The organism is Corallococcus carmarthensis (genome assembly GCF_003611695.1).
Classification (GTDB): Bacteria; Myxococcota; Myxococcia; order Myxococcales; family Myxococcaceae; genus Corallococcus; species Corallococcus carmarthensis.
This window is the reverse complement of record NZ_RAWE01000012.1, coordinates 1-56527: the sequence shown is the minus strand read 5'-3', so window position 1 is coordinate 56527 and position 56527 is coordinate 1. Positions and strand designations below refer to the sequence as shown.

Sequence of the window (56527 nt, the reverse complement as noted above, 5' to 3'; positions counted from 1 at the left end):
CGCAGGCGCCACCCCCAGCCCTGAAGGCCCGAGGGCGACAGGGCGCGTCGCGAGGGTCAGGCCCGCGATGGGCCTGCTCAGGCGACGCCGAGCTTCTCGCGCGTCCCGGCGTCGAGCTCCAGAGCGTCGGCCATGTCCTCGGCCTCGAAGAACGGCCGGAGCTCGAGCTTGCTCGGACCCGGCATGATGTTGGGGGAGCGCTTCGCCCAGGCCACGGCCTCGTCCATGTCCTTGACCTTCCAGATCGAAAAGCCGGCGATCAGCTCGCGGGGCTCGGTGAACGGCCCGTCGATGACCGTGCGGCTGGGACCCTCGATGGTGATCCGCTTGGACTCGGCGGAGGGCTTGAGGCCGGCGCCGGCCACCAGGACGCCGGCCTTGACCAGCTCCTCGGTGAACCGCTCCATCGCCTCGAACGCCTCCATCGTGGGAGGCTCGCCCTGTTCGGTGCTTTCGGTGGCAATCGCGAAAACCATCACCCGCATCGTCTGTCTCCTGGTTTGAGCCGGCCCCATGGGCGTCTCACCGGGACAACGAACGAGGTTTTTGGAGATCGACAGCGTTCTACGAATTCTGCTCGACGAGGCTCCCGCCGCCTCGCGGGTGGGGCGCCCGGAACCCGTCCGGAGCCCGCTCACCCGCCGAGGGTCTGTGAAGGGGATTCTAAAGGGCTAGACGCGCGGCTGAAAGCCCGCCCCGGCGTCGGAGGCCGGCGTCGTCTGGGTGGCGGCCACGGCCTTGTCGCCTTCCTTCAGGTCGGTCGTCACCAGCTCCAGGAGCTCCGTGGCGATGCCAATGACCTGGTGCGGCGTGTAACCGCTTGCGCGCAGCTGGTTGAAGAACGTGCGCGCGAGAATGCGGGTGCCCTTTTGGTCGGTGCTCACGGGAATTGCCTCCGGAATCGGCGCCACAGGTCCGGCGCCGCGTCTACGTGGGAGTCCGGTCTTCAACCTCCGTGCCAGTCGTTCTCTTCCAAACGGATTCTCCAGCAGTCCTCAGGGGTTGAAGCCCGGAACTGGACGGCACGGAACGTGGATGGTGCGAAGGGGGTTACGCACCCGGACGTCCCACCCGCCTGGAACGTGGCGCCGGGTGCATCAGCGGGTACGCACCCACCCCGCCCCCCTCCAAAGGCCGTCTCGTCTTTTCAAGTGCTTGCATTCCCTCCGGGGGGTGGAGCACATACGCGCCCCCATCGAGGAGTCAGAACACAATGGCGTACCGGGTGAACAACATCGGGCTGTGGCTGGACGAGCCGGAGGAGCTGCTCGGCCAGCGCGCCGCGGAGAAGCTGGGGGTCACCCGGAGCGACCTCGCCTCCGTGCGGGTGGTGCGCTCGGTGCTTGACGCGCGCAAGAAGGGCAGCCCGCGTTACATCTACACGCTCGAGGTGGAGCTGGCCCCGGGCCGCAAGGCACCCCGGCTGCCCCCGGACGTGAGCGAGGCCCCACCCCCTCCGGAAGCGCTGCCCCGCGTGAAGGAGCCGGAGAAGCTGCCGCTCATCATCGGCACCGGACCCGCCGGGTTGTTCTGCGCGCTGGGCCTCTTGGAGCGCGGCGTGCGCAGCATCCTGCTGGAGCGTGGCAAGGAGGTCGTCACGCGCCGCAAGGACGTGGCGAAGCTCATGCGCGACGGGTCGCTCGACCGCGAGAGCAACATGAACTTCGGCGAGGGCGGCGCGGGCGCGTACACGGACGGCAAGCTGTCCACGCGCATCAACCACCCCATGGTGCGCAAGGTCATCGAGGCCTTCGCGAAGTATGGCGCGCCGGATCACATCCTCATCGAGGGCAAGCCGCACATCGGCTCCGACCTGCTGCCCGGCGCGGTGGCGAAGCTGCGCGAGGAGCTCATCGCGGGCGGCTGCCAGGTGCACTTCGAGCAGCGCGTGGACGACCTGCTCTACCGCGACGGCCACATCGCGGGCGTGAAGATGGCGGACGGGCGCACCCTGGAGAGCGACCGCGTCATCCTGGCGCCGGGCAACTCCGCGCGCGAGCTGTACGAGCGCTTCGCCGCCGACGGCCGCGTGAGCGTGGAGGCCAAGCCCTTCGCGCTGGGCTTCCGCGCGGAGCACCCGCAGGCGCTCATCAACGGCATCCAGTACGGCGCCGCCGCGAAGCATTCGAAGCTGCCGCCCGCGGACTACAAGCTGGCGGAGAACCTGGACGTGGACGGCGAGGTGCGCGGCGTCTATTCGTTCTGCATGTGCCCCGGCGGCATCGTGGTGCCCACGCCCACGGAAGAGGGGCTGCAGTGCACCAACGGCATGAGCAATTCGCGGCGCAACGCGAAGTTCGCCAACGCGGGCATCGTCGTGTCGGTGTCCGTCGCGGACTTCGCGCGCGAGGGCTTCCACGGACCGCTGGCGGGCCTGGAGTTCCAGCGGCACTGGGAGGGTGAGGCCTACAAGCTGGGCGGAGGCCGCTTCTTCGCGCCCGCGCAGACCATCCCGGACTACCTGGCCGGCCGCGTGAAGAAGGACCCGGGCGACACCAGCTACCGCCCGGGCCTGGCGCACACGGACCTGAACCAGCTCTTCCCGGAGCGGCTGACGCAGTCCATCAAGGCGGCGCTGCGCACGTTCGACCGGAAGATGCGGGGCTTCATCAGCGAAGAGGGGAAGCTCATCGGCATCGAGAGCCGGACCTCCTCGCCGGTGCGCATCACCCGGGGTGACGACCTGCAATCCGTGTCCATGCGCGGCCTGTACCCGGTCGGCGAGGGCTGCGGCTACGCGGGCGGGATCGTGTCCTCCGCCATTGATGGACTGCGCGCCGCTGAGCAGATTGCCACCGAGCTGGCTTGAGGTGCCCTTCCCTTCCGGGCAGGGTGGGCCGGGAGGGAGGATGACCCATGGCGTACCGCGTGCGCACCTCGGATGGTGAGCTGATGTTCCCCTCGCTGGGCGACATCGAGCGAGCCTACGTGCAGGGCCTGGTGGATCCGGACGACGAGGTGCGCGAGGACGGCGCGGAGAAGTGGCGCAAGGCGTCCTCGCTGCCCGTGCTCGCCCAAGCGAAGAAGCCCCAGGCCCAGGACAAGGCCAAACGCGCCCAGACGCTCACGGTGGTGGGCGCGGTGGCGATGGGCGTGCTCGCGCTCGTGCTGCTCTTCACGGGCTCGAACTGGAACATCCGCATGATGGGCATCGCGCTGGCCCTGGTGGTCAGCGGATTGCTCACGCGGGTGACCTTCAAGGCGTACAAGCGGCCACCGCCCGTCCTCTAGCGCCGCCTACTCCCCTGCCCTCCAGGGCAGCTGCACGGCCCTCGCCGCCAGCAGGCCCCACACGGCCCATGTTTGGTGGAAGGCACCCTGCGGGGTGCCCTCCATCGCGCTGGAGGAGGACCGCACCTTGCTCAGCACCTACCTGTCCCGAGAAGCCGCCCGGAAGCTCCGCCATGGCGCCCCCTGGCTGCGCCGCGAGGACATCGTCTCCATGGAGGGCGAGCCTCAGCCCGGCACGCCCATGCAACTCAAGGACGAGGACGGGCAGCTCCTGGGCCTGGGGGACGTGGACCTCCAGGCCTCCTACGCCGTGCGCCGCCTGGGCCTGCCAGACGAGTCCGTGGAGGGGCTCATCCCCCGCCACGTGCGCCATGCCTTCGAGCGGCGCGGCCGGCTGGTGGACGACCCGCGCTTCTGCCGCATCATCAACGACGACGGGGACGGGCTGCCGGGCCTCATCGTGGACCGGTATGATCAGCACTTCGTCGTCCAGACGCTCACCCGCTCCATGGACGCGAGGCAGGAGGAGATCACCCGCACGCTGGGAGAGGTGACGGGAGCGGCCTCCGTGCTCCTGCGCAACGACACCCTCCGGCGCAAGACGCTGGGCCTGCCCGCGCAGCGACCGCACGTGATGTACGGCACGCCGCCGCGCTGGTGCCGCATCCTGGAGCTGGGCGCGCGCTTCACCGTGGATCTCACCTACGGCCGGGGCACGGGCTACGGGTACGACCACCGCGAGCTGCGACGCTTCCTGGGCCGCACCGGCAACGGGGACCGGGTGCTGGACGTGGCGTGCAACGTGGGCGGCCTCTTCGTCCACGCGGGGCGCCATGGGGCGAAGCAGATCCTCGCCTTCGACGGCAACGCGGACGCGGCGGACCTGGCGCGTGAGAACGCGGAGGCCAACGGGCTGCTCGGCCGGGTGACGGTGGAACAAGGCGAGCCGCTGGCCGTGCTCCGGGCCCTCAAGGAGACCTTCGACCTGGTGCTGCTGGACACGCTGGGGGTGGCGTCCGAGGAGGACTTCATCGATCAGGTGCGGCTGGGCCTGAGGCGCACCCGCCATGGAGGACGGCTGCTGGTGGTCGGTTATCACCCACCGCTGGGGCTGGGCTCGTTCACGGAGTGCGTGGCCACGGCCTGCGAGCAGGAGGCGCGCATCGCATTCCGACTGGTACGGATGGGGCTGCCGCCGGACTACCCGGCGCCGGTCGGCTCCCCGGGGGCCGAGTACCTGGAGGCGGTGGCGCTCGAGGTGAGCTGAAGGGCGGGGAGGCCTGTGTTGTTTCGCCCTCGACGGGCCTCCTCGGTGTTAGTGTCCGCGCCGCGATGACAACCGAAAACGAGTCCCAGGCCGCGACCACTTCCACCCCGGAGGCTTCCGTCGAGACCGTCCGCAAGGTGTACGCGGCGGACCTGCGCGAGAAGGATCGCGTCAACACCGTCTTCCGCGTCACCAAGAAGGAGAAGGTGAACGCGCGCAGCGGCAAGGTGTTCCTGTCGCTGTCCCTGGCCGACAAGAGCGGCACGGTGGACGCCCGCGTGTTCGACAAGGTGGACGCGCTCGAACCCGTCTTCCAGAGCGGTGACTTCGTCCTCGTGCAGGGCAGCGTCATCGTCTTCCACGGCCGCACCCAGGTCGTCGTGGAGGCCGTGGAGCGGCTGGATCCGGAACCGCTCGACCCCAAGGAGTTCGAGCCGCCCCCCGCCCCGCCCGCCGAGGCGAAGGCCCCCGAGTCCAAGTCCGGCGAAGCGAAGCCCGCTGCCGAGGCGAAGTCGGGCGAAGCGAAGTCTGGCGAGGCCAGGTCCGGTGACGCGAAGTCCGGCGAGGCCAAGGCCTCCGAGGGCAAGGCCGACCGCCACGAGGGCGGCGGTGGACCGCGCGCGGTGGGGCAGATCCGCGAGCTCATCAGCGAGCGCGTCAACGACCCGTTCGTGAAGCAGCTGCTGCTCGCGCTCCTGGACGACGCGCAGGTGTCCACGGCGTTGCCGGTGGCGCCCGCGGCGAAGGGCGTGCACCACGCGTGGCGCGGTGGACTGGCCGAGCACGTCCTGTCGGTGATGCGCCTGACGCTGCGCGTGTCGGACCACTACCCCATGGCGGACCGCGACCTGCTGCTGGCCGGCGCGTTCCTGCACGACGTGATGAAGGGCGGCGACGGGGCGTCCGACAAGGGCTTCGACACCTCCGACGAGGGCCGGCTGGTGGGCCACGCGGTGCTGGCCGCGCAGAAGATCCGCGAGAAGACCCTGGGCATCCCGGGCTTCCCGCCGCTCCTGGAGCAGCACCTGACGCACCTGGCGATCTCCCAGCAGGGGCCGTCCGGCGCCCCCGGCGCGAAGGTGCCGGTGACGCTGGAGGCGCAGATCGTCGACACGCTCAGCTCGCTCGACGCGCGCATCTCCTCGTGGGTGGAGGCCATGCAGCGCGACCCGAACGAGCGCTGGACGGATCACCTGCGCGCGTACGACCGCTCGCTCTGGAAGGGCTTCGTGCCCACCGGACGCGGCCGGGCTCCGGTGGAGGGTGGCCGCCGCAAGCACCGCGAGGAGAAGCGCAAGGCGCGCGCCGACAAGGCCCCGCCCGCCCAGGCCGGTGAAGGCACCACCGCCCCCGCGGCCCAGGAGGCCCGTCCGGAGCGTCCGCCGCGGCCTCCGCGCGAGCCCCGCGCCGATCGTCCGCCCCGCGAGGATCGTCCGCCCCGCGAGGATCGCGGCCCCCGTGAGGAGCGCCCCGCGCGTCCGCCTCGTGAGGACCGTCCGCCGCGCGATCCCAAGAGCCTGCCCGGCGAGCTGACCTTCAAGCCGTTCAGCGCGCTGGCGCCGTCGTCGCCTGCGAAGTCCGGTGGTGAGGGTGGTGGCTCCTCGGAGGGCTGAAGTCCATGGCGAAGCGGCTGGGAGAGCGGTTGATTGAGGCCGGCCTCGTGACCCCCGGGGCCGTGGAGCAGGGTCTGGAGCACCAGAAGATCACCGGCCACAAGCTGGGGGACTGCCTGGTGGAGCTGGGCCTGCTCCAGGAGGCCGCGCTGCTGCGGCTCCTGGCCAACGAGTTCCAGACCCGCTTCGTCACCGCGGACAAGCTGGCCAAGGCCCGCATCGACACGAAGGTCTTGGACAAGCTGCCGGTGCGGCTGGCGGAAGCGCAGAACGTGCTCCCGCTGGCCGTGGATCCGGAGCGCAAGCTGCTCTCGGTGGTGGCCGCCGAGCCGCAGAACAAGTCGCTGCTCGACGAGATCGCCCTCGTCACCGGCATGTCGGAGGTCTACGCGTACATCGGCCTGCGCAGCGCCATCTCCGCGGCCATCCGCAAGCACTACTATGGCGACCCCACGGCGTTCACCACGCTGCTGGAGGGCCCCAGCGCGTCCAACGGCCCCCGCCGTCCGGACACGCCGTCCAATACGCACGTGGGCGCGGAGCCCGGACGCAGCGGCTCTTCCGCCGGGCGGAGCGCCACCAGCCTGAGCATGCGCCTGGAGACGGACGCGCGGATGCGGCTGCAGCGCTCCGGCAGCGGCACCAACGTGGCGCGCATCTCCACGCAGCGGCGCGAGCCGGGCGGCCCGCGCGGGCTCATCAGCGACACGGACTACGTGGAGACGCTGAGCCTGATGGTGGGGCTCCTGGAGCAGGACCGGCCCCGGCACCGGGGACACTCCGCGCAGCTGGCGCGTCAGGCGGGCATCGTCGGCCAGCGCATGGGCATGCCCCACAAGGAGCTGGCGGCGCTGTCCATCGCCGCGTACCTGCACGACCTGGGCAAGCCCGCGGAGCGGCACTTCTCGCTGGCGAGCAACGCGGCCAACGCGGAGTGGAAGGCCCAGGCGAAGGCGTGCTGCCGCGCGCCCACGAAGCTCTTCGAAACGGTGCACCTGCCCGCGCAGGTGAACACCATCCTCGCGCAGCTGTACGAGGCCTGGGACGGCTCCGGCACGCCCCAGGGCGCCAAGGGCGAGGACATCACCCTGGGCGCGCGCATCCTGGCGGCGGTGGACAGCTTCCTGGAGCTGACCAAGAACCCGGGCAACGCGCACGGCCGCGTCTTCACCAAGACGCAGGCGCTGGAGCACCTCAAGAAGAACGCGGGCACGCTCTACGACCCGGTGGTGGCGGACATCGTCGGCCAGCTCCAGAGCGGCGCGCTGCTGGCGCACCGGCTGGCCAGCGAAGGCCGGCAGGTGCTCATCGCGGAGCCGGACGAAGCCACGCGCGGCGAGCTGCTGGAGGCGGTGCTCAAGCAGGAGCTGGTGGCGCACGCGCTGTCCACGCTGGACGGCGCGCTGGACGGCCTGGCGCGGCAGGACTGCGACGTGCTGGTGGTGAGCCTGCGCCTGGGCCAACAGGAGGTCATGGACCTGCTGGAGGCCGTGCGCTCCATGCCGGAGAGCGCGGGCCTGCCCATCGCCGTGGTGGGCGAACCGGATGCCCAGGCGCGCGAGCGGCTGCTCATGGCGGGCGCGACGGCCGTGCTGCCCCCGGGCGACAAGGCGGAGGTGGCCCGCACGGTGCTGTCCCTCTTCCAGGACCGCGTGCAGCACAACGGTCCGGGCCGGGTGGTGCGCGGCAGCTTCGACGAGCTGCCCCCGAAGGAGCTCCTGCGCACGCTGGGCGGCGGCAAGAAGAGCGGGAAGCTCCAGCTGCGGAGCCACACGCTGGAGGGCTCGCTGCACCTGGAGCGCGGCCGCGTGGTGCACGCGGCGTTCGGCGGCCACGCGGGTGAGCCCGCGCTGCAGGCCCTGCTGAAGCTGAAGCAGGCGGACTTCGTCTACGACCCGGACGCGCTGCTGCTGGACATGCCGCAGTTGGACCAGGACCTGGAGGCCCTGGCCAACGCGCTCAGCCCAGCGTGAGGTTGAAGAGGCGGGCCGCGTTCGCCGTGGTGACGCGGGCCACCTCTTCCAGCGAGACGCCCTTCAGCTCCGCCATCTTCTTCGCCGTCTCCAGCACGTGCGCGGGCTCGTTCTTGCGGCCGCGGTGGGGCACCGGCGCGAGGAAGGGGCTGTCCGTCTCCACCATCAGGCGCTCCAGCGGCGCGAAGCGCACCGCGTCCTGGAGGGCCTCCGTCTTCTTGTAGGTGATGACGCCGGACAGCGACAGGTAGAAGCCCCGGTCCAGGTACTTGCGGGCCGCGGCCGTGTCGCCGGTGAAGCAGTGGATGACGCCGCTGGTGACGTCCTCCGCCGCCAGGGCGTCCTCGCAGTCGTCATGCGCGTCGCGCACGTGCACCACCAGCGGCTTGGACAGGCGCTTCGCGAGCGCGCACTGGCGCCGGAAGACGGTGGCCTGCACCTCGCGCGGTGAGTGGTCGTAGTAGTAGTCCAGCCCGGCCTCGCCCACGGCGCGCAGCTCCGGGCGGGCGCAGGTGCGCTCCAGCATCTCGAAGTCCGCCTCGGTGGCGCGGGCCGCCTCGTGCGGGTGGATGCCCAGCGTGGGCGACAGGAAGTCCGGGTGGCGCGCGGCGACCTCCAGCGCGTGGCCCCAGTCACCGGGGCCGTGGAACTGCCCCACCAGCACCGCGTGCACCAGCCCCGCGGCGCGGGCGCGCTCCAGCACCGGCGCCACGTCCGCGTAGTCCTTCGGCTCCAGGTGGCAGTGCGCATCAACCAGTTTCATGGGTTCTCCCGAAACAGCTCTTCCAGCTCCGTCCGTGCCTCTTCCGAGGCGAAGGTGGGCACGGCGGCGCGCACGCGCTCCAGCCCCTCCGCCACGCCCAGGCGCCACACGCCGTCCGCCGCGTCCAGCCGGTCGTCCTCCGGCGCGCTCCGGTCCTCCAGCACGGCGAGCAGCCAGGGCAGTGCCTGGGCATCTCCCAGCCGGCCCAGCCCGCGCGCGGCGGCGCCCCGGCACGGGTCCTTCGCGTCCGCGAGGATGTCCTTCAGCCGCTCCAGCGCGCCCGGGACCTTGAGCTCGCCGCACAGCTCCACCGCGAGCGCCCGGTCCCCGCTCCACTTCTTGCGCGTGCGCTGCATCAGCCAGTCCGCGCCCTCCGGGTCGCCCAGCTTCAGCAGCACGCCCGCGGCCTGCGTCTTGTCGAACGCGGGCAGCAGCCACTTGCCGAAGAGGCGCTTCACCGCCGGCAGCGCCCGCACGTCCTCCAGCTCCGCCAGCGCGCCCAGCGCCCGGAAGCGCAGCGTGTCCACGTCCAGCGCGGCCACGAGCACGTCCAGGCCCGCCGGGTGCTTGAGGGCGGCGATGCCTCGCGCGGCCTCGAAGCGCACCTCGGGCGTCGGGTCCTCCAGCATCCCCGCCAGGGCGCCGCGCGCGTGCGGCAGCGCGAGGTCCGCGAGCCGTCCGGTGGCCTCCAGGCGCACGCGGGTGTCGTCGTCGCGCAACCGGGGCAGGAGCATGTCCGGCAGCTGCTCCGGCGCAAGGATGACGGACGCGAGGCTCACGCCCGAACGGCGCACCTCCGGCTGCGCATCCGCGAGCAGCCTCACGAGCACGTCCGTGAACTCCGCGGCGTGCGCGGGCTCCTCGGACGCCAGGTGGAACAACAGGTCCGCCGCCTCTGCCCGGCTCGCCGGACGCTTCTCACGCTCCAGGGTCAACAGGGCGCGGTCCCGCTCGGCACGCCAGTCCGCCACGTCTCGTCACCTCGCTCGCCGGGTGGCTTGAGTGCCACCCGGCGTGTCCTTGAAGCTACTGCTGCGCTACTTCACGTCCGCGCCGGGCGGCACGTCGCCCGGGTCCAGCAGCGACAGGTCCTTGCCGCCCGAACCCGCCGTCAACAGCATGCCGCGCGACTCGATGCCCTTGAGCTTGCGCGGCTTGAGGTTCGCCACCACCACCACGCGCCGGCCCGCCACCGCCTCCGGCGCGTACGCCTCCGCGATGCCGGACACGATGGTGCGCGGCGTGCCCTCACCCAGGTCCACGTCCAGCTTGAGCAGCTTGTCCGCGCCCTTCACCTTCTCCGCGGCCACGATGCGCCCCGCCTTCAGCACCACCTTGGCGAAGTCCGCGTACTCGATGTCGGCCGCGGGCGCGCCTTCCGCCGCTCCGGCGCCAGGGGACGCCTGCGTCGTGGGCACCGCGGGCGCGCCTTCCGGACTCTTCGCTTCCACGGGCTTCTTCTCCGTCTTCTTGTCCTTGCCTCCGGCCTTGGCGGGCTCGGCGGCAGGCGTCCCCGCGGGGACCTTGATGATGGCGTTGACGCGCTCTTCTTCCAGCCGGGGCAAGAGCGGCTCCGGCGTGCCCAGCGGACGGGTGCGGTCCAACAGGGGGTACTTCGCGGTCGTGAGCGCCTGGAACGTCAGCGGCTCCGCCCCCAGCTGCGCGAACAGCTTCTCCGACACGCGCGGCGTCACCGGCGCCAGGAGCGCGCCCACCAGGTACGCCACGTCCGCCGCGTCCGACAGGTCCGCCCGCGCCGCCTCCGCGTCCTTCTTCACCAGCGCCCACGGCGCCTGCGTCTGCAGGAACGCGTTCGCGGTGGAGGCGATCTCCGTGATGACCTTGATGGCGTTGCGGTACTCCAGCTTCTCGAACGCCTCGCGCACCTCCGGCACCCGCGCCAGCGCGTCCTCCACCAGCTTGCGCCCCGCCCCTTCCGCGCGGCCCGGCGCGAGCTTCTTCTCCAGCGGCCCGGCCAAGAGCGACAGCGCGCGGTTGGCCAGGTTGCCCACGTTGTTGACGAGCTCGCCGTTCACCCGCAGGCGGAAGTCCTTGAGGCTGAGGTCCAGGTCCTCCACGCCCGCGCCCAGGTTGGCCGCGTAGAAGTAGCGCAGGTAGCTGGGGTCCAGAAGGTCCAGGTAGTCGCGCGCGGCCACCATGGTGCCGCGGCTCTTGGACATCTTCTCCCCGTTCACCGTCAGGTGCCCGTGCACCTTGATCTCATTGGGGATGTGCAGCCCCGCGACCTTCAGCACCGCGGGCCAGAACAGCGCGTGGAAGTAGACGATGTCCTTGCCGATGAAGTGGACGATGCGCGTGGGCGCGTCCTTGCCCCAGTACGCGAGCGCGTCCGGGAACCGGCCCGACTCCTTCGCCCACTTCTCCGTCGTGGCGATGTAGCCGATGGGCGCGTCCAACCAGACGTAGAAGAACTTGTCCGTCTCACCCGGGATGGCGAAGCCGAAGTACGGCCCGTCGCGGCTGATGTCCCAGTCCGCCAGGCCCTTCTCGAAGAAGCCCTGGAGCTGGGTGGCGAGGCCCGGGTGGATGAAGCCGGGGCGCTTGAGCACCTCCTGCAGGAAGTCCGCGTGGCGCGACAGCTTGAAGAACAGGTGCACGGAGTTGCGGCGCACCGGCGGCGTGCCACACAGCGCGCACTTCGGGTCGATGAGGTCCGTGGGGTTGTACGTCTTGCCGCACTTCTCACAGGCGTCGCCGTACTGATCCACCGACTTGCAGTTGGGACAGGTGCCCCGGATGAAGCGGTCCGGCAGAAAGCGCTTGTCCTTCTCGCAGTAGGTCTGCTCGATGTCGCGGCGGTCGATGTCGCCCGCGTCCTTCAAGCGCCCGTAGATGAGCTCCGCGTAGTGGCGGTTCTCCGGCGAGTTGGTGGAGTGGAAGGAGTCGAAGCGGATGTCGAAGTCGCGGAAGTCGCGCTGGTGTTCGTCGTGGAAGCGCGCGACGAACTGCTCCGGCGGGATGCCCTGCTTCGCGGCGTTGATTTCAATGGGCGTGCCGTGGGTGTCATCCGCGCAGAAATAGACGACGTCCTGGCCGCACGAGCGCAGGAAACGGACGTAGATGTCCGTCTGGATGTACTCGACAGCGTGGCCGAGGTGGATGGCGCCGTTCGCGTACGGCAGGGCACTGGTGACGAGGGTTCTCTCCGCCATGGACTCTCCTGAGGGCGGCGGACCATAGCCGCTCGGGGATACGAGGTCATCGCCAACATGCAGGCCCGAGGGTGCATGGAACGAAGGTGGATGTTATCGACCGGACGCCATGTGCACCGTCCTCATCCTCCGTAACGTCCATCCCGAGTGGCCGCTGGTCCTCGCCGCCAACCGGGATGAGCTCTACGCGCGTCCGGCCCACGGGCCGAAGGTCCTCTCCGAGCCCCCACGCGTGGTGGGCGGCCAGGACGTGGAGCGGGGCGGAACGTGGATGGGGGTCACCCACGAGGGAGTCGTCGTCGCCCTGACGAACCAGCGCGGCGCCCGGAGCCTGGGCCTGGCCCCCCGGTCCCGGGGCGAGGTGGTGCTCCGGGCCCTTCAGGCGGGGTCGGTGGAGGCCATCGAGCGCTACCTCGGCACCCTGCCCGCCCCGGAGTTCCTCCCCTTCAACCTGCTCTACGGGGACGCGCGCACCGTGCGGGTGGCCTACGCGCGCCCGGGCCATGCCCACCTGCTGCACGAGGACGTCCCGGACGGAGTGCACGTGCTCCCCAACGACAGCCTGGACAACCTGGCGCTGCCCAAGGTGCGGCGCGCGCACGCCCTGGCCGAGGCCGTGGCGAAGCGTCCGTGGCCGGAGCTGGTGACGGGGCTCCAGGCGGCCCTGGCCGACCATGCCCTGCCACCCCGGGAGGCCGCGACGGGGCCGCTCGCGGAGGACAGCCTGCCCGCGGACTTCCTCCAGCAGCTCCAGGCGCTGTGCATCCACACGGAAGGCTACGGCACGCGCTCGTCCGCCATCGTCGCGCTCGGGCCCGGCCAGGTGGGGCACTACCTGGCCACGGACATCGCCCCCTGCCAGGGTGGCTGGCGGGACGTGACGGGCCTGCTCACGGCGCCCTGAGCGGCCCTGTCGCTTTTCAGTCCAGCCGGGCCCGCATCACCGCGTCGTGGCCCGCGTCGTAGGTGGCCTCGAAGGCGCGGCCCCGGCCGGTGAAGGCCTCCGCCGGGGGCATGGCCACGTCCACGCGGACCTCCCGCACGTCGCAGCCCAGGTCGGAGCGGTAGAAGGCCGGCTCGCCGGTGACGTTGATGGCGATGAGCCGCGCGCCCGGGAACAGCTGACACGCGTCATGGACGGGCGTCGCGGAAACGCGGTCCGCGCCCGGGTCGATGCGCTCCAGCGAGGCGTCCTCGAACAGGAGCGGGTTGGCGGCGCTCGCGGCGACAGCCTCCGACAGTGGACCGCGCGTCACGGTGACCAGGCGGATGCCTCCGTTCCAGGGCGCCTGGTGGAAGGTGGCGAAGGGCACGGGCAGGTCCTCCACGCGTGCTCCCGCGTAGAAGCGCTCCAGCACGTGGGTGAAGCGCTCGTGGCTCAAGCGGGGCACGGACGCCGCGCCACCCGCCGCGCCCAGCGCTCCCGCCGCCACGGCCGGTCCCAGCGCGCCGCCCGACATCAGCACCGCGAGCAGCCCCACGGCCGCGCCCACCGCGCCGCGCGCCGCGGTCGTCTTGCGCGTCTCGTCTTCATAGGCCGCGAAGAAGGCCCGGTAGCGCTGGCGCAGGTTGTCCCCCGGCGCGGACGCGTAGAGGCCGCCCACCACCGCGCCCATGCTGTTGCCCACCACGCAATCGATGGGCACGCCCCGGGCCATCAGCGCGTCCATCGCGCCCACGTGCGCGAGCCCCTTGGTGCCGCCCACCGACAGCACCACGCAGGTGCGTGAAGCCCGCGTGCCCCGGTGGCACGACGCACTCCCCAACGCCACCACCACCGCCAGCAACACCCGGCCCAGCCGCGACCCCATGCATCCTCCTGTGAGGGAAGTCGGGGCACCCTACCCCGTTCCCGCACGGTGGACTCCGAGCCGCATGCCCACCCGGCCGCCCACCTCCCGAGGCGGGCCCACGAAACACAACCGCCCCCGGGACAGGAGCCCCGGAGGCGGAAGGTGACCTTCACGAGGCCCGGCGTGGACTCACGCCGGACCTGTGCGAGGGACTAGTACGTGGCCTTGAGGGACACGCCGCTGTACGCGGAGTAGCCGCGCACCATGATGTACATCTTGCCCGCCGCGGTCTTCGCCGCCGCGCTGCACGACTCCGCGTTGCCGGAGAGGTACGGACGGCAGTCGTAGGACGTCGTCGTCGGGGCAGCGCCGAACTTGATGTACAGGTCCGCGTCGCCCGTGCCGCCGCTCATCACGTAGGTGGACGCCTTGGAGGCCGGCAGGTCGATGCAGTAGTAGTTCGCGGAGCTCGCGGCGCCGGACAGGCCCGTCTTCGCGACGCCGTTGGTCAGCGTGGTGCAGGTCGGGGGCGGAACCGTCACGCCCACGCCCACCGCTTCCCAGGCGGCCTTCACGGAAGCCTGCGTGGCGGCGTCGTAGCCCAGCGCCACGGCGGCCTGGATGGTCCAGGTCTTCGCCTGCTCGTACGTGGTGCCAGCCGTGTAGAGGTTGGCGTTGGCGTAGTACCAGATCTGACCGGCCTTCTGGACGCCGATGCCCGCCACGTTGATGGTGCTGCGGCCGCGCGGGTGCGTGCCACCCTTGGCGAGCAGCGCGAACGCCAGGTTCGGGACGCCGGAGGTGTAGTGCACGTCCTGGCCGCTGTAGTTCGGCGCCCAGTCGATGGACGCGCCGTCCTTCGCCGGGTCGTCCATGTAGCGGAGCGCGTCACCGGCCGTGCCGGGGGTCCACACGTCCTCGCCGACCTTCCAGATGTCCGCCGCGGTGCTCCACGTGCCGGACTTCCAGCTCTCGCAGATGGCGCCGAAGGTGTCGGACATGGCCTCGTTGAGGCCGCCGGACTGAGCGGAGTACGTGAGGTTGGACTCGTTCTCCGTCACGGCGTGGGTCAGCTCGTGGACCGTGACGTCCGCGTCCTTGCCCAGCTCGATGGAGTTCACGCCGTCGCCGTCGCCGTACACCATCTGGGTGCCGTCCCAGTAGGCGTTCACGTAGTTGCGGCTGTAGTGCACCGTGCTGACGAGCGTCTGGCCCGCGTTGTTCAGCGAGTCGCGGTTGAAGTTCGTCTTGTAGCAGTCGTAGGTGTAGCCCAGCATGTCGTAGTTCATGTCGACATGCGCGTCACCGATGGCCGCCTGGCCCTCGCTGCGCTTGAGCGTACCCGGGGTGGTGGTGCCGTTGTTCGCGCTGTAGACCTTGCGGTTGAGCGCGGTGTGGATCTCCGGCACGCGCAGCAGCGTGGCGCCGTTGAGCGCGTCCACATAGACGCGGTCGCGCAGCGGCATCAGGGCGGACTCGCCCGTGACCTTCACCTCGTACGCGAGGCGCAGGCGGCCGTCCTGCTCGGCCTTCACGTACACCAGGCGCGCGCTCTCCGCGGCCAGGCCCGTGCCCTGCGTGTCACGCACCGCGGCCGTCTTGGCGGCCTCCGCGGCGACCAGCGGACGCGCGGACACGGCGGCACCGGAGCGCGCGGAACCGTTCGCGCCGAAGATGGCGCCCGAGCGGTCCACGTGCACCACCAGCTCCTCGCCCACCACCGGCAGACCGTTCAGCGTCTGCGCGTAGCGGATGTGCGAAACGCCCTGGTCGTCCACGGAGATGCGGCGGACCTGCAGGTCGGAAGCGGTGAGGCGGAACAGCGACGCGATGGAGGGCAGCGAGCCGGCGATGGCCGTGTGCACGTCCGCGGCGGCGAAGCCCGTCAGCGGGCGATCCGCCTGGCCCAGGCGGCCCTGGATGGTGTGCGGCGTCCCATCCGCGTTGGTACCGACGATCTGGGCGCCAGGAATGACGCTCAGGGCGTTCTGCACTTCGGCGACTTCATCCGGCTTCTGCTGATCATTCTGCGTGTTGGTGTCCATCTCACCGACGCCGCAAGCGGCGAGGGGAAGGGCCAGCAGGGCTGAAACGAAACGGGTGCGAACCAAGGTACGGCCTCCTGCCCGGCGCAAGGGGGTGGTCGCCGGGGCAGCGCTCCTTTCAGCATTCTTCAGGCCAACTCATTAAGTCCGCGAAATACCTCGCAGTACGGCGAAGCATCAGAAAGCGGCTGGCACATCAGCGCCCAGTAAATCTTCTGTAATGTGGAAGCTGACGTTACGCCTCTGGCGCAAACACCCGGTCTTGCTGGGGATTTCGGCGTTCGCGGGCACCTGTCCTGAACCATGACAGTGCACACCGGGTGTGTCCTCTATTCGAGCAATCCAAGGTTGGCGGCTTTTTCTTGGTGTGCAAAGGATGACCGCGAATTCGCGCGCCGTGCGTCAACGCCACACGCCGAGCAGGACCCGGGCACGCCCATCCATGGAGAGCTCGGCCTCTTCCACGGTGGGGAAGCCAGCGTCGCGGGCCACGTCGGCCAGGTGCCGCATCCACGGTTTGTAGGGCATCCCATTGTCGGAGCAGCAAGGAACGACGGCGAAGCCCAGCCCGTGGCGTGCGGCGTACTCGATGATGATCCGCGTGGCGCCGTCCGGGTGCATGCCCACGACGAGCTCCGCTTCGCACGGCTCTTCCAGCGTGAAGATGCGCTGCGCGTACCGCACGGGCAGGTGCTTGTGGCGCAGGTCGAAGGTGGTGACGGTGCGCCCGCGCTGGGTGAGGGACTCGTTCAGCTTCCCCATGCCGCCGGCGACGTCATAGACGCGTTGGGCCTGGGGAAAGCGCGTGACGAGCAGGTCCGCGAAGAGGTCGAAGCGTCGCTTGTCCGCCATGGCGGCTCCTTCAGCCCGGGCCCCTTCAGGCGCGGGTGCACACCGTCCACAACAGCCGTTCGATGACGAGCTTCCCGCTGGCCGAGGACTTCAGGGCCAGGTCCGCGTCCGCGCACGCCACCAGGGCGTTGAGCAGCTCGCGGCGCTCGTAGCGGGCGGCGGCCTGCATGCCGAACGCGAGCGCCCACGCGTTGGGCGTCTTGCGCTTGGAGGCCTTCAGCTCCGCCTCCAGCTTCGGGAGGATGCGCGACTCCACGTCGCGGCCGGTGCGCGGCGGCTGGCCTCCGGCGTACTTCTCCAGCCAGGCGTGGTTCTCCAAGAGCGAGCGGACGATGGACGCCACCGCGCCCAGCAACTGCAGCGCGTGCGTGCCCTGCCCCATCGCGTCCTCGGCATAGGAGAGCGCGTCACGCAGCTCGCGCTTCTGGAGCGCCTCCGTCAATTCGAAGAACTCCTCCTCGCGCGCGTGGTGCACCAGCAGCGCCACGTGCTGGGCCTCGATGGTGGGCCCTTCCGAATAGACGGCCAGCTTCTCCAGCTCCGACTGGAGCAGCCGGATGTTGCCGCCGATGCGCTCCTTCAGCCCCTCCAGCGCGCCCGGCCCCAGCTTCTTCTTGAAGGGGACCAGGAACTCCTTCGCGATCTCGCTGAGGTCCAGGTCCTTGTGGCGCGCGGCCACCTTGCGCTCGAAGAGGCGGCCCTTGTCCTGCGCGAACTTGAGCAGCGGGCTGCGCGAGTCCACGTCCGTGGCCGCCAGCACCAGCGCGTGCCCCGGCGGCACGCCCTTCTGGAGCAGCTCCAGCAGCGCGGACGCGTCCCCTTCCGGGGCGCTGATGCGCTCGTCGCGGCAGAAGGCCGCCGCCTCCTGGAGGAAGGCCAGGTCGGCCTCCGCCAGGTCCACGTTCAGCTCGTCCTTCCACTGCTCCACGGAGGGAGCGCCGGGCACGCGGGGATCCAGCTGATCCACGCCCCAGCCCGCGCGGCCCGCCAGCGCCAGCAGCCGCCGGGCGCCCTCCTTGCGCTTGCCCGCCTTCCACGCGTCGCGCGCCTTGGCCAGCGCGTCGCCCTTGCCCTTCTTGGGCGCGAGGAACTCCGGGTCGCGCACCAGCACCACCTTGCGCCCGGGGAACAGCGGCATCGTGGCCAGCTCCTGCGCCACCTCGCGCGGGGAGGCCGCGTCCAGCACCGCGAGGTTGAGCCCCATGGCCGCGTCCGGCACCAGCGTCTTCACCAGCTCGTCGGCGCCCTTGCGGACCAGGAACTCCTCGCCCCACAGGAGGTACAGCGGCCACACCTTGCCGCCCTTCACCTCCGCCAGCACCTCGTCCATGTCCGCGCTCATCGGCCCTCCACGCACAGTTCGATGAGCAGCCGCTCCAGCTGCAACCGGGGCGCGCCGTTGCGCGAGCCGATGGCCGTCCGCGCCGACTCCAGCAGCGAATGCCGCCGGTGCAGCGCGGCCTCCGACGTGCGCTTCGCCGCCTCCTGCGCCAGCACCTTCAGGTCCCGGTTCGCCAGCGCCTCTTCCGCCCCGGCCTTCGCGAGCGCCACGTCCCGTGTCCACAAGATGAGCAGCTCCAGCGCCGTGTCCGCGTCCTCGCGCGAGCCGCCATGGGCCTCCGCGAAGCGCAGGAGCGCGGGGATGTCGTCGCCGCTCAGGGATTCAAAAGCGGTGAGGACGTCCTTGCGCTCCTTCAGCGCGTCCACGTCCAGCGCGAGCGCGCGGCCCAGGCTGCCCCCGGACATCACCGCGGCCAGGGCGGCGGTGTCCGCGTCCAGCTTGCGCTCCTGCTGCACGTGCCGTGCGACCAGGTCCACCGGCAGCGGGCCGAAGTACACCTTGCTGCACCGGCTGCGGATGGTGGGCAGCAGCCGGTCCATGGCGCTCGCCACCAGGATGAGGGTGGTCTCCGCGGGCGGCTCCTCCAGCGTCTTCAAGAAGGCGTTCTGCGCCTGGACGTTCATCTGCTCCGCGCTGACCAGGATGGCCACCTTGCGCCTGGACTCCAGGCCGCGCAGCGCCAGCCGCTCCTGGAGCTGCCGGATCTGCTCCACGCGCAGCTCGCGGCTGGGGGTGCCGGTGAAGTCCGAACGGCCCGCGAGTCCTCGCGACACGCGCTCGTCGTCCGGCATCACCCAGGTGACGTCCGGGTGCAGCCCCTTGGCGAGGCGCAGGCAGCTGGCGCACTTGCCGCAGCCCACCTCCGGGGCCTCCGGGCACGTGAGGGCCTGGGCCAGTCCCACCGCGGCCAGCTCCTTGCCCACCCCCTCTGGCCCGGCGAACAGGTAGGCGTGATGCACCGAGCCGGACCGCAGGGCGGATTGGAGCGCATCCATCGCGCGGGGCTGTCCCTGCACCGAGGCAAGCGTCATGGGGGGCGTGTATCTCCGCTCGGAGGGCACCCGTCAACCGCCACCTTGACCCGTGCGCGCGCCACCGGTCTGATTCGCCGGGCGTGCTGAACTTCCTCGAAGGCCACCTCCCCCTGCTGGCGGGCTCCGTCCTGACGGTGCTCCTGCTGGGCATCCAGCGCACCACCCGCGACCCGGACCTGCGCGACGATTTGCGCGGCGCGGTGCGGATGCTGGTCGCCTTCCTGGTGCTGCGGCTGGCGTCGCGCCTGCTGCCGGAAGCCACCACGCCGCCAGGCCTGTACAAGTTCGTGCACGTGGGCTGGATGCTCACGTTCGCCTACGGCGTCATCCGGGCCGCGGTGGCGTTCGCGCTGAAGCTGGTGCGGATGCGCTCGCCGGTGACGACGCCCAAGATTCTCCGCGACGTCATCGACTTCACGCTGTACGCGCTCGCCACCCTCCCCATCCTCCAGAGCCAGCTCAACCTGGACCTGGCGGGGCTCGTGGCCACGTCCGCGGTGCTGACGGTGGTCATCGGCCTCGCGCTCCAGGAGACGCTGGGCAACCTCTTCGCGGGTCTGTCGTTGCAGCTGGACCGGCCGTTCGAGGTGGGTGACTTCATCCGCATTGGCGAGCACACCGGACGGGTGGTGCACATCGGGTGGCGCTCCATCCGCATCGCCAACTTCCGGCGCGAGGTCATCACCCTGCCCAACAGCATGGTGGGCAAGGAGCACGTGAAGAACTTCACCCAGCACCGCGAGCCCGTGGGCATCGAGATGCAGGTGGGCGTGTCGCTGGACGCGCCACCCAACCAGGTGAAGCAGGCGCTGCTGGACGTGGCGCGGGAGATTCCCCAGGTCCTGGTGCAGCCGCCGCCCCTGGCGCGCACGGTGGCCTTCACCGACTCCAACGCGCAGTACATGATCCGCGTCTTCCTCAACGACTTCGCGCTGTCGGACACCGTGCGGGAGGAGCTGCACACGCGGCTGTGGTACCGGCTGCGCCGCGAGGGCCTGGAGCTGCCCCACGCCCAGCGCACGGTGACCCTGCGCCGTGAGGCGGGACACCGCCGCCGCGAGCTGGCCGACGACACGGTGCGGGAGCTGCTGCGCCAGGTGGACCTCTTCGCGCCGCTGGGCCCGGAGGAGCTGGAGCGCCTGCGCTGCGAGGTGGTGGTGCGCCGCTTCGGCCGCAACGAGCGCATCATCCAGGAGGGCGACGAGGGCGGCACCTTCTACGTCGTGGCCTCCGGCGAGGTCAGCGTGCGCGCCGGCACGCTCCAGTCCGAAATCACGCGCCTGGGGCCGGGCCACTACATCGGGGAGATGTCGCTGCTCACCGGAGAGCGCCGTGCCGCCACCGTGGTCGCGCTCGAGGACTCCGTGCTGCTGGAGCTGGACCGGCCCACCTTCGCGCGGCTGTTCTCCGACTACCCGGGCCTCGCCCGGCAGCTGTCCGCGCTGCTCGCCCAGCGCCGCACCCAGCTGCGCGCCGTGGCCCAGGCCTCCGGTGGCGGGCCGGACCATTCGCCGGAGGCAGGCCGCATCCTCGGAAGGCTGCGCGCCCTCTTCGGCCTCACGCACGAATAGGGGGTTTCCCCAACGTCACTCCGGGGCAATCACGACCCTCTGACGGGTGATGCGTGGCGGCCTGGGAGGCATGCATCCAACCGTGACGCCAGGGCCTTTGACGCTCGGCGGCGGAAGGGTCTAAAGGTTCACATATGCAAGTCATTCGTGGCTTTCCCGCGCGATTAGGTGCCCTGCTCCTTCCAGGTGCACTGCTGATGGCCCTGCCCCAGAGCGCGGCGGCCACGGCCCAGGTGAAGCCCGACACGACGCTCGCGGGACTGGAGCGGCTGACGCACCGCCGGGTGTTCTTCGGCCACCAGTCGGTGGGCGGCAACATCCTGGACGGCGTGCGGGGCCTGCTGCCTTCGCCGAACCCGGCGGCGCCCGCCATCGTGGAGGTGAAGGACGCGAACGCGACGATTCCGCCGGGCACCCTGGCGCACGCGTTCGTGGGACAGAACGAGCAGCCGGAGACGAAGCTGGCGCACTTCGAGCGGCTGCTGGACGGCGGCGTCGCGAAGCAGGTGGACGTGGCGCTGATGAAGTTCTGCTACATCGACTTCACCTCCAGCACGGACGCGAAGGCGCTCTTCGAGAAGTACCGCACCACGCTCGCGGGGCTGAAGTCGCGCCACCCGGGCGTCACCTTCGTGCACGTCACCGCGCCGCTGACGACGGTGCAGCGCGGGGCGAAGGCGTGGTTCAACGAGCTGCGCGGGCGTCCTGTCTATGGCGTGGGGGAGAACGTGTCGCGCGAGGCGTTCAACGCGCTCATGCGGCAGACCTACGGCGGCAAGGAACCGCTGTTCGACCTGGCGGCGCTGGAGTCGTCGCGGGCGGATGGCACCCGCGAGACGTACGAGGTGAACGGCCGTGCGTACCCGGCGCTGGTGCCTGCCTGGTCGGACGACGGTGGCCACCTCAACGCGCAGGGGCAGGCGCGCGTGGCCTCCGCGCTCATCGCCTTCCTGGCGGCGCTACCCGAAGCGCCTGCCTCCGCGAAGGCCGGGCCCTGAGCCATGCGCGCTCGGTTCATGATGATGCTCGGCCTGGGGCCGGCTGTCGCACGTTTGAAGCTGCGCCGCTGCGAGTCCGTGGGCGCCACCCCCACCGTCTGGGGGCGTGTCTGGATTCACGGCGAGGGTGAAGTCCAGATCGGTGACCGCGTGGTGTTCGACGCGCGGATGGCGCCCATCGAACTGCATGCGCAGCGGGGGGGACGCATCGTGATTCAAGACGACGTGACCATCGAGGGAGGCAGCTCCATCGAAGCGCAGTCATGCGTGACGCTGGGCGCGCGAAGCCGCCTGGGCATGTGGTGCAAGCTGATGGACAACATGTACCACCCGGTCCGCGGCAACCGGCACGAGCGGCCGCAGTCGGTGCCGCTGATGGTGGAGGAAGGTGTCACGGTGGGCAGCCGCTCCATCCTGTTGCCGGGCACGCACCTGCAGAAGGGCGCGAGCGTGGCCTCCGGCACGGTCATCTCCCGGCGCATCCCACCGGGCGTGACGGTGGGCGGTTCTCCGGCCCGCGTGCTACGGCGCGAGGGGGCGCGATGAAGCCCGCCATCCCCTCCAGGGAGGAGGCGCTCCAGCTGGCGCGCACGGGCCTCCAGATGGTGCGCACGGAGGTGTTCCCCCGTGCCGAACGCATGGTGGCCGTCGCTCGGGCGCGCTGGCTGTTCCGCGACTTCCGCATGGGCCGGGACGTGGCGGCGTATGGCCCGGTGACCGCGCGCAACGACGGCCACGCGGAGCTGGGCGACAAGCTCACGTTCCTGGGCGGCATGCTGCCCACGTCGGTGGTCTGCTACGAGCACGCCCGGCTGCTGGTGGGTTCGGAGACCCAGTTCAACTACGGCGCGTCCGTGGAGGCCTGGGAGTCGGTGCAGATCGGCGCCCGGTGCATGTTCGCGTCGTTCGTGCGGGTGAGCGACCGGGATGGCCAGCGCATCGCCCCCATCATCATCGAGGACGACGTCTGGGTGGCCCACGGCGCCATCCTGCTGCCGGGCGTGCGGATTGGCGCGCGGTCGGTGGTGTCCGCCGGCAGCATCGTCTCGCAGAACGTGCCCCCGGACTCGCTCGCCATGGGCAACCCGGCGCGCAGCATGAGCCTGGACCTGGTGGCCCGCGAGGCCACGGGCACCTGACGGCCCGTCCCCCTTTTCGCCCGGCGCTCAGCAAAACGCGCCGGGCGCGTTCTTTTCCGCATCGCCCTTCCACACCCCGTTTGGAAAGACAGGACTCACCCCATGAGCACGCGTGACACGCTTCGCACCTTCATCGTCGACACCTTCTTCGTGGACGACTTCGCGGACGACGACTCGTTCCTGCGCAAGGGCCTCATCGACTCCACGGGCATGATGGAGCTGGTGGCCTTCATCGAGACGGAGTTCCACATCAAGCTCGACGACAAGGAGCTGGTGCCGGAGAACCTGGACTCGCTGTCGCGCGTGGTGGCCTTCGTGGACCGCAAGCAGTCGCTGGCGAAGGCGAGCTGAGACGCCCATGTGCGGCATCGCGGGGTTCACCTTCCCGGCGGGTGACGCCGCGGCTCCGGCGATTCATGCCGACCGCCTGCGCCGCATGACCGCCAGCATCAAGCACCGGGGGCCGGACGCGCAGCGGGCCCTGCTCCTGGACGGCGCCGCGTTGGGGCACGCGCGGCTGTCCATCGTGGACCTGGCCTCCGGCCACCAGCCGATGCGCGACGAGGCCACCGGCCTCACCGTGGTCTTCAACGGAGAGATCTTCAACCACGTGGAGCTGCGCGAGCAGCTGTCGGGGGCGTATGCCTTCCGCACGCGCTCCGACACGGAGGTCATCCTCGCGGCGTTCCTGACGTGGGGCATCGACTGCGTGCGCCGCTTCGAGGGCCAGTGGGCCTTCGCGCTGTGGGACCCGCGCGACCGCACGCTGTGGATGTCGCGCGACCGCGTGGGCATCTGCCCGCTGTTCTACGCGCAGCTGCCGGGAGGCCACCTGGCCTTCGCGTCGGAGGCGAAGGCGCTGTTCGCCGGGGGACTCGTGACGCCCGCGTTGGACGCGCGGGGCCTCAAGCAGACGTTCCAGCTCTGGGCACCGGTGGCACCGCGCACGTCCTTCGAGGGCGTGTCGCTGCTGCCGCCCGCGCACGTGGCGAAGTGGCGCGATGGAACGCTGACGCTCCAGCGCTATTGGGACCTGGACTTCGGAGTGACGCCGGACGCGGCGGATGCGCCCCGGCTGCTGGAGGAGCTGGGCGCGGTGCTGGACCGGGCGGTGCGGCTGCGGCTGCGCGCGGACGTGCCGGTGGCGGCGTACCTGTCGGGCGGGTTGGACTCCAGCCTCCTGTGCGCGCTGGCGCAGGAGCAGCTGGGCGGCACGCTGCGGACGTTCTCCGTGGGCTTCGCGCACGCGCGGTTCGACGAGCGCACGCACCAGGCGGCGGTCGCGGAGCAGTTGCGCACCGAGCACCGCGTGGTGGAGATGCGCGACGGGGACATTGGCGCGCTGGTGCCGGGCGTCATCTTCCACGCGGAGCAGGCGATGATGCGCTCCGCGCCCGCGCCGTTCCTGCGGCTCTCCGGGTGGGTGCGCGACCAGGGCATCAAGGTGGTGCTGACGGGTGAAGGGTCGGACGAGATGTTCCTCGGCTACGACCTCTTCAAGGAGACGCAGGTGCGCCAGTTCTGGGCGCGCCAGCCGGCGTCGAAGTACCGGCCGCTGCTGCTGCGCCGGCTGTATCCGACGCTGTCGGTGAGCCAGCAGAACGTGGAGCTGCTGCGCGAGTTCTTCGGCACGGGACTGGAGACGCCAGACGCGCTGGGGTTCTCGCACCTGGTGCGGTGGGGCAACAGCGGCCGCATCCTGCGCTTCCTCGCGCCGGAGTTCGCCGCGAAGGTGGCGGACGAGGATCCGGTGGCGTCGGTGCTCGCGACGGTGCCGGACGCGGTGGCGAAGTGGAGGCCACTGGCGCGGGCACAGTACCTGGAGGCGCGCACGCTGCTGTCCGGATACCTGTTGTCCGCGCAAGGCGACCGCATGCTGCTGGGCAACGCCGTGGAGGGACGCTTCCCGTTCTTGGACACGAGCGTGATGGAGTTCGCCGCGAGGGTGCCAGAGCGGCTGCGCCTGCGAGGCCTGGACGAGAAGCACCTGCTCAAGCGCTTCGCGAAGGGCCGTGTGCCTGCATCCATCCTGGAGCGCAGCAAGTTCCCGTACCGCGCCCCCATCGCGGGAGCGCTGGTGGGCCCGGATGCGCCCGCGTGGGCGCGCGAGCTGCTGGCCCCCGAGGCAGTGGCGGCGACGGGCGTCTTCGATGCGCGCAAGGTGGAGCGGCTGGTCGCGAAGCTGCGGGCGCCGAACTCGGCGGAGAGCGAGGCGGACACCATGGCCCTGTTCGCCGTGGCGTCCACGCAGTTGCTGGCGCACCACTTCCTGAAGCCGCGCCCGGTGCCTCAAGCGGACGTGGACGCGGTGCAGTTGGAGGCCGCGTGATCGCACCTACAGGCACCGGGGTGGCCATTGCGCTCGCGCTGTCCTCGGCGCCGTGGACACATGTGCAGCGGGAGGAGGCATGAGCGCGACTGCGGACACCGCGCCCTCATGGGTTCGCGCCCATGCCCAGGCGACGCCGGAGGCCCCGGCGGTGGACTCCCCCTGGGCGCGGCTCACCTATGCCCAGCTTGATGCGCGGATGCTGGCGCTCGCGGGTCAGCTGCGCGCTTCGGGCGTGGAGCCCGGTGCTCGGGTCCTCATCGCCCTACCCTTGGGCTGCGCGGCGGCCGTGGCGGGGCTCGCGGTGCAGGCACTGGGCGCTTGCGCCGTGGAGCTGGACCGCGAGACGGGCGCCGACTCACTGGCCAGCATCCTCACGCAGACGGGTGCACGCCATGCGGTCATCTTCGGCCAGGACGCGCGGCGCTGGACGGGCCGCGCGCAGCTCACCCACTTCTTCGTCGTTCACGGCTCCCGTCCTCCGGAGCGCATGCTCGGATTACTGAAGCCCTCGGCGTGTACGTGGCTCCAGGAAGACGGCGCCGTGGATCCGGAAGCCGTCGCGGATCCACTGTCCGCCCTGCCCTCCCTGCCCCCGGACGCGCCCGCGTCCATCGTCTACACGTCCGGCAGCACCGGCACGCCCCGCGGCGTCGTGCAGACGTTCGCCAACATCGCGGCGAACACGCGCTCCATCGTGGAGTACCTGGGCCTCACGCCGCGCGACCGCGCCATGCACATCCTTCCCCTGCACTACTGCTACGGGAAGAGCGTGCTCCAGACGCACCTGCTCGCGGGTGGCTCCGTGTTCCTGGATCCGCGCTTCATGTATCCGCAGGTCGTGCTGGAGGCCATGGCCACCGAGGCGTGCACCGGCTTCGCGGGCGTGCCCCTCACCTTCGAGCTGCTGCGCCGCCAGGCCGCGCCGGACTCTCTCGCGAACCTCAAGCTGCGCTACCTCACGCAGGCCGGCGGAGGCATGTCCCCGGACACCGTGCGCTGGACGCGCGAGGCCTTCCACCCCGCCGAGCTGTTCGTCATGTACGGCCAGACGGAAGCCACCGCGCGGCTCTCCTACCTGCCGCCCTCGCGCGCCACCGACAAGGCGGGCTCCATTGGCCAGGGCATCCCCGGCGTCACGCTGGCCGTGGTCGCGGACGACGGCACGCCCCTGCCCGATGGTGAAGTGGGCCAGCTCGTGGCGAAGGGCGCGAACGTCACCCCCGGCTACCTCAACGCCCCCGGCGACACGGCCGCCATCCTCCACGACGGCTGGCTGTGGACCGGCGACCTCGCGTGGCGCGACGCGGACGGCTTCTTCTTCCTCGTCGGCCGCGCCAAGGAGATCCTCAAGGTGGGCGGTCACCGGGTGAGCCCCGCGGAGATAGAGCACGTCCTCGCGCGCCACCCGGCCGTGCTGGAGGTCGCCGTCGTGGGCGTGCCGGACGACCTGGGCGGCGAGGCCGCGTGCGCCGCCGTGGTCCTCCACCCCGGCGCCACCGCGAAGGAGGACGACCTCCGCCGCTTCTGCCGCGAAGCGCTCCCGGCCCACAAGGTGCCGCGCCACGTGCTGTTCATCGAAGCGCTCCCACGCGGGCCCACCGGCAAGGTGCTCAAGGCGGACCTGCGCACGCGCGTGCTGTCTTCACTTTCTTCCCCTGAATCGAGGTCGCCGTGACGATGAAGTTCTCCAAGCAGGTGCTGGAACTGGACTGGGAGGCCAAGGCCGCGTCGCTGTCCGACGGGCTCAAGGAGGCCGTCCTCAAGAAGCTGCGCAAGCGCGGTCTGGTGGTCGCCGTCTCCGGCGGCATCGACTCCGCGTGCGTCGCCGCGCTGGCGGTGCGGGCGCTGGGACCGGACCGCGTCTTCGGACTGCTGCTGCCGGAGCGCGACTCCAGCGGCCTGTCCTCCAAGCTGGGCCGCGAGCTCTGCGAGAAGCTGGGCATCCAGTACACGCTCCACGACATCGCGCCCGTGCTGGAGGCCGCCGGGTGCTATTCGCAGCGCGACGCGGCCGTGCGCTCCGTGTTCCCCGCGTTCCAGCCGGACATGAAGTGGAAGATCGTCATGCACGGCGACCGGCTCAACACGGACGCCCTCAACGTCTTCTACGTGGTGGTCCAGGTGGACGGGCAGGAGCAGCGCTTCCGCCTCACGCCCCAGGCCTACGTGCAGATTGTCGCCGCCACCAACTTCAAGCAGCGCGTGCGCAAGATGATGGAGTACTTCCACGCGGACCGGCTGAACTTCGCCGCGTCCGGCACGCCCAACCGCCTGGAGTATGACCAGGGCTTCTTCGTGAAGCTGGGCGACGGCGCCGCGGACGTGAAGCCCATCGCCAGCCTCTACAAGACGCAGACGTACAAGCTCGCGCGGCACCTGGGCGTCATCGACGGCATCCTCAACCGCGAGCCCACCACGGACACCTTCAGCCTGGAGCAGTCACAGGAGGACTTCTACTTCTCCGTGCACTACTCGCAGTTGGATCTCATCCTCTGGGCGAAGAACCACGGCATCACGCCCGAGGAGGTCTCCCCGGAGATGGGCCTCACGCCGCAGCAGATCCAGCGCGTCTACGACGACATCGACCAGAAGCGCCGCACCACCGCGTACCTCCACGCGCAGCCGCTGCTGCTGGAAGAGGTCAGCGAGCTGAAGCCCTTCAAGATCGCCTGAAGCGGACTCACCCGCCTCCGGAACCGGAGGCCGCGTCGATGCTGTCCGCGGCCTCCACCCGGAGGCGCTCCTCCGGGGTGAACGAGTCGAACAGGAGCCGCTGCACCGCGGCCTGACGCAGGGCCGGATCCGGCTCGCTGCGTCCCAGCGCCTCGCGCTTCGCGCGGAAGTCCGCCAGCCGCTGCTTCCACTGCGCGCGCTCCGCGTCCAGCGCCTCCAGCCGCCCGGTGGCCTCCGGCCCCACGGTGGACAACCGGTGCTGGTGCAGGTCCTCCGCCGTCGCTCCCGCCGCCAGCAGCTCCTGCTCCACGGCTTGCTGCCGCAACGGGCGCACAGCCTCCTCGCGGCTGGCGCGCACGTCCGGGGGGAGCCGTTCTTCCAGCGCCGCGATGCGCTGCTCGCGCTCCTCCTTCGTCAGCGACGCGTCCTTCATCAGCTTCAGCCGCTCCACGGCGACCGCGTCCACCGCCTCCTCCTGCCCGAAGAGGCCGTCGGCGGCGCCACCCAGGTGCTCACGGCGCAGCTTGCGCAGGGCCTCCAGGCGCTCGGCGGTGTCCAGCGTGGACGCGGAGCCCTTCGACGCCAGGCCCCGGGCCGCTTCCAGATAGGACAGGTAATCGTCCAGCACCTGCACCGCTTCATCCATGGCGGCGGCGGGCAGCTTCTTCGCCCGCAGGGCCGTGAGGATGCGCTCGCGGATGAGCGCCGAGGACTCCTCGCCCGTGGCGGACAGGTAGTAGCTGAAGAACCGGCGCAGGTCCGCGTTCGGCACCAGGTGCCCGGACGCGTCCACGAGCACGGCGCCGTCCTCCTCCGTGTCCTGGAGCGACCCGGGCAGCGGAGGCAGCGTCGAACCGGACGACGGATCCGGGCTCCCCGTCGCGGCGGCACCGGGAACGGCGGGGGACGTCGCGCGCGGCACGGAGCCTTGCGCGACGGGAACGGCGGACGGCGGGACAGCGGGTCCGGGCGCGTCCTCCGCCCGGACCTTCCACCACGAGAAGACGCCGGCACCCAGGAGGGCGCACAGCGCGACCACGAGAATGACGGCGCGGCTCTTCATGGCGGGGCGCTCCAGCGGGATTACAGGCCCGCGGTCTTCAGGCGGTTCGCCTGGGTGCGGAACACGGACACCGGGTCGGTGAAGAACGCGGTGAGGCCCAGCACCTGGTTCACCTCGTCCAGGTGGTTCATGTCGTAGTTGTCGCGGATGACCGTGCCGAAGTGCGAGCTGCAGCGGCCCACGAGGCCGTCGTTGGACTCGCTGTAGAAGAAGGACGACAGCTTCAGGGCGTAGTCAGACGCGTCCAGGATGTTGGTGAAGGGGTCCGTGCCGGACCAGGAGTAGTAGCGCTGCCCCTGGGTGCCCGTCGCCGCGCCGCTGCCGCAGGACGAGGTGGGGATGCCCGCGGGGAACTTCGCGGTGAACGCAGCGCCGCCCGCCTTGCTCAGCGCCGCCAGGGCGCCAATCGCGTCCTGCGGCTGCGTGTGGCCGGACAGCAGGCCCAGCACCGTGCCCAGGCTGTTGGCGAAGTACGCCAGCACGCTCTCCGTGAACGAGCCGCCCTTGAGGTTGTTGCGCAGGTATTCCGCCAGGTCCGCGCCCTTGTGCGGCGAGCCCACCGTCGTCACGGACGCCACCAGGTCCGGCCGCACCGCCGCCACGTAGCGCACGTCCAGGCCGCCGTGGCTGTGGCCAATCAGGTTCACCTTCTTCGCGCCGGAGCGCGCGAGCACGTCCTGCACCTGCGCCAGCAGCGCCTCGCCGCGCGCCTCGCTCGTGTTGAACTGCGGAACGTGCGTGATGTAGACCTTCGCGCCGCCCGACTTCAGCGACGACTCGATGCCGTAGAAGTAGTCGAGCACCCCGAACAACGAATCAAAACCCGCCATGCCGTGCGCCAGCACGATGGGGTACTTCGTCTGCGTGTACGTATCCGCGGCGCGGGCAGGCTGCGCCCAGAGGGCAAGAACCGCGACAGTCAGAACGAGGGTCCGGACGGCGTTTCGCATACAGGCTCCTGATTGGGGGGCGGATCATCGAAGGGATTGACCCGCGAATCAGCCCATAAAGCGAGACACTGATAAAAATCAAGCCAACCTCAGAATTAACTGAAAAGCATGTCAGCTCCGGGTCAGGACAGACGCACGCGTTGACTGCCCTTCCCTCTGCGACTTGATGCGTCAGGATTTCGAGACGCACCGCGCAATCACAATTCAACGCAATGCGACACGACTTCAACGCTCCGCGTTGGAGTGGCAGCATGTGGCCTTTCCAGAGGAGCACGCCCTTGGACACCGCCGCCTATCAAGCCTTCACCACGGAATTGACGCGCAGGGCTGACGCGGACAGCCGTTTCCGGGGGCTCGTGGCGCTGGGCTCGATGGCCGCGCGCGACTACCCGCCGGATGACTTCAGCGACCACGATTTCTTCGTCATCGCGTGGCCCGGACACGCTGAAACATTGAGACAGGACCGCGGCTGGCTGCCCCGCGCGGAGGACGTGGCGCTGGCGTTCCGGGAGACGGCCCACGGCATCAAGGTCGTGTACCGGGACGGGCACCTGCTGGAGTTCGCGGTGTTCGACCTGGAGGAGTTGTCGTTCGCGCGCGTGAACCGCTACCGCGTGCTGGCGGACAAGGGCGGCGTGACGGAGCGCATGGACGAGCGCGCGCGAGACACCGCTTCGGAGTTGCAGCGCACGGCTCCGGACGACGCGTGGCTGTTCGGACAGTGGCTCACGCAGGTGCTGGTGGGCGTGGGGCGCCACGCTCGCGGCGAGGGGCTCAGTGGGCGCTCGCGGCTCTACGAAGCGGTGCGCCTGTTCTGCCTGCTGCTCGCGCGCCACGTCCCCGCGCCCGCGGCTTCGCTGTTGGATGGGTTGGATCCGGTGCGCCGCGTGGAGCGCGTGTATCCGGCGACCGGCGGTGAGCTGGCGCGAGCCCTGGAGGGCGATTCACCGGCCCTGGCGCGCACGCTGCTGCGGCTGGCCGAACGCGAGCTGTCCCATGTGCCCGCCTTCCCGCGCGACGGAGTGGCCGCCGTGCGGGCGCGGCTCGAGGCGATGCACCGGTAGGCGTGCGGCACCTCAAGCGCGGGCGGTGTCCGGTTCCCGGGCGTTGTGCGCGACGATGAGCACCTGCTCTGGATGGGGCTGCCTGCGGGCCCACTCCATGAGCGCGGTGAAGGCATCCGGCGCGGGCGCGGCGGTGGCCAACGGAAGGCGGGGCTGGTGCTCGAAGAACAGGTCCTCCGCGCCCAGGTTCTGGGTCTCCCACGTGCGCCAGCCGGGCAGCGGCTGACCGGCCGCGGGTTGCAGGCCCGTGACGGTGAAGCCCCCGACCGTGAAGACGCGCGTCAGGCCCACCAGCGTCGCGCCCGTGCCGAAGCCGCACACCACGCGCTTCACCGTGGGGAAGCGCTCCCGCACCTGCGCGCGGAGCCCCGACGCCCAGGCCTCCACGCACGCCACCAGGGCCCGGTTGGTGAGCTGCCGGGGCCAGCACCAACCGTCGCGCTCCAGCGCGTGGGCCTGCTCGAACATGTTCGACATCGAGCCGGCCTTGCGGACCTCGCCCTGGAAGCCGTGGGCGCGCAGGTACGTTTCACCCGCGGCGTCCGTCAGGGCCACCGTGGGCAGGCTCCGCTCGCGGCCCAGGACATCCAGCGCCAGCGCGCTCGACGCCCCGGACATCTCCACCAGTCCGCGTGAGCCCGGCGGCATCGCGGCCAGGTAGCGCGCGAAGGTGAGGTACTTGAGGCTGCCGGACGGCTGCGCCCCACCCCACAACACCACCGGCCCGCCCGCACGCGGACGGGACAGGGAGAACACTCCACGCATGGCCGACCCCTGGAGCGCACCCGCCTTCCGCGCCCGGCATGCGCACGAGTCTTCCGGAGGGGTGCCCCACCGGCCATCGCCCCCGGGACGGACCGGGTGTCCCCCACAGGACGGCGCAAGGCCCTGCATTGACGTGGCGGGCGGTTATGCTCCGCGCCCATGTCTCAAGCCCCGCGCGTGCGCATCCTCCTGTCGGAGACCTACAACCCCTGGTTCAACCTCGCGACCGAGGACTGGATCTTCCGCGAGTTGGATCCCGCCACCCAGACGCTCTTCCTGTGGCGCAACGACAACACGGTCGTCATCGGCCGCAACCAGAACCCGTGGTCCGAGTGCAACCTCACGCGCATGGAGGAGGACAAGGTCTTCCTCGCGCGGCGCACGAGCGGCGGCGGCGCGGTGTTCCACGACCTGGGCAACACCTGCTTCACGTTCCTGTCCGCGAAGGAGGGCTACAACAAGACGGCGAACATCAGCATCCTGCTGGACGCGCTGTCGCGGCTGGGCGTGACGGCGCAGGCATCCGGGCGCAACGACCTGGTGATTCCGCTGGAGGACGGGCCGCGGAAGATCAGCGGCAGCGCGTACCGCGAGACGAAGGACCGCGCGTTCCACCACGGCACGTTCCTCATCCACGCCAACCTGTCGCGGCTGGCCAACTACCTCACGCCGCACCCGAAGAAGCTGGAGTCCAAGGGCAGCGCGTCGGTGCGCTCGCGCGTGATGAACATCCGCGACCTCCAGCCGGAGGCCTCCCATGAAGCGCTGGTGAAGGCGATGATGGGGGCCTTCTGCGACTTCCACGGCGCCACCGCGGAGCCGGAGCTGCTGGAGCCCTCGTTCCTGGAGAGCCAGCCGTCGCTCAAGCGCACCTTCGATCACTACGCGTCATGGGACTGGCGCTTCGGCAACGCGCCCCGCTTCAGCCACCAGATGGTGGAGTACCTGTCGTGGGGCTTCTTCGAGGTCCACGTCGACGCGGAGAACGGACACGTCACCCGCGCGCAGGTCTTCTCCGATGCGCTCTACCCGGACCTCGTGCAGGACCTGCAGGCGGCGCTCGTGGGCAAGCCGCACAGCCGCAACGGGATGCAGCAGGCCGTCGCCGAGGTCCGCGCCCGTCACCCCTCGCAGGAGCGCGAGCTGGGAGAGCTGGAGACGTGGCTGATGGGCCAGGTCGAGGTCTGACCCGGCCCATCCGCCGTCACTTCACTCAGCGATGGCCACCACCGCCGTGGCCACCGCCGGAGCCGCCGCTCCAACCGCCGCCGCCGTTGCCGCCGCCACGGCTGGAGCCGTGAGACGCGCCGCCGCTGGAGCCGCGGGAGGAGGAGCCGCCACCACCGCCGGAGCCGCCGCCCCAGCGCCCACCGCCGCCGTGGCTGCTGGAGCCGCCGCTGGTCTGGTGGACGCCACCGGAGCTGCCGCCACCCCACCCGCCGGAGCCGCCGCCGCTGGACTGGTGCGAGCCGCCGGATGACGGACGACCGCCGCCGCTGGAACCACCGCCCCAACCGCCACCGCTGGACTGATGCGCGCCGCCGCTCGTTCCATTTCCACCGGGAGGCGGGTTCCGGGTGCCGCCCCAGCCTCCGCTGTTGCCGTTGTTCGACGAGTGGACGCCGCCGCCGCTCTGCGGGCGGTAGGGACCGGGACGGCTGTTGCCACGGCCGCCGTTCGACGGGCCGTTGTAGCGCCCGGGCGACGCATCATGCGAGCGCGGGCCATACCGGTACGGGCCCGGACGGGAGGAGTAGTGGTAGCCCGGGCGGTAGCGGCTGTGTCCGTAGCCGTAGTAGCGCCACGACACGCCCGGGTAGCGGTACCACGAGCGCAGGAACAGGTTCGGGCGGCCGAAGGACACCGAGATGTGGGCGTGGCGGTAGACCGGGACGATGACGCGCGCCGAGCCGTTCCACCCCCAGCCACCGCCCACGAACACCCAGGACGGGCCGCGGCGGATCCAGTGCGGCGACACGAACACCAGGCCCGGACGCGGCGGTTCCATCCAGGAGCCGGAGACCCACTCGTAGCCGTTGATGCCCCAGTACCAGTAGCCCGGGGCCCACGTGTAGTCCGGAGCCGGCGCCGGGGGCGGAGCCTCCACGCGCAGCGCCGGAGGCGCCTGGGTCGCCGTCACGTCCTCGCTGGCGACCTCCACGGGGATCTCCACCTCGGTGGAGCCCTCCTGCGCCCAGCCGCCGGACACCCAGCGCCAGACGTCGCCGTCCTGCGCCCAGTAGCCGTTGACGTACTGGTAGCCGGGCATGCGCTCCACCCAGCCGCCGGACTTGAACTGCCAGCTGTCGCCGTCCCAGTACCAGTGGCCGGACGTCCAGACCGCGCCGGCATAGGGCCGGGGGGTCGGTGACTCGGCGGGCAGGTCAGGGGGCGGAGAGGGCGCGATGGGCCCGGAATCCTCCGCGTTGGACTGCTGGACGTACGCGTCGTCATCACCCCAGTCATCCGCGGCGACCGGCGAGGTCTGCGCGAACGCACCCTGGGTGGCCAGGCCGACAATCACACCAACCCACCATCGAGAACCCATGACTCCGTCTCCGATCTCCAGACCCCCTAGGGGACGTGGGCCTCCTACACTTTATTCACCCTCAAGGCTCCAGGCCCGCAATCCTGTCGACACTGCTACAGTCCGGCGGGACGCGAATGCTGCGCCGACTCCTCCCCACATTGCTCGCACTGGGCTTTGGACTGCTGGCCCTCGGATGGGGGCTGGTGAGCCTCCAGCGCATCTTCACCCAGGAGCGTGAGGACGCCCGCGCCCAGGTGCGTTCGCGGCGGGTCGCGCTGGAACAGCTGGCGGCGGAGTCGCTGCGCACGGCGCTCGCGCAGCTGATGAAGACCCGCCTGCCGAACCTCAACGCGGCCGTGGGGGATCCGCTGCTGCCCGCGGAGGGCTACTACCTGCTCTTCCGCGGCCACCAGTTCCTGCCGCGCGTGGACTGGCCCCGGGAAGGCACGGACGTCCCCGCGCAGGCCACCTACACGATGCTGGCGCACGCGCTGGAGGACGGCCTGGCCCCGGCGCCCTTCCAGGAGCGGCTTTCGCGGCTGCGCGCGGCGGGGGCCGCCCTGCTCTCCGGCAACGAGGCGCGCACGGAGGCGGCGGTGGAGGCACTCCTGCGCTACCACGCGGCGCACCCGCTGCCGCCGGATCAGGAGCTGCCCTTCACGCTGCTCATGGTGGAGTACCTGCAACGCGGAGGGGACACGCCGCTCCTCATCCGGGCGCTGGTGCGCGAAGGCCTTCCGGAGGAGCTGGGCGGCATGGCACGGGACCCGGGCCTGCAACGCAACGTGCTGCGTGCCCGCCCCCAGCTCACGCAGCCGGACTTCGACTTCCTCCAGGCGCGCATCGTGGGAGTGAGCCGCGCGCTGGTGGAGCCCCACGACGCCTTCGTGGCCCGCGTGCAGGAGGCCGGCGCGGGCGCGCTGGTGCTGCCGGAACCGCTGGACGGCCCCACGCTCCTGGCCGAGCAGTGGTACGTGGAGCCCGCGGCCGAACAGGTGCACGGGCTGGCCGTGGACATGTCCGCGCTGCTCGCGGACCTGACGCAGGAGCTGCGCGGGCGCAACCTCATCCCCAGGGATGGACAGGTGCGGCTGGGGCCCGGCGGCGTGGCGCGTCCCCTGAAGCATCCGGGGCTGGAGGTGGCCACGCCGGGGTGGGCCGCGGCGGAGGCGGACATCGAGGCGCGATACGGCCTGAAGACGCTGCTGGTCGCGGCGTGCGGCGCGCTCGCGTCGGCCATCGCTGCGCTGGCGGTGGTGGCCCAGCAGCGCAAGTACCGCTTCGTGGAGCTCAAGAGCGACTTCGTCTCCACCGTGTCGCATGAGTTGCGCACGCCGCTCGCGTCCATCCGCCTGCTGGGCGAGACGCTGGAGCGCCGCCTGGGCAAGATCCCGGAGGCCGGGGACTACCCCACCCGCATCGTGCGCGCGGCGGAGGGGCTGCACTTCCTGGTGGAGAACATCCTGTCCTTCAACCGCATCGACAAGGGGAGATGGGCGCTGAGGCCCGCCCACGTGCGGCTGGAGGAGGCGGTGGGCACGCTGCGCGAGGACCTGCAGGACGCCGTCACCGTGCCGGTGGAGATCCGCTCGCAGGTGGAGGACGTGGAGCTGGACGCGGACGCGTCGCTCGTGCGGATGCTCTTCGCCAACCTGGGCCGCAACGCCTGCCTCTACAACCAGCGCAGCCCGGTGGTGCTCACCGTGCGCGCCTATCCGCAGCCGGGCTATGGCGCCACCGTGCTCTTCAGCGACAACGGGGTGGGCATCCCCCCGGAGGAATGGGAGCGCGTGTTCCAGGACTTCTACCGGCTGACAACGCCCGGGCCGGAAGTGCATGGAAGTGGCCTGGGGCTGGCGCTGTGCCGCAGAATCATGGGCCTGCACCAGGGCAGCATCCAGGTGGCTTCCTCCGGCCCCGAAGGCACGACCTTCGCCCTGACCTTTCCCGAGACGCGCCGATGACGACGCAAACGCCGCCCCCCTCCACCCGCCCGACCATCCTCATCGTCGAGGACGACGCCAACCTGCGCCTGGGCCTGCGCGACAACCTGCGCGACGAGGGCTACGACGTCACGGACGCCCCTTCCGCGAAGGACGCCGCGCCGCACCTGCAGTCGCGGGTGTTCGACCTGCTCATCCTGGACGTGATGCTGCCGGGCGAGGACGGCTACAGCTTCTGCCGCCGCCTGCGCTCGGAGGGCGTGAAGAGCATGGTGCTGATGCTCACCGCGCGCTCGCTGGAGGACGACCTGGTGCGAGGCTTCGAGGCCGGCGCGCAGGACTACCTCACCAAGCCCTACCGCCTGCGCGAATTGCTCGCGCGCGTGCAGGCGCTGGTGCGCCGGGCGGGCACGGCGCCGCCGCAGGTGGTGACCTTTGGCACCTTCACGCTGGACCTGGGCCGCCGCGCGGTGCTGCGGGCGGACGGCGGCGAAGTGGACCTGACGCGCACGGAGTTCGACCTGCTGGCGTTCCTCTTGCGGCACCGCGACCGCGCGCTGCCCCGGGGCGAAATCCTGGACGCGGTGTGGGGCCGCGACGTGGTGGTGGATCCGCGCACGGTGGACAACTTCGTGTCGAACCTGAAGAAGAAGCTCGGGTGGACGAGCACGTCGGGCTTCACCATCCACACGCTGCGCGGCGTGGGCTACCGGATGGAGGTCCTGAGCGGCGGCCCGTCATGACGCAATCATGACCGACACATGGAGCGCTGTCGGCCTTTCGGCTGGCGCGACTTCGTACCTTGCATCTTGTGGGGACGGGACGCCTGGAGCGTCCGTACCAACCAGGAGGCGGGTCAGATGTTTGAGTCGGTCATCGAACGGCGGGGAGTGCGCTCGGGACGGTTCGGCACGGGCGCGTGGGTGTCCATCGGCGTGCACGCGGGGCTCCTGGGCCTGGTGTTCTTCATCTCCGGCCGCGTGCCCGAGACCATCGAACAGCCCTTCGTGCCTGTCGTCATCCATGCGACCGCCATCCGGAAGGGAGTGAAGCAGACCACGCAGCCGAAGCCGGCCACGACCGCACCGAAGCCGAAGCCGCGCACGGACCGCATCCCGCTGAACCCGAAGCCGCTGCCCGCGGATCCGCCGGCGGCGAAGCCGGATCCGGAGCCGACGACGATCGCGGACGCGGCGGGCACGACCGACGCGACGGGCACGGGCGACACCGGCCCGGTGGGTGACCCGGATGGCAGTTCGGACAGCGACAGCCCCATCGGCGTGGTGGGCGTGCCGGTGATCAACGTCGCGCCCACGGGCACGGAGGTGCTGCCCTTCCAGGGCGGGATGACGCCTCCCCGGATGCTGAGCGGTTCGCAGTTCAGCTACACGCGCGAAGCGCAGCTCGCGGGTGTGGAGGGGATGATCATCGCGAAGTGCGTCATCACCACGGAGGGCCGGGTGCGCGACTGCCGCATCATCAAGGGCCTGCCGTTCATGAATGACGCGGTGCTGGAGTCGCTCTATTCGCGCGAGTACCAGCCGCTGATGTTCCAGGGCCGTCCGGTGAACGTGTCGTACACGTTCAACATCAGGCTGAAGATGCCCCGGTAGCCGGGGCGGGTGTCCGCCAGTGGAAGCGGCCGGACGCCCGCCTCCCCCTCGGGAGGGGAAAAGAATCGCGGCGGAAGTGCGGGCCCGTTAGGAAAGTCCCGTCGCGCTCGGCCATGTGCGCGATACCGGCACCGGAAGGAGCGGGCCTCCCCCGGCCCGCTTTCGGTGCCGGTCCCTTTTCCCGAGCAATGGCGGACACCTGGTACGACGCGGTGGTGGTGGGTGCGGGCTTCGGTGGCCTGGGCACGGCGCTGGAGTTGTGCCGCCGTGGCGCCCGGGTGGCGCTTTGCGAAGGGCTCAACTACCCGGGTGGCTGCGCGAGCACCTTCCGGCGCGGCGGCTACGGTTTCGAGTCCGGCGCCACGCTGTTCTCCGGGTTCGGTGAGCATCAGCTCTTCGGCCGGTGGATCCGCGAGCATGCGCTGGATGTGACGGTGGACTGGCTGGATCCCCTGGTGGAGCTGCGAACCCCGGGGATGCGGTTGCCAGTGCACCGCGACCGGGACCAACTCATCGCGGAGCTGTGCGCGCTGCCTGGAGCACCCGTGCAGGGCATCCAGCGGTTCTTCGAGATGCAGGCCCAGGTGGCCGGCGCGCTGTGGCCGCTGTTCGATGACCCGGACCTGCTGCCGCCCTTGAGCCTGAAGACGCTGATGCGGCATGCGGGGCGCGCGTGGACGTATGCGCCGGTGGCGCGCTGGCTGGGCCGGCCCCTGGGCGCGGTGCTCGCGCATCACGGACTGGAGGGCTTCACGCCGCTGCGCACGTACCTGGATGCGCTCTGTCAGATCACCGTGCAGTGCGCCGCCGCGGAGGCGGAGGCCCCGTTCGCGTTCGCGGCGATGGACTACTACTGGCGTGGCACGGGACACGTCCGGGGCGGCATCGGCCGGTTGGCGACGGCGCTGACGAAGGCGATTACCGCCCGAGGCGGTGACGTACTCATGGCGAACCGGGTGCGCGCGGTGACGCCCGTGGATGGAGGCTGGCGGGTGACGGCGCGCAGGGGCGAATTGCTCGCCCGGCACGTGGTGGCCAACGTGTTGCCCCAGGGGCTGCGCACGTTGCTGGATGCGCCAGTGGGACGGCTTCCCCGGGTGGATGCGCTCGCGGAGCGCGTGGATGAAGGTTGGGGCGCGGCGATGCTGTACCTCGTGGTGCGTCCTCCGGAGGGTGACTCCGGCGGCGCGCATCACTTCGAGCTGGTGCGCGATGAGAACGCGCCCTTCATCGAAGGAAACCACCTCTTCGCCTCCGTGAGCGGGGCGGCGGACGAAGGGCGTGCGCGGCCGGGACAGCGCACGGTGACGGTGTCGACGCATGTGCCGTTGAAGAAGCTCGCGGGCATGGCGCCGGAGGAACAGGCGCCCTACTTCGCCGGGCTCCATGCGCGGATGCGGGAGAACCTGGAGGCGCTGCTCCCGGAGTGGATGGCCAACGTCGTGCACGTCATGACGGCCTCGCCGCGTACGTTCCAGCGCTTCACCTTGCGCGAGGCCGGAGCGGTGGGTGGCGTGCCCCGGCGCGCGGGGTTGGACAACTACCGCCTCCTGGGGCCGTTCCAGGCGCAGCGCGGCCTGTGGCTCGTGGGGGACTCCGTGTTCCCAGGCCAGAGCACCCTGGCCACCGCGGTGGGTGGCGTGCGCACCGCCGCGAGCATCGCCGCGGTGCGCTGAAGCACTGTTTTACAATGCAACCCGTCATCCACCGTTAAACTGAAATCCGCGATAACTGTTTCAAGCGCAGTCGTGGACCGCGTATGGTTTGCGTCCCCCTCAAGGAGGACACATGCGGTCATTCATTCTCGGTGGTCTGCTGGCGATGGCGGTGGGCTGTGGCGCCCCCATGGAGCAGGAGGGCGAGCCGGACCTTGCCTCCCAGGAGGCTCCGCTGCCGGACTGCTCCAACGAGCCGAACGCGAACCTGCACAGGTACTACAACAACGCCGCGCACACCGAGCTGATCGGTGAGTTTGGTTGCTACTGCGGCGGGCTCTACAACTGGGGCGGCCGGTCGGTCTACTCGGAGTACATCCTGGAGTGCTGAACCGCTGACGTCGGAGGTGGCGTGACCCGGCATTGCGCGCTGGGTCACGCACTCAACGGAGATTCCAAAGACAGACGCATCGGTTTATGTTCGCGCGGCAAACCCCTCATGGAGGAAGCATGCGCACGTTTCTGATTGGTGGTCTGTTGGCGATGGCGGTGGGCTGTGGCGGTCCCATGGAGCAGGAGCAGGAGGAGGCGGTGGACCTGGCCTCGCAGGAGTCGCCGCTCCCGAACTGCACCAACCTCCCGACCAGCGTCGTCCGCTACTACAACGCGTCCCTCACGGCGGTCATCGGTGAGCGCGGGTGTTCCTGCGGAACCTATATCAACTGGGGGAAGACGTCGGCCTACCACAACACCCGCCAGAACTGCTGAGCCACTCCCGGCACCACGAAGGCGGTTGAAGTCGGCGTCTCCGCGAGGATCCGCGCCGACTTCACGCCGACGCCACGGCGGCGTCCTCCGGCCAGATGCTGATGTCGGAGATGCCGGCGTCCACCTGCGATGGCGGATGCTGGATGCAGTCGCGTCGGTTCCCGGAGATTCCAACGACAGACGCATGGTGTAGGTTCGCGCGGCAACCCCCTCACGGAGGACGCATGCGCACGTTCCTGATTGGCGGTCTGTTGGCGATGGCGGTGGGCTGTGGCGGTCCCATGGAGCTGGAGGAGGGGTCGGACCTGGCCTCGCAGGAGTCGGCGCTCCCGGACTGCCTCAACACTGACAACATGATCACGTATTACAACAACGCGTCCCACTCGATCATCGTCGGTCAGCGCGGGTGCTATTGCGGAAACTGGGTGAGCTGGGGCCAGACGTCTTCGACCTACTGGGAGAACACCAGCTGTTAGCCCACCCCCGACACCACGGAGGCGGTTGAAGTCCGCGTCTCCGCGAGGATCCGCGCTGACTCCACGGCGGCATCCTCCGGCCTGACGCTGGTGTCGGAGATGCCGGCGATGAGCCGGGTGCGGTCGTGGTCCACCGCGCCCGGCTTCGCCCAGGTGTCCGCGTCCGGCGCGGTGAGGTACGCGGAGAAGGCGTGGTGCCCGGAGCCGGGGCGCTCGCCAATCACATGCACCAGGGCGCGCGGACGCGTGTCCCCTTCCGCGCCGAACAGCAGCTGGCCCACCTGGTAGCCCGCGCGCACCCGGCCGTGCTTCACCACCAGCACCTCCGGCGCCACCCTCCAGCCCGTCGCCTCCAACTCCGCGCGCAGCCGCGCCAGGAACGGCGCCAGGTGGCCCGCGTCCATCAGCGAGCGCGGATCCAAGCCGTCCGAAATCACAATCTGCGCGTCCCACCGTCCGCCCTGCCGGTCACGCAGCGCACGCACCGTGGCCTCCGACTTCGCGTCCAGCGACTCGCCCGACGGCGGATGCAGGATGTAGTCGCGGCGGTCCTCGGAGTTCGTCCGCAGCCGCACCGCGCCCGGCAGGGCCTCCACCGCCGCGTCGGACAGCTCCGACCACAAACCCACCTTGGCGTCCTCGTACAACCCTCGCAGGTCCTTCTCCAGCGACGGCTCCAGCGTCCAGGGCTCCTCGCCGTGCCCCACCGCTAGAGGCACGCTCCGGGCGCGCACCTCCGCCATCTTCGCTTCCGCCTCCGCCCGAAGCTCGCCTTCCGTCCTCGTGTCGCCCTTGTGGCGGCGGTAGTGCACGTAGACGTGCGCCGGATCCCCGAAGTGCTTCGTGGGCCGGCCATCGGCGTCGATGACGCCCAGGCGCTGGAAGAACGCCCACATCCGGTCGTCCACCTTCAGGCCGCGCCGCTCGCGCAGCCGCACGTGGTCCTGGAAGGACGTGGTGAGGTAGCTGAGCATCGGATCATTCCGCGTGGGCAGCGCCATCATGTACGCGGGCCCCGCTTCCGCGAGCTGCTCCTGGCACCAGCCCAGGTCGTCCAGCGTCACGTCCATGTGCAGCGTGGAGCACACGTCCAGGCCCAGCGTGAGGCCGTGCAGCTTGCCCATCACGATGTCTTCCAGACAGCAGCGCACCAGCTGCTCGCGCGTGCGGAACACCTCCGGCCCGATGAAGCCCGCCACGTCGTTGACGTGCACCCATGGCTCCGCGTCGCGCCCCGCGCCCGCCTGCGCGATGGCCACCCGGCGCTTCAGGGCCCGCGCGAAGCCGTACTTGCGCGACTCGTGGATGAGCATGTCCGTGCCGTGATGGTGGCCGTTCGTCGCGTCCGCGCCCTGCCCGGTTTCGAAGTACAGGCCCCACCGCCCGGTGCGCGCCGCCGCGTGCGCCACCATCTTCTCCAGCGTCACGTCGAAGGTGCGGTTGGCCGCCTCGTTCCCGCCGAGGCTCTGGAACCAGATGCCCGTGGTGCCCGGCCGCAGCGCCTCCACCTGCGCCTGCACGTCGATGTGCGCGAGCACGCAGTGGGGCATCACCTCCTCCAGCCCGAACGTCGTCAGCACGTCGTGCAGCGCGGACTCCACCGCGGCCACCGACGCCGGATCCGACGACACCGGGTTGGTCCCCAACACCACGTCGCCCACCGCGAAGGACCACCCGTTGAAGACCTGCCAGCGGATGTCCTCCGGATGATCCGTGGGCGAGTTGGGCTGCAAGCGCGCGCCCAGGTAGCCCTTCGCGCCCACGCGGCTGCCCGGCAACGGATGGAAGATGCGCCCACCCACCGCCTTGAGCTCCGCGTCGGTCATCAGCTTCACGACGCACGCGATGACATCGCTGGGGAGACCATCGAGCACTTCATGCACTTGCGACTCGCCAGCGGTGAGCAGGAAGTCCTTGAGCTGGCCCAGCGTCCAGCCCGCCACGCGCTTCCAGCGCGCGGAGTCCCACGCCTCCAGGTTGAAGATGTGCAGCCGGTCCTCGAACGGAGGATGCGCGTGCACGTCGTCCAACCGCGTGCGCGACAGCAGGGTCCGCGCATTCCGTCGCGAGTCCTCATCCGCCGCCGCGACACCGATGGCCGCGTCGCCTTCCTTGAACGCGTTCGCCGCGCCCAATACCTGTTGATACAGGCGCGCATCGAAGCCACCGCTCAGGCGCTGCACGTAGTCCAACACGTCTTCGTCGGGGTGGACGTCGGGGAGACGGACGCTCATGGGACGAGAGCTTTATCCGGCGCCCCCGCCGCGCCACCATCCCCCCACGGCGCTGTCGCCTGCGTGACGCCCGGACGCCTGCTCCACACGATGCTTGCTGTTGCAATCGTCAGCGCGCCGAAGCTCATCCACCGTCCTTGCCCGGGACGCACCCCGGTGGCGGCTTCCAGGTGAGTAACGCGTCCACCCGCGCGTCCTGCACCCGCGACACGCCCTCCGGCGCATCGAGCTTGTTGACGCCGGGCTCGCGCGTGAAGTCGAGCTCCCTGACGGGGACGGGCAACGCCGGGCAGCCTTCCTGGAATGTGGCCTCCGCCTCGGTCATGAGCACGTTCGCGTGGTCCTCGCCGGGAGCCCACGAATAGGGAAACGTGAACTGGCCCGACACGAGCTCCGCGCCTCCGGGAGGAAACCAGTTCCAGCTCAGGGTCGTCTGCGCCGAGGAGCCTCCAAAGGCCCCACCGGAGATCCCGCCTCCGCTCCCTTCATCGGTCACGGGCCACTCGACGCGGAGGCCCTTCGGCACCGGGATGCGCACGGCCTCCACCTGCACGCCGTCCTCCACTTCGGGCTCCAGCAGCAACATCCACATCAGCTCGCGGATCCGCTCCAGCGACACGCGCCCCACCTTCACACCGGATTGGCGCGCGGCGTCCGTCCCCGCCGCGTCCACCTTGCCGTCGGACTTCAGCGCCAGATTGGAGCAACTGTTCGAGCGGTACGTGGTCCCCGTCGCCAGGTGGTACGCGTCGAGCTGATCACAGAAGTTGTAATGCCCTCGCCGGCCCCGGATCACCAGCCAGCCATCCATCGGAACGCGGATGCGTCCCAGCGGCAGCACCGACTGGACCTGACGCGCTTTGGGTTCGAGTGCCAGGCATCCTCGCCAGGCCTTGTAGCGAAGCCGTGAGGGCTGCTTCCGGGCCTCCTTCATGCAGTCCGGCGGAGGCGGCGCATCCTCGTCGAACGTGCCGGGGCGGCGGTTCTCCCGCCGGAAGGCCTTCTCCGCTCTCGCGCGCCAGGCTTCGGTCTCCGCGCCGCACGCACCGGCCTTCAAGGGACACAGCAGGGATGCCAGCCGATGCCTGGGCGAGGACTCGCGCGACAGCACGTCACGGAGGTCCGGAGGAATCACGACGGTCTGTGCCCCGGCACGGCCCAGTTCCAGCTGGGACGCGAAGTAAGCCTTGCCCCCGTCGCGCCACCACGCCTTCAGCGCGAGCGCGGGCACGCTGTGCTCAGCGTCCACGGTCAACGGCTCGCGGTGCTCCTCCTCACGAGCGATGCCGAAGCAACGGTGGCCCAGCAGGACCCGCATCGCCGTCCGCGCCTCCTCCACCTCGCCGTCCTCCGGGAGCGCCTCCATCCGCGCGTCGAACGCGGCCAACTCCTCCTTCGCCGAGCTCCAATCGGAAGTGCCCGGCGTACACGGGACGATGCGCTCCGACTGCGAAGGCGCGGCCGCCAACAGCCAGCCAAGCCCGAAGGACACCATGAGGGACACGGACATGCCCGCCATGGCACCCGCTCACGGGCTCGGACGTCAAGTCGCGCGGCGGCGCACTACTCGTCGAGGAGGGCGGACCAGAAGTGCACCAGCTTCAGCGCTTCCATCGCGCCGGACTGCCGGTCCATCTCCGCGTGGGTGATCAGCGGCGTGGGCCGAAGGTGCACGTGCGTGTGCGGCTCCAGTGCGCGCGCCAGGAGCGTGGACTCGATGGCGGGGATGACCGAGTCATCCGTCCCGTGCAGCAGGTACACCGGCGCCCGGGGCGCGGGGGAGTGCTCCGGCGACAGTGACGGGTCTCCGGCGAAGCCCTTCACGAAGGGCAGCAACCGGGGCCCCAGCGCGGCCACGTCGCGCGTGTTCACCTGGTGCAGCAGCGTGGCGGCGGGCTCCGGCAACGTGGCCTCCATCGCTCGGGCTTCCGCGAACGCGGCTTCCGCCTGCTTGCCATCCACGAGCGTCAGGTGCGACGCGTGCATGAACTTGAGGACGCCCTTGCGCAGCGCCTCCACCTGCTCCGGTGGCACCAGGCGGTCCGCGACGTTCAGCAGGATGACCACCACGCCGTAGTCGTGCGGCGTGCGGTGCACCCCGTCCGCCTGCACGCCCGTGCACAGGAAGGACAGCACGCGCGACAGCTCGCCGTGCCCGCCGAAGGACAGCACCGCGGCCACCTTGTCGCGCAGCGCAGGCCGGCCCGCCGCGACGACGGACAGACCCCCGGAGAAGCTGATGCCGAAGAGATCCACCTTCCCCTCGGGCGCCAGCGCTCCCGGCCCCAGCGCCCAGAGGGCCGTGTCCTCGATGACGTCCGGCAGGCGCGGGGTGATTTCGTAGCGCAGCAGGTCCGGCGGCTCGGGCGTGAGCACCGGCTGTCCCCCCATGGCCAGGTCCTCCGCCAGCTTCACCAGCCGGGGCTCGTCGATGCCCGCCGCGTGCACACCCGACGTGAGCACGATGAGCCGGCGCTTGCGCTCATCCGGCTGGTAGAGCCGCGCCCGCACCGGCCCGTGGCGCGTGGGCACGCTCAGGTCCGTGACGGTGAAGGCCCCGGTGCCATGGCGGGCCACGGCATCGGCCGTGGTGCCGTGGAGGCCCGCCGCGCGCAGCACGAAGGACAGCCCGCGCAGCTCGGGCGGCACCAGGAAGACGACCGCGAGCAGCAGGGCCGCCAGCGCGGCCCCCAGCGTCCAGCGCGTCCGGCGCTTCATTGCATCAGGGTTTCGACGAAGGTGCACAGCTGGTCGCGCTCGAAGGGCTTCTCCAGCAGCTCGCGCGCGCGGCGGCCCACGAACTCACGGGCCTGCGGGTTCACCCCGCCCGTCATCAGGCCGGTGCGCGGCGCCAGCTCCGGCGCCAGCCGCTCCAGCTCCACCAGGAAGTCCATGCCGCTCATGCCCGGCATCATCAGGTCGCAGAGGATGGCGTCGAACTTCTCGCCATGCGACAGCCGCCGCAGCGCTTCGCGCGCGTCCTGGATGACGTGCACGTCGTAGAGGTTGCGCAAGAGCCGGCTCACCGCGCTGCCCACCGCCGGCTCGTCGTCGATGAGCAGCAGCCTGCGCAGGTTCCGCGTCGCGCGCACCGCCTGCGAGGAGTCCTCCACCACGGCCTGGACCGCCTGCGCGGGCCGGGCCGTTTCGGGCAGCAACGCGAGCGCCGGCAGCTCCACGCGGAAGAGGCTGCCCTGCCCCTGTTCGCTGGACACCTCGATGTGGCCGCCCATCGCGTGCACCAGCGTGAGGCAGATGGACAGGCCCAGGCCCGTGCCGCCCTTCGGGGAGCGCGTGGTGAAGAACGGATCGAAGATGCGCTGGCGCACCTCCGGGGGCATGCCGTGCCCGTTGTCCTCCACCTCGATGAGCACGTGGCCCTCGCGGCCCGGGCGCACGCTCAGCTTGAGCAGGTTCTCTTCCGGAGGCCGCTCGCCGAAGGCCTGGAGCGCGTTCATCAGCAGGCCCGTGACGACCTGGCCCAGCCGGCCCTCGTTGCCATGCACCGCGGGCACTGGCTCCAGGTCACACGTCAGGCGCGCGCGGTGCTGGAGTTCGTCGCGCATCAACTTGACCGCGCCCTCCACCGCGCGCCGCACGTCCACCGGCCCGTGCTGCTCCTCCTCCGTGCGCGAGAACGTCCGCAGGTCGCGCACGATGGAGCGCACCCGCCCCGCTCCCTCCAGCGCCTCGGCCACCACCTGCCGCAGCTCCTCCAGTTGCTCGGCCGGCACCGGCAACACCGGCTGCGCCACGCGCTCCCAGAGGTAGGCCAGGTTGGAGGTCACATAGGAGAGCGGGTTGTTGATCTCATGCGCGACGCCCGCGGCCAGCGTGCCCACGGACGTCATCCGCTCCGCCAGCCGCCGCTGCGTCTCCAGGCGGGTGCGCTCGGTGACGTCGCGCACGAGCCCCACCAGGAAGCGCTCACCGTTGGGCAGCGAGTACGCGGCCCGCTGCGTGAGCACCTCGCGCGAGCGGCCCTTCGAGTCGGTGAACGAACCCTCGTCCTCCACGGTCTGCCCGGTGGTGAAGGCGCGCTCGTCCTGGCGCCACGACGCCTCCGCTTCATGCGGCGGCACCTGCGCCGAGGAGACGGTGCCGCGCAGCGCTTCGGCGGGTTGATCCAACAGGCGGCAGTAGGCGCCGTTGATCGCCACCAGGCGGTGCTCGCGGTCCTTGATGAACAGCGGCTCCGGCACCGCGTCCAGCGCGCCCTGGAACATGTCGCGGGCCCGCCGGAGCGCCTGCGCGTCTCCGTCCGCGGACCTGCGCCGCAGCGCCACCAGCCTCGCGCTCCAGTGCGTGCCGGGCGGGGCCACGCACTCGTCCGCGCCCGCGTTGATCAGCGCCTCCGCGTCCACGCCGTCGCGCGTCGTCAGCACCACCAGCCACGTGCGCGTCTGCAACCGCCGCGCGTGCGCCCACTGGCAGCGCGCCTTCACGGCCTCCAGCGGGCCGCCGTGGTCCCACAGGACGAGCAGTCCTTCAGGCAGCGGCTCCGGCGGGGTCTCCACGCGGATCACACGGCACGCGCGCCCCTCGGCCGTGGCGCATAGATCGCGCTCCACGTCCTGGGCCACCGGGGCTGGGACCGCCACCAGCATTGCGTGCACCGCGTCGCTCCTCGCGCCCCACGGGATCATTCTTCCCGCGTTGCCCGTCCGCATTGCAGCCTTGACCGTGCCAACCCGTCAACGCGGGGCCTCGCGGACTGCCCGTAGCCCATTTCCGGGTCCGGTGGGACTCAGAATTGCACGGAACCGCGCGCGACGATTCGGGGCCCTACCTTGCAGGAAGGTAGGAGCGAACAGCTCGCGCAGTGCTGGGGCAAGGTCTTCGCCGGGCAGGCGCCACTCATGCCGTAGTGACACAAAGCAAAGTCGTAGCGGACGGGGTCCTCTGGATCGAGTGCCCGCAACGACGCCGTGACCTCCTCGGCCGTACGCCACGTGAGGTCGGTGCGCTTCGTGAGTCCCAGGTGGAGCGCCATCCGTCCGATGTGCGTGTCCAGTGGGACCAGCAGTGCTGACGCGGGCATCTGCTTCCAGATGCCAAGGTCCACCGCATCCGGGCCGCGCACCATCCAACGCAGGTACAGGTTGAGGCGCTTCGCCGCGCCCGGTCCCAGGGGCGAAGGCAGCAGGTGGTGCAGCCCCCGCTCCGGCCCCATCGCTTTTCGGAGCGCGTCCATGGGCACGTCCCGCAGCGCGGCGGTGAAGGCCGCGAGCGCTCCGTGGAGCGTGCCGCTCGTCTTCCAGCCCCGGACGAACAGGGCCTCCAGACTGCCGTGCTCGCGCAGGGCCTGACCCATGCCCAGGAGCAGCACCGCCAGGTCCGTGCCCACGTTGAAGCGGTACACGAAGCCCGTGAGGAGCGCCTTCGCTCCCGCGACATCCAACGCGCGCACGAAGGCCGCGGGCGACGGGCCCATCTGCTTCAGGAGCGCGTCCACCTTCGGGCGGAAGAGGTCCGCGCGCCCGTAGGCCAGCGCCGCCGCGAGCAGCGCGCTGACCTCCACGTCGCGCGGATCCGTGTAGCGGTGGGGGAACTCCACCGGATCGAACCCGATGCGGGCCTTCGCGTCGGTGGTTGCCAGGAAGGCATCCAGGCGGGGACGCAGGCGGTCGGCCGCCTGGGCGCTCAAGCCGGTGTGCGCGACACGGCGCTTCTTCATCTCGCGGGCTCCCACGTCGTCGGTTGGAACGCGGCGGAGGCGCCGCGCCCTTCCACCAGTCCTAACGCGTGAGCTCGCGCACCGCGTGGCCCAGTTCCGGGAGGATGAGCGCGTCCAGTGCCAGCCGCACCGCCTGCGGCGAGCCCGGCAGCGCGAAGAGGATCATCCCCTGGTACGTGCCCGCCGTGGCGCGCGACATCATCGCGGGGCTGCCGATGCGCTGGTACGACAGCATCCGGAACAGCTCGCCGAAGCCGGGCAGCTCCTTCTCGAAGAGCGCGCGCAGCGTCTCCACCGTGCAGTCGCGCCGGCCAATGCCCGTGCCGCCCGTGAACAGCACCGCGCGGGCTCCCGCCGCCTGCGCCTGCGCGAGCGCGCCCCGGATGGCCTCCGGATCATCCTTCACCACCGTGTGCCCGGCGACGGTGTGCCCCGCGGCGGCCAGGCCCTCGCGCAGGTCCTTCCCGCTGCCGTCGTGCGCCTCGTCCCGGCTGTCCGAACACGTCACCACGTACGCACTGACATGCACCGGCGCGCGCGACTTGTGCTCCGCCGCCACCGCCGAGCCCTCGTGCGAATGCCCATGGTCGTGGTCGTGACCATGCGAGTGGTCATGGTCGTGGCCATGCGAATGGTCGTGGTCATGCGAATGGCCATGGCCGTGGTCGTGCGAATGCCCGTGGTGGTGGCCGTGGCCATGACCGTGGTCATGGTCGTGATCGTGTCCGTCGTGTCCCATGGTGGACGCTCCTGGAAGCGGGAAGGTGGCGATGCGAAGGGTCAGGCGTCAGGCAGGTCGACGACGAGCGTGCCGTCCTCGACCGTGAGCTGCACCGTCGGCTGGTCATCACAGACGCCGGGGGAGGTGGCGTTCTGGCCCGTGTCCATGTCGAAGCCGACCTCGTGGCAGGGGCACACGACCATGTTGTCCTCGATGCGTCCGCCCGACAGCAGGCACCCTGCGTGGTTGCACCAGTCATCCAGGCCCTTGTAGCGGCCCTGGATCTTCGCGATGCAGACGTTGCGCTTGCCCACTTCGTAGCCCCGCATCTCCCTCTCGGCGAAGTCCGCGGGTCCCAGCTTGATCTTCGTCATTGCGTTCCTTTTCCCACAACACGTTCGGGCCTGCACCCCCGTTCCCCCGGCATTAATTTCCCGGCCGTGACTCCCGACGTGACACCCTCCACCGCCGTGCTCACCGACAAGGCGGCCGTTGCCCAGCTCCTCCGGGACATGTCCCTGCTGCTCCAGCTCCAGGGACAGAGTGGCTTCCGCGTCCGCGCCTACGACATCGCCGCGGACCGCATCGCGAACCTGCCGCAGGACCTGGGCGCCATCGTCACCGAGGGCCGCCTGCAGGAGCTCCAGGGCATCGGCCCGGGGCTCGCCGAAAAGCTCACCGAGCTGGTGACGACCGGGCACATGACGGCCTTCGAACAGCTGAAGGCCCAGTTCCCCGCCGGCCTGCTGGAGCTGATGAAGCTGCCGGACGTGGGCCCGAAGAAGGTGGCGGCCCTGTGGAGCGAGCTCCAGGTGGGCAGCGTCGAGGACCTGGAGCGCGCCTGCCGCGACGGCCGCGTGCGGGAGCTCAAGGGCTTCGGGGCCAAGAGCGAGGCGAAGCTCCTGGACGGCATCGCGGTGTACCGGCGCGCCCGTGGTGAGCGGAAGCTGTTGGGCGACGCCCTGCCCATCGCGGAGGCCCTGCTGGAACTCATCCGCCAGGCCCCGGGCGTGGTGCGCGCCAGCCTGGGAGGCAGCGTGCGCCGCCGCGCGGAGACGGTGTCCGACGTGGACCTCATCGCCTCCGCGGCGGAAGCGGGACCGGTGCTGGACACGCTCGCGAACGCGCCGGGCGTGGCCACGGTGCTGGGCAAGGGCGACAGCAAGTGCTCCGTGCGCATGGTGCAGGGCGACCTCCAGGTGGACCTGCGCGTGCTGCCGGACGAGGACTTCGCCACCGCGCTGCACCACTTCACCGGCTCCAAGGCGCACCACATCCGGCTGCGCAACCTGGGCCATGAGAAGGGGCTCAAGATTTCGGAGTGGGGCGTGCACCGCGAGGACGGCACCAAGGTCCCCGTCCCCGACGAGGCGACGCTGTACCGGCTGCTGGACATGCAGGAGGTGCCGCCGGAGCTGCGCGAGGACAACGGCGAGGTGGAGGCCGCGAAGGCCGGCAAGCTGCCCGAAGACCTGGTGACGCTCGAGGACGTGCAGGGCGCGGTGCACGCGCACAGCACCTGGTCCGACGGCCGCAACACGCTGGAGGAGATGGCGCGCGCGGCGCAGGCGCTGGGGCTCAAGTACCTCACCATCACCGAGCACAGCGAGGCGGCCATCCACGCGGGCGGCCTGAAGGTGGAGGACCTCAAGCGGCAGTGGGAGGAGATCGACCGCGTGAACGCGGCGGTGCCCGGCGTGCGGCTGCTCAAGGGCATCGAGGTGGACATCCTGGAGTCGGGGGCGCTGGACTACGCGGACAGCGTGCTGGAGCAGTTGGAGGTCGTCATCGCCTCCATCCACGTGCGCCACTCCATGGATGAGGACCAGATGACCCGCCGCGTGCTGGCCGCGCTGGACAACCCGCACCTGCACATCCTGGGGCACCCCACCGGACGCCTCATCCAGAGCCGCGAACCGTACCCCCTGCGCATGGAGGAGGTCCTGGAGCGCGCCCGGGAGCGCGGCGTCGCGGTGGAGATCAACGGCAAGCCAGCGCGGCTGGACCTCAAGGCCGAGTACGTGCGGCAGGCCGTGGGACGCGGGGTGAAGCTGGTGGTGAGCTGCGACGCGCACCGTCAGGAGGACCTGAAGAACCTGGCCTACGCGGTGGCCACGGCGCGCCGGGGCTGGGCGAGGAAGAAGGACATCCTCAACACCCGGTCCGCGGAGAGCTTCCTCGCCGCCCTGCGGGAGCGCTGATAGGCTCGCGGGCGCGAAGATGTTCCGCCCGCTCCTCGTCATCCCCGTCCTCCTCTGTTTCCTCCTGTCCCTGCCCGCGCGGGCCGGCGCGGAGGCCCGTCCTTCGCGCGCGGACCTCCAGCGCGTGCTGGAGCTGCACGCCCGCTCGTCGGTGCGCGTGCGAGGCCCCCAGCACGCGGGCCCCGGCATCATCGTGGGCACGGACGGCCAGGTGCTCACCGCCGTGTCGCACGTGGGCCCGCAGTCCGCCCAGGTGGAGCACGAGGGCAATGCCCTGACGGCGCGCGTGGTGCTCTCCAGCACGGTGCTCCAGGTCGCGGTGGTGGCGGGTCCCCAGGGCGCGTGGCCCGCGGCGCCGGTGCGGCTGGTGCCGGAGGGGCTCGCGGGCCGCTGGGTGGTGGGCGTCATGCCCGCGCGCAAGAAGGGCCAGCGGGACACCCCGAAGGCCGCGGTGGCGAAGGCCGCCCCCGCACCCTTCTTCGACGTGGACCTGACGCTCGCGCCGGGCAGTCCGTTGTACGACGGGGACGGGCGGCTGGTGGGCCTCGTCGTCGAGCGCCGGGGCCGTGGCGCCAGGGCGCTGCCCCTGTCCGCGGTGAAGGCGGAGCTCGCCTCGGCGGACACGCCATGAGCCGCCCTCCGGGGCCACCCTTCCGCCTGAGCGCGGTGCAGGAGGCCGTGGGCCTCTGGGCGCTGGGCTTCCTGGGCATCATCGTGGCGTTCGTCATCGCCGGGGGCAGCAGCGTGCCCAAGCTGGTGGCCACGGTGGGCTTCCTCTACCTGCCGCTCATCCCCATGCGCTGGCGCGACGAGGACTACCGCGACTACGGCCTCAGCTTGCGCGCGTGGAAGCAGGACGTGCGCCTGTTCCTGGTGCTGTCCGCCATCGTGGGGCCGCTGTTCTTCGCGGGCTTCGCCGGCTTCGTGCAGGTGGTGCCGCACCTGCCGCCCGCGCTCGCGCAACACCTGACGCCCATCATCGGCGAAGGCCACTTCCAGCCGCGCCTGCCCCCGCGCTTCGGCGAGTGGGTGATTGATCAGCTCTTCGTCGTGGCCCTGCCGGAGGAGTTCTTCTACCGGGGCTACATCCAGGCCCGCCTGCGCGACGCGTGGCCCCAGGGGCGCGTGGTGCTGGGCGCCCGGCTGGGACGCGCCTTCTGGGTGACGGCGCTCCTCTTCGCGCTGGGGCACCTGGCCATCTTCCAGACGTGGCGGCTGGCGGTGTTCTTCCCCGCGCTGCTCTTCGGCTGGATGCGCGAGCGCACCGGCACCATCGTCGGCTGCGCCCTCTTCCACGCCGCCTGCAACCTCTTCGTGCGCTTCCTGGAGGTGTCGTTCTTCGGCGGCCCGTAGCAGCCCGCGTCAGGACGCAGTCAGGTGCTGGACCTGGAGGTCCGCGCCCATCACCAGCGTCGTGCCCTGTGGCAGCTCCACCCAGCCCTGGGTGCGCGTGACGTGGCTGGCCACCACCACCGTGCGCCGGCGGCGGTGCGCGGCCACCTCCGGATGCGTCTCCGGCGTGGCCGCGTCCACACCGCAGTGGGCGCACTCCGCGCTGCCCTCCAGGCGCGTGTAGTACAGCGGGGATTCGCCACAGCGGGTGGCGAGCAGCACGGTGCCATTGGTGGCCACCAGGTTGAGCGGCGGCGTGCGCACCTGCCCCACCTGGACGAGCGCGGCCTCCACTTCGCGCACCATGTCACGAAGCACGCGGCCGGCGACGGTGGGCTCCAGGCGCGGATCATCCGTGCGGCCCAGTTCGCGCAGGCGCGTGAGGAACAGGGCGAAGAGGACCTCACTGTCGGTGGGCCCCCGCACCTGCCGCTGGAGGTGCTCCGGCACGCGCGACAGCAGCAGGGCGCGCAGGGGCTCGAAGTCCGGCAGCGGGCCCTGGTGGGCGAACAACCAGTGGCGGGCCCGGAAGGGCTGGGTGTTCTCCTCGGGCGACAGGCCCAGCGGCAGGCGGCCCGCATGGAAGAGCACGGCCTCCGATTCGTGGGGAGGTCCCAGGTCGTCCAGCGTGAGCTCCCGGTCCGGCGCCAGGCGACGCAGGAGGACCTCCTCCTGTGCGTAGGAGCCTACGCCCAGGGCATTGGCCCGAGCCTCCGGGCGGAGGACCACCTGCTGGGTCAGCCGGTGCAGCTCGCACCGGAGCAGGTTGGGATCCGACGACAGGGCGGCAAGGATGGCGGACATGGTGATTCCCCCCTTCACCTCAAGGGATAAGGTCCATCCGACCCCGGTTCAGCGCCGCGAACCCGCTCCCCTGCTCTGGCGCTAAGCCCTTGAAATGGCTGGCATTTGATCAGTCATTGAATTGACACCTCACAGCGTGGCGCCTAACCTCCGGGCGCTTCCCGACTGCCCTCCTCACGAGGGACCGGGGTGCAGGTCTTCACCGGAGACGGAATGGCGGACGACATCGCAATCGGCATCGACCTGGGCACGTCGTATTCGTGTGTGTCCGTCGTCCACGAAGGTCAGCCCACGGTCATCCCCAACGAGTGGGGCGAGACGACGCATGCCTCGTGCGTGTCCTTCCTGGAGGAAGGATCCGTGCTCGTAGGCAACGCGGCGAAGAAGAACATCATCACCAGCCCCGAGACGACGGTGTACTCGGCGAAGCGGCTCATCGGCCGGTACTACTTCTCCGACGAGGTGAAGAAGGCCCAGGCGGTGATGCCGTACCGCATCGTCGAGGGCGACAACAACTCGGTGCGCATCGGCGTGCGGGAGCGCAGCTATTCGCTGCCGGAGATCTCCGCGCTGGTGCTCAAGGAGATGAAGGCCGTCGCGGAGACGTACCTGGGCCGCGAGGTGACCAAGGCGGTCATCACCGTCCCGGCGTACTTCAACGACAACCAGCGCCAGGCGACGAAGGACGCGGGCCGCATCGCGGGGCTGGAGGTGCTGCGCATCATCAACGAGCCCACGGCGGCGGCGCTCGCGTATGGCTTTGGCCGGGACGTCAACCAGCGCGTCGTCGTGTACGACCTGGGCGGCGGCACGTTCGACGTGTCCATCCTGGAGATCGGCAAGGACGTCTTCGAGGTGCTCGCGACGGCGGGCGACACGTACCTGGGCGGCGACGACTTCGACGACCGCATCATGACGTGGATGGCGGAGGACTTCCTCAACCGCACGCGGCTGGACCTGCGGCAGAACAAGTACTGCCTGCAGATGCTGAAGGACGCGGCGGAGAAGGCGAAGATCGACGTGGGCCAGAACGGCACCGCGGACATCCTCTGCCAGGGCATCTGCCAGGACGCCAACGGCAACGTGATGGACCTGCGCAACACGCTCAACCAGGACCAGTTCAACCGGATGGTGATGGACCTGGTGCAGCGCACGTTCAAGGTCTGCGACGAGGCCCTGCAGAGCGCGCGCCTGACGGCGGCGGACATCGACGCGGTCATCCTGGTGGGCGGCCCCACGCGGCTGCCCATCATCCGCAACTCGGTGAAGCACTACTTCCAGAAGGACCCGCTGGAGGGCATCAACCCGGATCAGGTCGTGGCCATGGGCGCCGCGCTCCAGTCGCACGCGCTCCTGGACAGCAAGACGGAGACGTTCCTGGTGGACGTCACGCCGCTGACGCTGCGGATTGGAACCGTGGGCGGGTACACGGAGAAGATCATCGACAAGAACACGCCGGTGCCCATCGACCGGTCGAAGACCTTCACCACCAGCCGCGACGGGCAGGAGAAGGTGAAGATCCGCGTGTACCAGGGTGAGTCCAACCGCGCCGAGGAGTGCGAGATGCTGGGCGAGTTCGAGTTCTCGGGCTTCCGCATCGGGTATCGCGGCGAGGTGAAGATCGAAGTGACGTTCGAGATCAACACGGACGGTCTGGTGAACGTGTCCGCGTGTGACGTGGAGACGGGCCAGAAGACGTCCACGACGATCACGTTGTCGTCCGGCATGACGGAGGCGGACATCCAGCAGTCGATCCAGTCGAACCGCAACACGCGGCTCGCGGGCCACCACAACAGCGATCTTCCCGCCGTGGCCAACTAGGCACCGCCGATGTCCGAGCCTTCCGATCCGAACGCTGGCGCACCGCCAGGGCCCCCGGCGCCCCCGGCCCCCGCGCGTCCGGCGACTCCCGCCCTGCCCCGGCTGACGGCCTCCGTGCCCCCGTCCGTTCCGCCCGCCGCGCCCCGGCCTCCCGCCGCGGCTCCGCCGAAGGTGACGGCGCCTTCGGGGACGGCCCCGGCGGCCCGGGCCACTCCGCCCCCCGTCACGCCCCCGATTGCTCCGGCGACGGCACGGCCCGCGTCGGGCCAGGTGCCCGCGGTTCCGCCCGCGGCACGGCCTGCTTCCGGGCAAGTGCCAGCGGTGACGGCTCCCGCGGCACGGCCAGCTTCGGGACAGGTGCCTGCGGTGGCTCCAGCGACCGTGCAGGCTCCCCCGGCGGGCGTCGTTCCGCCCGTGGCGCCAGCGACAGCACGGCCTGCGTCCTCCAGCGGTGTGCCTTCCGTCGCGCCCGCGAGTGGAGCCCCGCCGCGTCCGACGCCCGCGGGCCTCGCGCCCGTGGGGGCCGCGCCCCGTGGGACACCGCCGGGCATCGCCCCCGTGGGGACCCCCGCCGCGTCACGGCCAACGGTGTCCGGGGTTCCGTCCGTGGGTGTCGCGGCCCCACCGCCTGCGACGAATGCGCAGTCCCGTCCCACCGTGACCGCGATTCCAGCCGTCGGCGCGGTGACCCCTCCGCAAGCTCCGGCAACGCCCGCGACTGCTCGCGCGACCGTGACCGCGATTCCGGCCGTCGGCGCGGTGGCTCCGCCCCAGGCTCCGGCGACGCCCACGGGTGCACGCCCCACCGTCTCCGCGATTCCGGCCGTCGGCGCGGTGGCTCCGCCCCAGGCTCCGGCGACGCCCACGGGCGCACGCCCCACCGTCTCCGCGATTCCGGCCGTCGGCGCGGTGGCTCCGCCCCAGGCTCCGGCGACGCCCACTGCTGCTCGTCCCATCTCGACCACGACACCCGCCGTGGGCGCGGTGCCCCCGCCCCAGGCTCCGGCAACGCCCGCCGCGACGCGTCCCACCGCGACCGCGACACCTGCCG

At 70.7% G+C, this 56527-nt stretch carries 50 protein-coding genes and 1 pseudogene (1 of these 51 cut by a window edge); 29 read left to right on the top strand and 22 right to left on the bottom strand.

Going from position 1 to position 56527, the window contains the following annotated elements; translation table 11 throughout:
* Positions 1 to 24 carry the final stretch of a diacylglycerol kinase gene (locus D7X32_RS05790; RefSeq protein ID WP_120601499.1) on the top strand. The gene continues 621 nt to the left of window position 1, outside the view, so 24 of the gene's 645 nt are visible here — the last part of the coding sequence; its start codon lies beyond the left edge, outside the window; it ends in the stop codon at positions 22 to 24.
* 53 nt (positions 25 to 77) lie between these two features.
* On the opposite strand, the gene D7X32_RS05785 is transcribed toward D7X32_RS05790, so the two are convergent.
* Positions 78 to 485, bottom strand: a complete 408-nt coding sequence (locus tag D7X32_RS05785) for a YciI family protein (RefSeq protein WP_120601498.1) — start codon at positions 483 to 485, stop codon at positions 78 to 80.
* A 186-nt stretch (positions 486 to 671) separates the two neighbouring features.
* Positions 672 to 884, bottom strand: a complete 213-nt coding sequence (locus D7X32_RS05780; protein WP_171449886.1) for a hypothetical protein — start codon at positions 882 to 884, stop codon at positions 672 to 674.
* Between the two features lie 329 nt (positions 885 to 1213).
* Here D7X32_RS05780 and D7X32_RS05775 point away from each other — a divergent pair, with 329 nt between their 5' ends.
* The 5 genes from D7X32_RS05775 to D7X32_RS05755 all read left to right on the top strand — a co-directional run bounded on the left by D7X32_RS05775 (position 1214) and on the right by D7X32_RS05755 (position 8084).
* Complete coding sequence (locus tag D7X32_RS05775; RefSeq protein ID WP_120601496.1) at positions 1214 to 2809, top strand: NAD(P)/FAD-dependent oxidoreductase; 1596 nt, start codon at positions 1214 to 1216, stop codon at positions 2807 to 2809.
* 47 nt (positions 2810 to 2856) lie between these two features.
* Positions 2857 to 3231, top strand: coding sequence for a hypothetical protein (locus D7X32_RS05770; RefSeq protein ID WP_120601495.1), 375 nt, complete (start codon positions 2857 to 2859; stop codon positions 3229 to 3231).
* Between the two features lie 127 nt (positions 3232 to 3358).
* Positions 3359 to 4498, top strand: a complete 1140-nt coding sequence (locus D7X32_RS05765) for a class I SAM-dependent rRNA methyltransferase (protein WP_120601534.1) — start codon at positions 3359 to 3361, stop codon at positions 4496 to 4498.
* Positions 4499 to 4563: 65 nt separating this feature from the next.
* On the top strand, positions 4564 to 6111 hold the full coding sequence (locus D7X32_RS05760; RefSeq protein ID WP_120601494.1) for an HD domain-containing protein: 1548 nt from the start codon (positions 4564 to 4566) through the stop codon (positions 6109 to 6111).
* Between the two features lie 5 nt (positions 6112 to 6116).
* The gene (locus D7X32_RS05755) at positions 6117 to 8084 is read left to right on the top strand and encodes an HD domain-containing phosphohydrolase (RefSeq protein WP_120601493.1); all 1968 of its coding nucleotides are present in this window, start codon (positions 6117 to 6119) and stop codon (positions 8082 to 8084) included.
* Here D7X32_RS05755 and D7X32_RS05750 read toward each other — a convergent pair.
* The 3 genes from D7X32_RS05750 to metG all read right to left on the bottom strand — a co-directional run bounded on the left by D7X32_RS05750 (position 8071) and on the right by metG (position 12020).
* Positions 8071 to 8847, bottom strand: coding sequence for a TatD family hydrolase (locus D7X32_RS05750; protein WP_120601492.1), 777 nt, complete (start codon positions 8845 to 8847; stop codon positions 8071 to 8073). The two genes, D7X32_RS05755 and D7X32_RS05750, sit on opposite strands and share 14 nt — an antisense overlap.
* Complete coding sequence (locus D7X32_RS05745; RefSeq protein WP_120601491.1) at positions 8844 to 9818, bottom strand: HEAT repeat domain-containing protein; 975 nt, start codon at positions 9816 to 9818, stop codon at positions 8844 to 8846. The genes D7X32_RS05750 and D7X32_RS05745 overlap by 4 nt, the downstream gene beginning before the upstream one ends.
* 66 nt (positions 9819 to 9884) lie before the next feature.
* Complete coding sequence (gene metG, locus D7X32_RS05740; RefSeq protein WP_120601490.1) at positions 9885 to 12020, bottom strand: methionine--tRNA ligase; 2136 nt, start codon at positions 12018 to 12020, stop codon at positions 9885 to 9887.
* Positions 12021 to 12129: 109 nt separating this feature from the next.
* Here metG and D7X32_RS05735 point away from each other — a divergent pair, with 109 nt between their 5' ends.
* Entirely contained in the window at positions 12130 to 12924 is a 795-nt protein-coding gene (locus D7X32_RS05735) for an NRDE family protein (protein ID WP_120601489.1), read from the top strand.
* 16 nt (positions 12925 to 12940) lie between these two features.
* Here the strand turns inward: D7X32_RS05735 and D7X32_RS05730 are convergent, their stop codons facing one another.
* The 5 genes from D7X32_RS05730 to holB form a co-directional block, all read right to left on the bottom strand.
* Positions 12941 to 13831: a patatin-like phospholipase family protein gene (locus tag D7X32_RS05730; protein WP_120601488.1), complete on the bottom strand. Its 891-nt coding sequence runs from the start codon at positions 13829 to 13831 to the stop codon at positions 12941 to 12943.
* Between the two features lie 194 nt (positions 13832 to 14025).
* Positions 14026 to 15924 carry a M4 family metallopeptidase gene (locus tag D7X32_RS05725; protein ID WP_120601487.1) on the bottom strand — a complete coding sequence of 633 codons (1899 nt, stop codon included), beginning with the start codon at positions 15922 to 15924 and terminating at the stop codon, positions 14026 to 14028.
* Between the two features lie 336 nt (positions 15925 to 16260).
* Positions 16261 to 16710 (bottom strand): hypothetical protein, encoded by a 450-nt coding sequence (locus D7X32_RS05720; RefSeq protein ID WP_120601486.1) that lies wholly within the window; start codon positions 16708 to 16710, stop codon positions 16261 to 16263.
* Positions 16711 to 16735: 25 nt separating this feature from the next.
* Positions 16736 to 18052 carry a DNA polymerase III subunit delta gene (holA, locus tag D7X32_RS05715; protein ID WP_120601485.1) on the bottom strand — a complete coding sequence of 439 codons (1317 nt, stop codon included), beginning with the start codon at positions 18050 to 18052 and terminating at the stop codon, positions 16736 to 16738.
* Entirely contained in the window at positions 18049 to 19083 is a 1035-nt protein-coding gene (gene holB, locus D7X32_RS05710) for a DNA polymerase III subunit delta' (RefSeq protein WP_120601484.1), read from the bottom strand. The genes holA and holB overlap by 4 nt, the downstream gene beginning before the upstream one ends.
* 83 nt (positions 19084 to 19166) lie before the next feature.
* Here holB and D7X32_RS05705 point away from each other — a divergent pair, with 83 nt between their 5' ends.
* From D7X32_RS05705 to nadE, 8 genes are all read left to right on the top strand, one after another.
* On the top strand, positions 19167 to 20657 hold the full coding sequence (locus D7X32_RS05705; protein ID WP_120601483.1) for a mechanosensitive ion channel family protein: 1491 nt from the start codon (positions 19167 to 19169) through the stop codon (positions 20655 to 20657).
* Between the two features lie 197 nt (positions 20658 to 20854).
* Positions 20855 to 21655, top strand: a complete 801-nt coding sequence (locus tag D7X32_RS05700; protein WP_244238863.1) for a hypothetical protein — start codon at positions 20855 to 20857, stop codon at positions 21653 to 21655.
* Positions 21656 to 21658: 3 nt separating this feature from the next.
* A complete protein-coding gene (locus D7X32_RS05695; RefSeq protein ID WP_120601481.1) occupies positions 21659 to 22201 on the top strand; it encodes an acyltransferase in 543 nt (180 codons plus the stop codon).
* Positions 22198 to 22794, top strand: a complete 597-nt coding sequence (locus D7X32_RS05690) for an acyltransferase (protein WP_120601480.1) — start codon at positions 22198 to 22200, stop codon at positions 22792 to 22794. The genes D7X32_RS05695 and D7X32_RS05690 overlap by 4 nt, the downstream gene beginning before the upstream one ends.
* Positions 22795 to 22896: 102 nt before the next feature.
* Positions 22897 to 23145, top strand: a complete 249-nt coding sequence (locus D7X32_RS05685) for an acyl carrier protein (protein WP_014398060.1) — start codon at positions 22897 to 22899, stop codon at positions 23143 to 23145.
* A 7-nt stretch (positions 23146 to 23152) separates the two neighbouring features.
* Positions 23153 to 25123: an asparagine synthase (glutamine-hydrolyzing) gene (gene asnB / locus D7X32_RS05680; RefSeq protein WP_120601479.1), complete on the top strand. Its 1971-nt coding sequence runs from the start codon at positions 23153 to 23155 to the stop codon at positions 25121 to 25123.
* Between the two features lie 79 nt (positions 25124 to 25202).
* Positions 25203 to 26801 carry a class I adenylate-forming enzyme family protein gene (locus tag D7X32_RS05675; RefSeq protein WP_120601478.1) on the top strand — a complete coding sequence of 533 codons (1599 nt, stop codon included), beginning with the start codon at positions 25203 to 25205 and terminating at the stop codon, positions 26799 to 26801.
* Between the two features lie 2 nt (positions 26802 to 26803).
* Entirely contained in the window at positions 26804 to 27799 is a 996-nt protein-coding gene (gene nadE, locus D7X32_RS05670; protein ID WP_120601477.1) for an NAD(+) synthase, read from the top strand.
* A 7-nt stretch (positions 27800 to 27806) separates the two neighbouring features.
* On the opposite strand, the gene D7X32_RS05665 is transcribed toward nadE, so the two are convergent.
* Together D7X32_RS05665 and D7X32_RS05660 are read right to left on the bottom strand one after the other, a co-directional pair.
* Positions 27807 to 28862 (bottom strand): lipase secretion chaperone, encoded by a 1056-nt coding sequence (locus D7X32_RS05665; RefSeq protein ID WP_120601476.1) that lies wholly within the window; start codon positions 28860 to 28862, stop codon positions 27807 to 27809.
* 20 nt (positions 28863 to 28882) lie between these two features.
* Positions 28883 to 29812 (bottom strand): lipase family alpha/beta hydrolase, encoded by a 930-nt coding sequence (locus D7X32_RS05660; RefSeq protein ID WP_120601475.1) that lies wholly within the window; start codon positions 29810 to 29812, stop codon positions 28883 to 28885.
* A gap of 278 nt (positions 29813 to 30090) precedes the next feature.
* On the opposite strand from D7X32_RS05660, the gene D7X32_RS05655 reads away from it, so the two are divergent.
* The gene (locus tag D7X32_RS05655) at positions 30091 to 30876 is read left to right on the top strand and encodes a hypothetical protein (protein ID WP_120601474.1); all 786 of its coding nucleotides are present in this window, start codon (positions 30091 to 30093) and stop codon (positions 30874 to 30876) included.
* Between the two features lie 12 nt (positions 30877 to 30888).
* On the opposite strand, the gene D7X32_RS05650 is transcribed toward D7X32_RS05655, so the two are convergent.
* Positions 30889 to 31641, bottom strand: coding sequence for a hypothetical protein (locus D7X32_RS05650; RefSeq protein WP_120601473.1), 753 nt, complete (start codon positions 31639 to 31641; stop codon positions 30889 to 30891).
* Between the two features lie 159 nt (positions 31642 to 31800).
* On the opposite strand from D7X32_RS05650, the gene lplA reads away from it, so the two are divergent.
* Positions 31801 to 32829, top strand: a complete 1029-nt coding sequence (gene lplA, locus D7X32_RS05645; RefSeq protein WP_120601472.1) for a lipoate--protein ligase — start codon at positions 31801 to 31803, stop codon at positions 32827 to 32829.
* 25 nt (positions 32830 to 32854) lie between these two features.
* Here the strand turns inward: lplA and D7X32_RS47465 are convergent, their stop codons facing one another.
* The gene (locus tag D7X32_RS47465) at positions 32855 to 34189 is read right to left on the bottom strand and encodes a hypothetical protein (RefSeq protein WP_279635560.1); all 1335 of its coding nucleotides are present in this window, start codon (positions 34187 to 34189) and stop codon (positions 32855 to 32857) included.
* Between the two features lie 116 nt (positions 34190 to 34305).
* Here D7X32_RS47465 and D7X32_RS05635 point away from each other — a divergent pair, with 116 nt between their 5' ends.
* The 7 genes from D7X32_RS05635 to D7X32_RS05605 all read left to right on the top strand — a co-directional run bounded on the left by D7X32_RS05635 (position 34306) and on the right by D7X32_RS05605 (position 40626).
* Positions 34306 to 36135: a sensor histidine kinase gene (locus tag D7X32_RS05635; RefSeq protein WP_120601471.1), complete on the top strand. Its 1830-nt coding sequence runs from the start codon at positions 34306 to 34308 to the stop codon at positions 36133 to 36135.
* Positions 36132 to 36857, top strand: coding sequence for a response regulator transcription factor (locus D7X32_RS05630; protein ID WP_120601470.1), 726 nt, complete (start codon positions 36132 to 36134; stop codon positions 36855 to 36857). Before D7X32_RS05635 ends, D7X32_RS05630 begins: the two co-directional genes overlap by 4 nt.
* Positions 36858 to 36974: 117 nt before the next feature.
* Positions 36975 to 37727, top strand: coding sequence for an energy transducer TonB (locus tag D7X32_RS05625; protein WP_120601469.1), 753 nt, complete (start codon positions 36975 to 36977; stop codon positions 37725 to 37727).
* Positions 37728 to 37915: 188 nt separating this feature from the next.
* The gene (locus tag D7X32_RS05620; RefSeq protein WP_120601468.1) at positions 37916 to 39403 is read left to right on the top strand and encodes a phytoene desaturase family protein; all 1488 of its coding nucleotides are present in this window, start codon (positions 37916 to 37918) and stop codon (positions 39401 to 39403) included.
* A 112-nt stretch (positions 39404 to 39515) separates the two neighbouring features.
* On the top strand, positions 39516 to 39773 hold the full coding sequence (locus D7X32_RS05615; RefSeq protein ID WP_120601467.1) for a hypothetical protein: 258 nt from the start codon (positions 39516 to 39518) through the stop codon (positions 39771 to 39773).
* 119 nt (positions 39774 to 39892) lie between these two features.
* A complete protein-coding gene (locus D7X32_RS05610) occupies positions 39893 to 40150 on the top strand; it encodes a hypothetical protein (RefSeq protein WP_120601466.1) in 258 nt (85 codons plus the stop codon).
* Positions 40151 to 40374: 224 nt separating this feature from the next.
* Complete coding sequence (locus D7X32_RS05605) at positions 40375 to 40626, top strand: hypothetical protein (protein WP_120601465.1); 252 nt, start codon at positions 40375 to 40377, stop codon at positions 40624 to 40626.
* On the opposite strand, the gene eutB is transcribed toward D7X32_RS05605, so the two are convergent.
* From eutB to D7X32_RS05570, 7 genes are all read right to left on the bottom strand, one after another.
* Positions 40623 to 42860 (bottom strand): ethanolamine ammonia-lyase subunit EutB, encoded by a 2238-nt coding sequence (gene eutB, locus D7X32_RS05600; RefSeq protein ID WP_120601464.1) that lies wholly within the window; start codon positions 42858 to 42860, stop codon positions 40623 to 40625. The genes D7X32_RS05605 and eutB overlap by 4 nt on opposite strands.
* Before the next feature lie 124 nt (positions 42861 to 42984).
* Entirely contained in the window at positions 42985 to 44379 is a 1395-nt protein-coding gene (locus tag D7X32_RS05595) for a hypothetical protein (protein WP_120601463.1), read from the bottom strand.
* Between the two features lie 44 nt (positions 44380 to 44423).
* On the bottom strand, positions 44424 to 45578 hold the full coding sequence (locus D7X32_RS05590) for a hypothetical protein (RefSeq protein WP_120601462.1): 1155 nt from the start codon (positions 45576 to 45578) through the stop codon (positions 44424 to 44426).
* Complete coding sequence (locus D7X32_RS05585; RefSeq protein WP_439328983.1) at positions 45575 to 47467, bottom strand: two-component system sensor histidine kinase NtrB; 1893 nt, start codon at positions 47465 to 47467, stop codon at positions 45575 to 45577. The genes D7X32_RS05590 and D7X32_RS05585 overlap by 4 nt, the downstream gene beginning before the upstream one ends.
* A gap of 140 nt (positions 47468 to 47607) precedes the next feature.
* Positions 47608 to 48537 carry a TIGR02757 family protein gene (locus D7X32_RS05580; RefSeq protein WP_171448205.1) on the bottom strand — a complete coding sequence of 310 codons (930 nt, stop codon included), beginning with the start codon at positions 48535 to 48537 and terminating at the stop codon, positions 47608 to 47610.
* Between the two features lie 61 nt (positions 48538 to 48598).
* Positions 48599 to 49066: a MogA/MoaB family molybdenum cofactor biosynthesis protein gene (locus D7X32_RS05575; RefSeq protein WP_208752328.1), complete on the bottom strand. Its 468-nt coding sequence runs from the start codon at positions 49064 to 49066 to the stop codon at positions 48599 to 48601.
* A 251-nt stretch (positions 49067 to 49317) separates the two neighbouring features.
* Positions 49318 to 49632, bottom strand: coding sequence for a Rieske (2Fe-2S) protein (locus D7X32_RS05570; protein ID WP_120601459.1), 315 nt, complete (start codon positions 49630 to 49632; stop codon positions 49318 to 49320).
* A 66-nt stretch (positions 49633 to 49698) separates the two neighbouring features.
* On the opposite strand from D7X32_RS05570, the gene polX reads away from it, so the two are divergent.
* From polX to mrtX, 3 genes are read left to right on the top strand one after another with little or no spacing between them, the layout of a single operon-like run.
* Entirely contained in the window at positions 49699 to 51459 is a 1761-nt protein-coding gene (gene polX, locus D7X32_RS05565) for a DNA polymerase/3'-5' exonuclease PolX (RefSeq protein ID WP_120601458.1), read from the top strand.
* Between the two features lie 19 nt (positions 51460 to 51478).
* Entirely contained in the window at positions 51479 to 52090 is a 612-nt protein-coding gene (locus D7X32_RS05560; protein ID WP_120601457.1) for an MXAN_2756 family trypsin-like serine endoprotease, read from the top strand.
* Positions 52087 to 52812 carry a myxosortase MrtX gene (mrtX, locus tag D7X32_RS05555; RefSeq protein WP_120601456.1) on the top strand — a complete coding sequence of 242 codons (726 nt, stop codon included), beginning with the start codon at positions 52087 to 52089 and terminating at the stop codon, positions 52810 to 52812. The genes D7X32_RS05560 and mrtX overlap by 4 nt, the downstream gene beginning before the upstream one ends.
* Positions 52813 to 52821: 9 nt before the next feature.
* Here the strand turns inward: mrtX and D7X32_RS05550 are convergent, their stop codons facing one another.
* Positions 52822 to 53655 carry a class II glutamine amidotransferase gene (locus tag D7X32_RS05550; RefSeq protein WP_120601532.1) on the bottom strand — a complete coding sequence of 278 codons (834 nt, stop codon included), beginning with the start codon at positions 53653 to 53655 and terminating at the stop codon, positions 52822 to 52824.
* 213 nt (positions 53656 to 53868) lie between these two features.
* Between D7X32_RS05550 and dnaK the strand changes: the two genes are divergently transcribed.
* Both dnaK and D7X32_RS46165 read left to right on the top strand, forming a co-directional pair.
* Positions 53869 to 55476 carry a molecular chaperone DnaK gene (dnaK, locus tag D7X32_RS05545; protein ID WP_120601531.1) on the top strand — a complete coding sequence of 536 codons (1608 nt, stop codon included), beginning with the start codon at positions 53869 to 53871 and terminating at the stop codon, positions 55474 to 55476.
* A 732-nt stretch (positions 55477 to 56208) separates the two neighbouring features.
* Positions 56209 to 56527, top strand: a pseudogene (locus D7X32_RS46165) (hypothetical protein); the annotation flags it as partial.

Excerpts from the sequence above, each read along its gene's own strand:
- D7X32_RS05785 (WP_120601498.1), bottom strand. The coding sequence starts at position 485 with ATGCGGGTGATGGTTTTCGCGATTGCCACCGAAAGCACCGAACAGGGC.
- D7X32_RS05775 (WP_120601496.1), top strand. The coding sequence starts at position 1,214 with ATGGCGTACCGGGTGAACAACATCGGGCTGTGGCTGGACGAGCCGGAG.
- D7X32_RS05770 (WP_120601495.1), top strand. The coding sequence starts at position 2,857 with ATGGCGTACCGCGTGCGCACCTCGGATGGTGAGCTGATGTTCCCCTCG.
- D7X32_RS05760 (WP_120601494.1), top strand. The coding sequence starts at position 4,564 with ATGACAACCGAAAACGAGTCCCAGGCCGCGACCACTTCCACCCCGGAG.
- D7X32_RS05755 (WP_120601493.1), top strand. The coding sequence starts at position 6,117 with ATGGCGAAGCGGCTGGGAGAGCGGTTGATTGAGGCCGGCCTCGTGACC.
- D7X32_RS05750 (WP_120601492.1), bottom strand. The coding sequence starts at position 8,847 with ATGAAACTGGTTGATGCGCACTGCCACCTGGAGCCGAAGGACTACGCG.
- metG (WP_120601490.1), bottom strand. The coding sequence starts at position 12,020 with ATGGCGGAGAGAACCCTCGTCACCAGTGCCCTGCCGTACGCGAACGGC.
- D7X32_RS05735 (WP_120601489.1), top strand. The coding sequence starts at position 12,130 with ATGTGCACCGTCCTCATCCTCCGTAACGTCCATCCCGAGTGGCCGCTG.
- D7X32_RS05730 (WP_120601488.1), bottom strand. The coding sequence starts at position 13,831 with ATGGGGTCGCGGCTGGGCCGGGTGTTGCTGGCGGTGGTGGTGGCGTTG.
- D7X32_RS05720 (WP_120601486.1), bottom strand. The coding sequence starts at position 16,710 with ATGGCGGACAAGCGACGCTTCGACCTCTTCGCGGACCTGCTCGTCACG.
- holA (WP_120601485.1), bottom strand. The coding sequence starts at position 18,052 with ATGAGCGCGGACATGGACGAGGTGCTGGCGGAGGTGAAGGGCGGCAAG.
- holB (WP_120601484.1), bottom strand. The coding sequence starts at position 19,083 with ATGACGCTTGCCTCGGTGCAGGGACAGCCCCGCGCGATGGATGCGCTC.
- D7X32_RS05700 (WP_244238863.1), top strand. The coding sequence starts at position 20,855 with ATGGCCCTGCCCCAGAGCGCGGCGGCCACGGCCCAGGTGAAGCCCGAC.
- D7X32_RS05695 (WP_120601481.1), top strand. The coding sequence starts at position 21,659 with ATGCGCGCTCGGTTCATGATGATGCTCGGCCTGGGGCCGGCTGTCGCA.
- D7X32_RS05690 (WP_120601480.1), top strand. The coding sequence starts at position 22,198 with ATGAAGCCCGCCATCCCCTCCAGGGAGGAGGCGCTCCAGCTGGCGCGC.
- D7X32_RS05685 (WP_014398060.1), top strand. The coding sequence starts at position 22,897 with ATGAGCACGCGTGACACGCTTCGCACCTTCATCGTCGACACCTTCTTC.
- asnB (WP_120601479.1), top strand. The coding sequence starts at position 23,153 with ATGTGCGGCATCGCGGGGTTCACCTTCCCGGCGGGTGACGCCGCGGCT.
- D7X32_RS05675 (WP_120601478.1), top strand. The coding sequence starts at position 25,203 with ATGAGCGCGACTGCGGACACCGCGCCCTCATGGGTTCGCGCCCATGCC.
- nadE (WP_120601477.1), top strand. The coding sequence starts at position 26,804 with ATGAAGTTCTCCAAGCAGGTGCTGGAACTGGACTGGGAGGCCAAGGCC.
- D7X32_RS05665 (WP_120601476.1), bottom strand. The coding sequence starts at position 28,862 with ATGAAGAGCCGCGCCGTCATTCTCGTGGTCGCGCTGTGCGCCCTCCTG.
- D7X32_RS05660 (WP_120601475.1), bottom strand. The coding sequence starts at position 29,812 with ATGCGAAACGCCGTCCGGACCCTCGTTCTGACTGTCGCGGTTCTTGCC.
- D7X32_RS05650 (WP_120601473.1), bottom strand. The coding sequence starts at position 31,641 with ATGCGTGGAGTGTTCTCCCTGTCCCGTCCGCGTGCGGGCGGGCCGGTG.
- lplA (WP_120601472.1), top strand. The coding sequence starts at position 31,801 with ATGTCTCAAGCCCCGCGCGTGCGCATCCTCCTGTCGGAGACCTACAAC.
- D7X32_RS47465 (WP_279635560.1), bottom strand. The coding sequence starts at position 34,189 with ATGGGTTCTCGATGGTGGGTTGGTGTGATTGTCGGCCTGGCCACCCAG.
- D7X32_RS05635 (WP_120601471.1), top strand. The coding sequence starts at position 34,306 with ATGCTGCGCCGACTCCTCCCCACATTGCTCGCACTGGGCTTTGGACTG.
- D7X32_RS05630 (WP_120601470.1), top strand. The coding sequence starts at position 36,132 with ATGACGACGCAAACGCCGCCCCCCTCCACCCGCCCGACCATCCTCATC.
- D7X32_RS05625 (WP_120601469.1), top strand. The coding sequence starts at position 36,975 with ATGTTTGAGTCGGTCATCGAACGGCGGGGAGTGCGCTCGGGACGGTTC.
- D7X32_RS05620 (WP_120601468.1), top strand. The coding sequence starts at position 37,916 with ATGGCGGACACCTGGTACGACGCGGTGGTGGTGGGTGCGGGCTTCGGT.
- D7X32_RS05615 (WP_120601467.1), top strand. The coding sequence starts at position 39,516 with ATGCGGTCATTCATTCTCGGTGGTCTGCTGGCGATGGCGGTGGGCTGT.
- D7X32_RS05610 (WP_120601466.1), top strand. The coding sequence starts at position 39,893 with ATGCGCACGTTTCTGATTGGTGGTCTGTTGGCGATGGCGGTGGGCTGT.
- D7X32_RS05605 (WP_120601465.1), top strand. The coding sequence starts at position 40,375 with ATGCGCACGTTCCTGATTGGCGGTCTGTTGGCGATGGCGGTGGGCTGT.
- eutB (WP_120601464.1), bottom strand. The coding sequence starts at position 42,860 with ATGAGCGTCCGTCTCCCCGACGTCCACCCCGACGAAGACGTGTTGGAC.
- D7X32_RS05595 (WP_120601463.1), bottom strand. The coding sequence starts at position 44,379 with ATGGCGGGCATGTCCGTGTCCCTCATGGTGTCCTTCGGGCTTGGCTGG.
- D7X32_RS05590 (WP_120601462.1), bottom strand. The coding sequence starts at position 45,578 with ATGAAGCGCCGGACGCGCTGGACGCTGGGGGCCGCGCTGGCGGCCCTG.
- D7X32_RS05585 (WP_439328983.1), bottom strand. The coding sequence starts at position 47,467 with ATGCTGGTGGCGGTCCCAGCCCCGGTGGCCCAGGACGTGGAGCGCGAT.
- D7X32_RS05580 (WP_171448205.1), bottom strand. The coding sequence starts at position 48,537 with ATGAAGAAGCGCCGTGTCGCGCACACCGGCTTGAGCGCCCAGGCGGCC.
- D7X32_RS05570 (WP_120601459.1), bottom strand. The coding sequence starts at position 49,632 with ATGACGAAGATCAAGCTGGGACCCGCGGACTTCGCCGAGAGGGAGATG.
- D7X32_RS05560 (WP_120601457.1), top strand. The coding sequence starts at position 51,479 with ATGTTCCGCCCGCTCCTCGTCATCCCCGTCCTCCTCTGTTTCCTCCTG.
- mrtX (WP_120601456.1), top strand. The coding sequence starts at position 52,087 with ATGAGCCGCCCTCCGGGGCCACCCTTCCGCCTGAGCGCGGTGCAGGAG.
- D7X32_RS05550 (WP_120601532.1), bottom strand. The coding sequence starts at position 53,655 with ATGTCCGCCATCCTTGCCGCCCTGTCGTCGGATCCCAACCTGCTCCGG.
- dnaK (WP_120601531.1), top strand. The coding sequence starts at position 53,869 with ATGGCGGACGACATCGCAATCGGCATCGACCTGGGCACGTCGTATTCG.